The 51,362-nt window shown below is 53.5% G+C and carries 42 protein-coding genes and 2 pseudogenes; 26 read left to right on the top strand and 18 right to left on the bottom strand.

What is annotated here, in order from left to right:
- Positions 1-813, bottom strand: an 813-nt coding sequence (locus FJ146_11350) for an FAD-dependent oxidoreductase (GenBank protein ID MBM4252557.1), incomplete at its 3' end; no start/stop codon positions are given.
- Between the two features lie 236 nt (positions 814-1,049).
- On the opposite strand from FJ146_11350, the gene FJ146_11345 reads away from it, so the two are divergent.
- A complete protein-coding gene (locus FJ146_11345; GenBank protein MBM4252556.1) occupies positions 1,050-1,295 on the top strand; it encodes a hypothetical protein in 246 nt (81 codons plus the stop codon).
- A 42-nt stretch (positions 1,296-1,337) separates the two neighbouring features.
- On the opposite strand, the gene ysxC is transcribed toward FJ146_11345, so the two are convergent.
- Positions 1,338-1,928: a ribosome biogenesis GTP-binding protein YsxC gene (gene ysxC, locus FJ146_11340; GenBank protein MBM4252555.1), complete on the bottom strand. Its 591-nt coding sequence runs from the start codon at positions 1,926-1,928 to the stop codon at positions 1,338-1,340.
- Positions 1,929-1,996: 68 nt separating this feature from the next.
- Between ysxC and mutL the strand changes: the two genes are divergently transcribed.
- The 3 genes from mutL to FJ146_11325 all read left to right on the top strand — a co-directional run bounded on the left by mutL (position 1,997) and on the right by FJ146_11325 (position 5,646).
- Entirely contained in the window at positions 1,997-3,919 is a 1,923-nt protein-coding gene (mutL, locus tag FJ146_11335) for a DNA mismatch repair endonuclease MutL (protein MBM4252554.1), read from the top strand.
- On the top strand, positions 3,877-4,848 hold the full coding sequence (gene miaA, locus FJ146_11330) for a tRNA (adenosine(37)-N6)-dimethylallyltransferase MiaA (protein ID MBM4252553.1): 972 nt from the start codon (positions 3,877-3,879) through the stop codon (positions 4,846-4,848). Before mutL ends, miaA begins: the two co-directional genes overlap by 43 nt.
- A 78-nt stretch (positions 4,849-4,926) precedes the next feature.
- Positions 4,927-5,646 (top strand): ubiquinone/menaquinone biosynthesis methyltransferase, encoded by a 720-nt coding sequence (locus FJ146_11325; protein ID MBM4252552.1) that lies wholly within the window; start codon positions 4,927-4,929, stop codon positions 5,644-5,646.
- Between the two features lie 9 nt (positions 5,647-5,655).
- Here the strand turns inward: FJ146_11325 and FJ146_11320 are convergent, their stop codons facing one another.
- The 3 genes from FJ146_11320 to FJ146_11310 form a co-directional block, all read right to left on the bottom strand.
- Complete coding sequence (locus FJ146_11320) at positions 5,656-6,303, bottom strand: hypothetical protein (GenBank protein ID MBM4252551.1); 648 nt, start codon at positions 6,301-6,303, stop codon at positions 5,656-5,658.
- 156 nt (positions 6,304-6,459) lie between these two features.
- Entirely contained in the window at positions 6,460-7,107 is a 648-nt protein-coding gene (locus FJ146_11315; protein ID MBM4252550.1) for a hypothetical protein, read from the bottom strand.
- Positions 7,108-7,210: 103 nt separating this feature from the next.
- Positions 7,211-7,798, bottom strand: a complete 588-nt coding sequence (locus tag FJ146_11310; protein MBM4252549.1) for a hypothetical protein — start codon at positions 7,796-7,798, stop codon at positions 7,211-7,213.
- A gap of 92 nt (positions 7,799-7,890) precedes the next feature.
- Here FJ146_11310 and FJ146_11305 point away from each other — a divergent pair, with 92 nt between their 5' ends.
- From FJ146_11305 to FJ146_11265, 9 genes are all read left to right on the top strand, one after another.
- Positions 7,891-9,126, top strand: coding sequence for a tyrosine--tRNA ligase (locus tag FJ146_11305; GenBank protein ID MBM4252548.1), 1,236 nt, complete (start codon positions 7,891-7,893; stop codon positions 9,124-9,126).
- Positions 9,127-9,195: 69 nt separating this feature from the next.
- Positions 9,196-9,750, top strand: coding sequence for an SH3 domain-containing protein (locus FJ146_11300; protein MBM4252547.1), 555 nt, complete (start codon positions 9,196-9,198; stop codon positions 9,748-9,750).
- 92 nt (positions 9,751-9,842) lie between these two features.
- Entirely contained in the window at positions 9,843-10,820 is a 978-nt protein-coding gene (locus FJ146_11295) for a hypothetical protein (protein MBM4252546.1), read from the top strand.
- 51 nt (positions 10,821-10,871) lie between these two features.
- The gene (locus FJ146_11290) at positions 10,872-12,308 is read left to right on the top strand and encodes a hypothetical protein (GenBank protein MBM4252545.1); all 1,437 of its coding nucleotides are present in this window, start codon (positions 10,872-10,874) and stop codon (positions 12,306-12,308) included.
- Positions 12,309-12,352: 44 nt separating this feature from the next.
- Positions 12,353-12,835, top strand: coding sequence for a transcription elongation factor GreA (gene greA / locus FJ146_11285; GenBank protein MBM4252544.1), 483 nt, complete (start codon positions 12,353-12,355; stop codon positions 12,833-12,835).
- A 103-nt stretch (positions 12,836-12,938) separates the two neighbouring features.
- Positions 12,939-13,265 (top strand): hypothetical protein, encoded by a 327-nt coding sequence (locus FJ146_11280; GenBank protein ID MBM4252543.1) that lies wholly within the window; start codon positions 12,939-12,941, stop codon positions 13,263-13,265.
- Complete coding sequence (locus tag FJ146_11275) at positions 13,201-14,745, top strand: cysteine--tRNA ligase (protein ID MBM4252542.1); 1,545 nt, start codon at positions 13,201-13,203, stop codon at positions 14,743-14,745. Before FJ146_11280 ends, FJ146_11275 begins: the two co-directional genes overlap by 65 nt.
- Before the next feature lie 44 nt (positions 14,746-14,789).
- Positions 14,790-15,356 carry an RDD family protein gene (locus FJ146_11270; protein ID MBM4252541.1) on the top strand — a complete coding sequence of 189 codons (567 nt, stop codon included), beginning with the start codon at positions 14,790-14,792 and terminating at the stop codon, positions 15,354-15,356.
- A gap of 122 nt (positions 15,357-15,478) precedes the next feature.
- Positions 15,479-16,369 (top strand): hypothetical protein, encoded by an 891-nt coding sequence (locus FJ146_11265; GenBank protein ID MBM4252540.1) that lies wholly within the window; start codon positions 15,479-15,481, stop codon positions 16,367-16,369.
- Positions 16,370-16,425: 56 nt separating this feature from the next.
- Here FJ146_11265 and FJ146_11260 read toward each other — a convergent pair whose 3' ends face one another.
- Positions 16,426-16,671, bottom strand: a complete 246-nt coding sequence (locus FJ146_11260; GenBank protein MBM4252539.1) for a hypothetical protein — start codon at positions 16,669-16,671, stop codon at positions 16,426-16,428.
- A gap of 257 nt (positions 16,672-16,928) precedes the next feature.
- On the opposite strand from FJ146_11260, the gene FJ146_11255 reads away from it, so the two are divergent.
- From FJ146_11255 to FJ146_11225, 7 genes are all read left to right on the top strand, one after another.
- Entirely contained in the window at positions 16,929-18,356 is a 1,428-nt protein-coding gene (locus FJ146_11255; protein ID MBM4252538.1) for a TolC family protein, read from the top strand.
- Entirely contained in the window at positions 18,310-21,519 is a 3,210-nt protein-coding gene (locus FJ146_11250) for an efflux RND transporter permease subunit (protein MBM4252537.1), read from the top strand. The genes FJ146_11255 and FJ146_11250 overlap by 47 nt, the downstream gene beginning before the upstream one ends.
- A gap of 169 nt (positions 21,520-21,688) precedes the next feature.
- Complete coding sequence (locus FJ146_11245; GenBank protein MBM4252536.1) at positions 21,689-22,411, top strand: hypothetical protein; 723 nt, start codon at positions 21,689-21,691, stop codon at positions 22,409-22,411.
- Positions 22,412-22,507: 96 nt separating this feature from the next.
- The gene (locus tag FJ146_11240) at positions 22,508-22,900 is read left to right on the top strand and encodes a hypothetical protein (GenBank protein ID MBM4252535.1); all 393 of its coding nucleotides are present in this window, start codon (positions 22,508-22,510) and stop codon (positions 22,898-22,900) included.
- 16 nt (positions 22,901-22,916) lie between these two features.
- Positions 22,917-24,224 carry a tryptophan synthase subunit beta gene (gene trpB, locus FJ146_11235; GenBank protein ID MBM4252534.1) on the top strand — a complete coding sequence of 436 codons (1,308 nt, stop codon included), beginning with the start codon at positions 22,917-22,919 and terminating at the stop codon, positions 24,222-24,224.
- Positions 24,217-24,987: a tryptophan synthase subunit alpha gene (trpA, locus tag FJ146_11230; protein ID MBM4252533.1), complete on the top strand. Its 771-nt coding sequence runs from the start codon at positions 24,217-24,219 to the stop codon at positions 24,985-24,987. The genes trpB and trpA overlap by 8 nt, the downstream gene beginning before the upstream one ends.
- A 158-nt stretch (positions 24,988-25,145) precedes the next feature.
- Positions 25,146-28,655, top strand: a complete 3,510-nt coding sequence (locus FJ146_11225; GenBank protein ID MBM4252532.1) for a hypothetical protein — start codon at positions 25,146-25,148, stop codon at positions 28,653-28,655.
- Between the two features lie 362 nt (positions 28,656-29,017).
- On the opposite strand, the pseudogene FJ146_11220 reads toward FJ146_11225, so the two are convergent.
- The 3 genes and pseudogenes from FJ146_11220 to FJ146_11210 form a co-directional block, all read right to left on the bottom strand.
- A pseudogene (locus FJ146_11220) lies at positions 29,018-29,221 on the bottom strand (isocitrate dehydrogenase (NADP(+))).
- Between the two features lie 93 nt (positions 29,222-29,314).
- Positions 29,315-29,410: pseudogene (locus FJ146_11215) on the bottom strand (DUF2497 domain-containing protein).
- Between the two features lie 128 nt (positions 29,411-29,538).
- Positions 29,539-30,096, bottom strand: coding sequence for a DUF3025 domain-containing protein (locus FJ146_11210; GenBank protein MBM4252531.1), 558 nt, complete (start codon positions 30,094-30,096; stop codon positions 29,539-29,541).
- A gap of 304 nt (positions 30,097-30,400) precedes the next feature.
- On the opposite strand from FJ146_11210, the gene FJ146_11205 reads away from it, so the two are divergent.
- Positions 30,401-30,871 carry a hypothetical protein gene (locus FJ146_11205; protein ID MBM4252530.1) on the top strand — a complete coding sequence of 157 codons (471 nt, stop codon included), beginning with the start codon at positions 30,401-30,403 and terminating at the stop codon, positions 30,869-30,871.
- Positions 30,872-30,895: 24 nt separating this feature from the next.
- Here FJ146_11205 and FJ146_11200 read toward each other — a convergent pair whose 3' ends face one another.
- From FJ146_11200 to FJ146_11190, 3 genes are all read right to left on the bottom strand, one after another.
- Positions 30,896-33,229, bottom strand: coding sequence for an adenylate/guanylate cyclase domain-containing protein (locus tag FJ146_11200; protein MBM4252529.1), 2,334 nt, complete (start codon positions 33,227-33,229; stop codon positions 30,896-30,898).
- A complete protein-coding gene (locus FJ146_11195) occupies positions 33,230-35,503 on the bottom strand; it encodes a hypothetical protein (protein MBM4252528.1) in 2,274 nt (757 codons plus the stop codon). It lies immediately after the preceding gene.
- A gap of 216 nt (positions 35,504-35,719) precedes the next feature.
- On the bottom strand, positions 35,720-36,727 hold the full coding sequence (locus FJ146_11190; protein MBM4252527.1) for a VWA domain-containing protein: 1,008 nt from the start codon (positions 36,725-36,727) through the stop codon (positions 35,720-35,722).
- 233 nt (positions 36,728-36,960) lie between these two features.
- On the opposite strand from FJ146_11190, the gene FJ146_11185 reads away from it, so the two are divergent.
- Both FJ146_11185 and FJ146_11180 read left to right on the top strand, forming a co-directional pair.
- Positions 36,961-38,343, top strand: a complete 1,383-nt coding sequence (locus FJ146_11185; GenBank protein MBM4252526.1) for an aldehyde dehydrogenase — start codon at positions 36,961-36,963, stop codon at positions 38,341-38,343.
- A gap of 176 nt (positions 38,344-38,519) precedes the next feature.
- Positions 38,520-38,954: a hypothetical protein gene (locus FJ146_11180; GenBank protein ID MBM4252525.1), complete on the top strand. Its 435-nt coding sequence runs from the start codon at positions 38,520-38,522 to the stop codon at positions 38,952-38,954.
- On the opposite strand, the gene FJ146_11175 is transcribed toward FJ146_11180, so the two are convergent.
- Positions 38,955-39,635 (bottom strand): DTW domain-containing protein, encoded by a 681-nt coding sequence (locus FJ146_11175; GenBank protein ID MBM4252524.1) that lies wholly within the window; start codon positions 39,633-39,635, stop codon positions 38,955-38,957. It lies immediately after the preceding gene.
- A gap of 194 nt (positions 39,636-39,829) precedes the next feature.
- Between FJ146_11175 and FJ146_11170 the strand changes: the two genes are divergently transcribed.
- Positions 39,830-41,491: a hypothetical protein gene (locus FJ146_11170; GenBank protein ID MBM4252523.1), complete on the top strand. Its 1,662-nt coding sequence runs from the start codon at positions 39,830-39,832 to the stop codon at positions 41,489-41,491.
- Between the two features lie 23 nt (positions 41,492-41,514).
- Here FJ146_11170 and FJ146_11165 read toward each other — a convergent pair whose 3' ends face one another.
- The gene (locus FJ146_11165) at positions 41,515-43,143 is read right to left on the bottom strand and encodes a S1 family peptidase (protein MBM4252522.1); all 1,629 of its coding nucleotides are present in this window, start codon (positions 43,141-43,143) and stop codon (positions 41,515-41,517) included.
- Positions 43,144-43,217: 74 nt separating this feature from the next.
- Complete coding sequence (locus FJ146_11160; protein ID MBM4252521.1) at positions 43,218-44,027, bottom strand: hypothetical protein; 810 nt, start codon at positions 44,025-44,027, stop codon at positions 43,218-43,220.
- 317 nt (positions 44,028-44,344) lie between these two features.
- Here FJ146_11160 and FJ146_11155 point away from each other — a divergent pair, with 317 nt between their 5' ends.
- A complete protein-coding gene (locus FJ146_11155) occupies positions 44,345-45,196 on the top strand; it encodes a hypothetical protein (GenBank protein MBM4252520.1) in 852 nt (283 codons plus the stop codon).
- Between the two features lie 59 nt (positions 45,197-45,255).
- Here FJ146_11155 and FJ146_11150 read toward each other — a convergent pair whose 3' ends face one another.
- On the bottom strand, positions 45,256-47,391 hold the full coding sequence (locus FJ146_11150) for a hypothetical protein (GenBank protein MBM4252519.1): 2,136 nt from the start codon (positions 47,389-47,391) through the stop codon (positions 45,256-45,258).
- A gap of 263 nt (positions 47,392-47,654) precedes the next feature.
- Between FJ146_11150 and FJ146_11145 the strand changes: the two genes are divergently transcribed.
- Positions 47,655-48,077, top strand: coding sequence for a YjbQ family protein (locus FJ146_11145; GenBank protein ID MBM4252518.1), 423 nt, complete (start codon positions 47,655-47,657; stop codon positions 48,075-48,077).
- A 109-nt stretch (positions 48,078-48,186) separates the two neighbouring features.
- Here the strand turns inward: FJ146_11145 and FJ146_11140 are convergent, their stop codons facing one another.
- Positions 48,187-48,669 (bottom strand): hypothetical protein, encoded by a 483-nt coding sequence (locus FJ146_11140; protein MBM4252517.1) that lies wholly within the window; start codon positions 48,667-48,669, stop codon positions 48,187-48,189.
- Positions 48,670-48,765: 96 nt separating this feature from the next.
- The gene (locus FJ146_11135; GenBank protein ID MBM4252516.1) at positions 48,766-50,649 is read right to left on the bottom strand and encodes a hypothetical protein; all 1,884 of its coding nucleotides are present in this window, start codon (positions 50,647-50,649) and stop codon (positions 48,766-48,768) included.
- Positions 50,650-51,362 lie beyond the last annotated feature (713 nt).

The following is a 51,362-nucleotide window of genomic DNA, read 5'->3' as shown; positions in this document are numbered from 1 at the left end:
ACCAATCGCCACCAGGACGACCTCAAAGGCGCGCGGCTTTTGACCCTCAGTGGTGACAAGCGCGTAATCGCCTTTGTCTTCAACGCCAGTAAGTTTAGTGCCAACTTCAACCGCAACATTTTGCTTTTTGAGTTGGCGTACCAGCTCTTTCACGCTGTCAGCGTCTTCGCTCGGCAAAATTTGAGGCGCCATTTCGACAATGCTGACTTCACTACCAAAGCGCCCATAGAGCGAGGCAAACTCAGTGCCAACCACACCGCCTCCGATGACGCACAGTGATTTTGGCACTTTTTTCAGCGACAAAATGTCGTCGGAATCAATGATCGTTTTGCCATTAGTCTTGGCAAACGGCAGCGTCCGCACGCGCGATCCCGTAGCGACCAGAGCGTAGCGCGTTGCCACTTTAGTCACTTTGCCATCGGCGGCGGTGACGGAAACCTGGCCTTTACCAGCTAGGCGTCCGTGGCCCTCGTAGACGTCGATCTTGTTTTTCTTCATCAAAAAGCGCAGACCCTTGCGCTGTGCATCGACGATACCCTGCTTGCGCTGCATGATGCGCTCCCAGTCGTAGGCGACGTTGCCGACGGAGAAGCCGAGATCGTTAGCATGTAGCAGTTTAGTGTAAGTCTTGGCCGACTCCAGTAGGGCTTTGGTGGGAATACATCCCCAGTTGAGACAGGTGCCGCCGAGGTGGGGAGCCTTTTCGACCAGAGCCGTCTTAAGCCCGAGCTGAGCGGCGCGAATGGCTGCCACCTCTCCGCCTGGACCAGAGCCGATCACCACTACATCGTAAGTCCCTGCCGCAGTTGCCATACCTGTACTCCTGACCAAAAGAAATGCTAGTCACTAGCGTTTATAGGCGGCACCAGGCAAAGGCAAGGTTTTTTGCTCGTGCGGTCTCCAGGTGGCTGTGCCGGCCTCAGGTGGCTTGGCCGCAAACGCTTGGGGCTCAAGGCCTTTAGCTCTATGCTGACGATTTGTCAGGCATTTGTTACCATCAAGTTGGTGGCCATTTTTGCCGATAAGGCAAATATAAGGCGGAGGTTGCCATGGCTAAGATCATCAAGTTTCCAGAGCAAAAGCGCCTAGACGCCGAGGCTGAGCGCCTCCTCAAGGTCGCCGACGAAATTGATGCGGTCATAGTGAACCATCTCCGCGAGGGTCAGATAGACCCGCGGGAAATGGCTGGTGTCTTGGCGCACCGCCTGGGGACCCTGATGCGTCACGTCGACCAGAAGTCGGTGCTTTGGGACTTCTGCGAAAAAGTGCTCAAGGCGCAAGCGGCGATAGACTGAGTCTCTCAATTCCCAGGGCTCGTTAGGTTCGTTGGGCTTTGTTCACTCCACAAGACCGATGTCGCGACGCAGGTCGGCTATACCGGTTTGCTTGAGTACCGACGTTACCGCTACCGTCGGCACCATCAGTCCGACGGCCTCTAAGTGACCTATAAACTTGCGCATCTGCACTTTGGCGGCGGCTCCAGACAACTTGTCGGCCTTGGTTAAGACCGGCAGCACGGCGGCGCGACCGGCAACAAGTGAGCTCAGGAGCTCCAAGTCCTCGTCCCCCGGGGGATCAGAGCGGCGGATGTCGAGCAGGAACAGGACCTGTTTCAATGCTGGGCGCTTCAGGTAGGCGGTGATGAGTTCTTGCCAATGACGCCGTGCCTCGCGGCCGCTGGCGCTGAAGCCGTAACCCGGCAGATCGGCTAGGATGATGCGCCCGTCGGCGCGGTCAATGGCAAAGAAGTTGACCATCTGCGTGCGTCCAGGAGTACTGCTGGCCCGTGCCAAATTACGACGTCCAGTCAGGGCATTAAGCAAACTCGACTTGCCGCAGTTGGAACGCCCCACCATGGCAATCTCGGGAGCCCCTAAATCAGGAAGCTGGTGCGCCCTTTGGGCGCTGGTGATATAGGAGCATTGCATAGATCAGGACCCCGTTAAAATTCTCAATTTGCCGCATGGACTGAGCGGCTCTTACTCGGAGCGGTCCCATGGGAAAGATACACTTACTCGAAGACCACGTGATAAACAAGATCGCTGCTGGTGAAGTCGTTGAACGACCGGCTAGTGTGGTCAAAGAACTGGTAGAAAATGCGCTCGACGCCGGCGCCACCCAAATTGACGTAAATCTTGAGATGGGTGGGCTGCGGAGCATTGCCGTCACCGACAACGGCGGCGGTATGAGCGGTGAAGACGCGGCCCTAGCCCTGCGGCGCCATGCGACCAGCAAGATCCGCGACGCTGATCAGCTCTTCAGCATCAGCTCCATGGGTTTTCGCGGCGAGGCCTTGGCATCCATTGCCGCTGTGAGTCAGTTTTCCCTGGCGACGCGCGAGGTGGGGCAGAGGACTGGTACAAAAATTACCGTCACTGGGGAGGAAGCGCCACAAACGCTGCCATGGTCTGGTCCCGAGGGTACCACGGTGGCGGTGGAGAATCTTTTTTACAATGTCCCCGTGCGGGCTAAGTTTCTCAAATCGCCTGCCACCGAATTCAGTCACATCCTCGAACTTATGCAGTCCTTCGCTCTTTGTCGGCCCACGGTTGGTTTCTCAGTGCGCCACAATGGGCGCGATCACTTGCGCGTGAGCCCTCTAGTACTCGAGGCCGCCCCCTGGTTTGGCGAGCAGGTCCTGCGCGAACGCAGCCGGGTCGTAGTTGGCAAAGATGGCGATCAGCTGGTCTACGTGCGCACCAGCGGTCGCTTTGGTGAGGTTGAGGCCCTGGTGTCACCGCCGGGGCTAGAGAAGGCGACGAGCAAGAGTCTCTACACCTTCGTTAACGGGCGCATGGTCAAAGACAAAGTGCTGCGTTACGGTGTCCTGCGCGGTTACCACAGTCATCTGATGAAGGGTAAGTTCCCCGCCGTTGTATTGCATCTGCGCACCGATCCATCGCTGGTGGATGTCAACGTACACCCAGCCAAGACCGAGGTCAGGTTTCAGTACCCGGACGAGGTGCAAAATCTCATTGCGCTCGGGATTCGCGACAAGATGCGAGCCGCAAATTGGGCCGGTGCAGGGACTGGGACAGATCATGTGACCGGGAGTGTGGTTGGCAGTATGTTTGGGAATCGGGTAGGGGTCACAGCCGAGGCCGCCAGCAGTCCCCGTTCCCCGTTGCCAGCGATGGCCAGTGCGCGGCCGTTCGCAGCGCCGCGGATGACGCTAAGCACGCGGGCCGACGGCGATCTAGCCACGTCCATGCGCATGCCCAGTACGCCCGTGGGCGGTCCCGTATTCGACAAGGCTAGTATCGATCGCTTGCTGGAAACTCCCACCATCGTCGAGCGCCCAACTGCTGTGCCGGCCATCAACTGGGGTGAGCTGCGTTTTCTTGGTGCTTTCGCTCAGTGTTATCTGCTGTTCACGGACCAGGAGCGGATGTTGGTCGTGGATCAGCACGCGTTCCACGAGCGGATTATCTACGAGCGACTGGTAAACGATGAGTCGTTGCTCCATCAAAGCCAGCGATTACTCGTGCCCGAGGCCGTAGAGTTGTCGCCGGCCACGGTGGCACTGCTAGGAGAACGTCGTCAGGACCTGAAGGGTCGCGGTTTTGAGTACGGAGTTGAGAGTACAACTACCGTACTTGTTAAGGCCGTGCCCAGCCTCCTTGCCGGTCGCGACGTGATTGGACTATTTGAACATCTAGGCGACGGTTTGAAAGATATTTACTGCGAGCGCCCAGGCGGCACTGAACCAGCCGATTCCAATGCTGAACTGATGCGCCTCCTACTGGCCAGCGTGGCCTGTCATGCGGCTGTGCGTGCAGGCGAAGACCTGCCGGCGAACGAGGTGCGGCAGCTTTTGGCAGAAGCTTCAACCGTGGATTTCTATCACAACTGTCCGCATGGCAGACGTGTCCTTAGGTGGTGGCATCAATCGCAAGTTGCGCAGTGGTTCGATCGGTGACGACGGAGGCATCCATCAAAAGCAAGGCAAAGAGCTATGTGGTGATCGCTGGCCCCACGGGGTCTGGTAAATCCGCTCTTGGCCTTGCCCTGAGTGAAGCTCTTGATGGCGAAATCATCAACTGTGATTCCGTGCAAGTTTACCGTGGTTTCATGATTGGTGCTGCCAAGGCCACGGCTGCCGAACGATCGCGCGTACCGCATCATCTTTTGGATGTCGTGCAGGCGCATGAGAATTACGATGCCGCCCTATTTGCAGCGACCGCCCATCAGTGCAAAACAGAGATATGGGACCGTGGACGGCTTCCCGTCATCGTTGGGGGGACCGGGCTCTACCTGAGGGCTTTCCTCGGGCAAGGATGGCATAGCGATTTACCTCAGGACGCGCGCTTGCGTGACGAACTGAGGGCGCTTCCCAATACCAAGCTGCTTGAGGACCTAAGGGCCATCGATCCCGTTCGTGCGGCTGGGCTTCATCCAAACGACCGCGTCCGTTTACTCAGGTCCCTGGAGCTTGTGCGTTTGCTCGGGCGTCCCCTGGCGGATGCAGGCTTAACCGCGGAGCAGCCCGCTGATCCTGCCGCTTTGGTCATCGTCATCGAACCATTGCGCCCGGTTCTGCACGCACGCATTGAACGGCGCACTAGAGCGATGTTGGCTCAAGGATTGATTGACGAGGTTAAAGATCTGCTAGCCAGCGGTATCAGTCCTGCGGCGAAGCCCATGCAGAGTATCGGCTATAAACAAGTGTGCGCTTACCTGCAGGGTCAGTTGCGGGAAGACCAGTTGGAAGACGCGATCGTTGCGGCGACGAGGCAGTACGCCAAGCGCCAATGCACCTGGTTTCGGCGTTTAACGGCCGACCTTAGGCTTAGTGGCGATGAACCCTTCGATGCTGTGCTTGCGTCTTTGCGCGAGGGCCTTCGGTGAAGGTCGGTCCGGTTTAGGCTTGATGCCGCCTCCTGGCGCGGCTAATACTGGGAGCTCATCTATGCATGAGGTCCTGTCGTGACTAATCCTATTCAGCGCCCCGAGAGCGAAGCCAAGATTGCCGCCATGTTTGACCGGGTGGCGCCGCGCTATGACCTTCTAAATCGGCTACTTAGCGCTCGTCAGGATCAGCGGTGGCGGCGGCATTTGGCGGCTTTAGTGCCATATCGCCCAGGAGGTGCCTATCTCGACTGTGCGACGGGTACTGCCGATGTCCTCTTGACTGTGGGACACAAGCACCCCGAATACAGCGAGCTCATCGGGGCCGATATCTCCGCAGAGATGCTGGCCATCGGCCAAACCAAGGTGAACACGAGCGGCCTTAAGCAGGCGGTGCGTCTCACTCGTATGAGTGCCGAGGCCTTGGCCTTACCTGATGCCAAATTTGACTGCGTCAGTATTTCGTTCGGCCTGCGCAACGTCGTGGATCGGGGCAAGGCCTTGCAGGAGTTCCACCGTGTGCTCAAAATTGGCGGCACACTGCTGATCCTGGAGTTCTTTATTCCTAAGCGCGGGTTACTGGGTGCGGTGTTTCAACTTTATTTCCACCACATCTTGCCTTTCATAGGTGGGATTTTAAGCGACCGCGACGCCTACAAATATCTACCCCAAAGTGTGGGATCGTTTTATACACCGGACGAGCTACGCTCCGCTCTTTATGAGCGAGGATATATCGTCGATTCCGTGAAATCCTATCTTTTCGGTGCTTGCCGTCTGGTGCAGGCTATCAAGCAGTGACGCTGGTGATTACTGCGCCATACCGCCTTGGATCCACGACTCTATGAGTTTGATGTCGGCATCGGCAGGTTTGCCGCTCGTTGGCATTCTTCCAGCTTTCATCGAGGCGAGGGAGGCCGCGGCGCCCGCCTTTGCTGCCTCGTAGTTGCTGAGATTTGGTGACTTACCGAAAAAGCCACCACCGTGGCAGCTGGTGCAAGCTCGGCTTAGATAGGCGCTAACGCCGCCTGAGTAAGTGACAGTCTGCGCCATGGGCTGTGTCCCAGGCAGCTGCTGCGAGGGAAGCTGACCTGCAGGCGGAAGGGGCTGGGCCGCAGTTATCGGTGTGACGATCCCGTTAGCTATAGCCGCTGCGGTGCCGCTACCTTTGGCGGTGGCTGGCTTCTCGTCGCAGTTAGCTTCCTCGTCTTCTTCTTCCTCATCGTCTTTGGCGCTTGATTTTTTATCGACTAGGGCGGCCGCTTTCTTTTTATCAGTCTTCTTTTCCTCAGTCTCCGTCGCCTTACAGGCATCGCCGCCGCCAAGGTTGCGTCCCGCAAATGGTTGCTGGGGGGCAGCCGGAACACTGCAAGCCAGAAGTAAAAGGCACGTAGTTACCAGCGTGGTGGCAGTTCGGCTTACAAAAGCTAAAATACTTAGGTTGGAATGGTTGCCCATGGTGATTGCCTCTAAGGGTGTAGTTCCATTTTCCTGTGTCACCCTTATCGGCATTTTGACGAAAAACTTTAGGCAAATACGTGAGAAACCCACCTAACTAGCCGTCATAACGGCTGATTAGGTGGGTTCGTGATTTGCCGCGCTGCGGGTTTTTGGCTAGAGGCCGACTTCAACACCGAGCAGCACTGCTTGTGAATCAAGGGTGTAGGTTTTCGAGTCGTCGTCAATGGTGACGTTGTTAACCTTAACGGAAGTGGATTTCCAGCTCTCTTTACCGTAGTTGGCCTCGAACAGGACCGAGATCAGGGGGAGCACAGAGTACTTGGCACCAACGCTTAGTTGGGTGCCGCTTACTTTGGCTGCGCGCTCAAAGGGGACGCTGAGTAGAGACGTGTCGATGAGCTTACCTTTTACCAGCCAGGTCCCGTAGACGGGGATATTAAGGCGGACGTAAGGAGTGATGATCGGAACGAGAGGTATCCATGCCATGACATCGAGCCCAGCTTCCATGACAGCGCCCGCGTCAATGGACGAGGCCCCGTAGATACCCTTGAGCTGAGTGGTGTCCAAAGTGCCGGCGGCAACACGAGCACCAAAGGAGACGGGAACCAGTGGGATAGGACTCAAGTGCGCAGCGACCGCAATTTCTTGCGAGCTCACTTTTGTCGCAGGATCGGTGCCGAGTTTATACCAACGGCGACCGACCATGCCCTGGGCATCAATAAGAGCCAATGCAGCGGTGCTTTGCAGTGTGGCAGCCATCAGAATGGGAAGTGCTAGAACTCGTGTAAAACGTGACAACATGCGCTACCTCCGATGTAATCAATGAGAGATCCGATGAACTATCCGATGAGAGATCCAATGAATGTGCTACTTAAGACTGTATGCGAGAGTTAGGCATTCGTCATCATTTTAAGATGGTTGGAATCCCTGCCTGCACGGCGAGTACGCTCGCGGCGACACGAGCCAAACGTTGATTGGCCAGGCCTAGATGTTGGCGGAAGAGGCGCTCAGCCATGCGACTCGGTGCCGGGCCGCCGCCGACCTCGGCCGTCACGATGACAAAACGCGTGTCCGCACGACTCCTCAGTACCGTAATAAGTTCGTCAATACGCGAGTTCAGCATCCCAGTTCGCCCGTGTTCACTACCGTCGGCATCGTCGCTGTAGCCAAGCAGCAATGTTGCCAGCCACTGGTTCACCGAGTCGATCAGGACTTGTTTTACGTCGGCGGTGGCGCTGCTTACCGCGAGCGCGAGATCTGTTCCAGCGTAGATGCAGTCCCAGGTGGCTGGGCGCAGTCCTTGGAGTTCTGCTATCCTACTTTGAAAGGCAGGTTCGGTCGGTGGCGCTGTACCGATGACTAAGGCTGGTAGGTCCGGTCTCAGGCACTGGATGGCAAGTTCTGATTTACCGCTATGTGCATTGCCTAGCAGGAGAATTGGGGATTTAGATTGCGTCCAGGCTGGACGACTCTGTACTTGCGAGTTATTCATGGTGTCCCTTTAGTACTTTGAAACAGTCCATAGGCACGTGTGGTTCAACACTCAGGAGTCTATGGATGCCTGTAAATGAGGATAGCACTGGCATGGGGTTTATCGAAACGCTGCGGGAGCGCGGTCTAGTCGCTCAAATTACCCACGAGGACGAGCTGCGGGAGCACTTACAAGAGGCGCCGCGAACTGCCTACATCGGATTCGATCCCACGGCGGCAAGTCTCCACGTTGGTAGCCTGCTTCAAATTATGACTCTCAGACGATGGCAACAAGCCGGAGGCCGTGTCGTCGTCGTGGTGGGTGGTGGCACAGTCATGGTCGGAGATCCGACTGGTAAATCCGAGCTACGCCAGATGCTCACAGCCGAGACGATCACCAACAACATGGTGGGTATCAAGAAGCAACTTGCCCACTTTATCGACTTCTCGTCACCCGCGCGTGCGGTCATGGTAAACAACTACGACTGGTTGGGACCGCTAAACTATTTAGATTTTTTGCGCGAGATCGGACCTCATTTTAGCGTCAATCGCATGCTGACGGCTGAATGTTTTAAGCAGCGTCTCGAAAAGGGGCTGTCATTTCTTGAATTCAACTACATGCTCCTGCAAAGCTACGACTTCCTCCACTTGTACCGCCAAGAGCGGTGCACGCTGCAGATGGGCGGTGATGATCAGTGGAGCAATATTCTTGCAGGTATGGAACTGGTGCGGCGCCTAGCCGGTGGCAAGGCGTTTTGCCTCACGACGCCACTTCTCACCACGAGTGACGGGCGCAAGATGGGTAAAACGGAAAAGGGTGCCGTATGGCTCGACGGTACCTTAACCAGTCCGTATGATTACTTCCAGTACTGGCGTAACGTCGAGGATAGTGTGGTTGGCAACTGTTTGGCCTACTTTACCGAGTTGCCCATGGCTGAAGTTAGTCGTCTTGCAGCACTTCCTGGTGCAGGTATCAACGAAGCAAAAAAAGTGCTGGCCTTCGAAGCTACGCGCTTACTGCACGGCAAAGAGGCGGCCGAGCAGGCTGCCCTTGCCGCCGAGAAGCTTTTCGCCGGCGGCGTTGCAGCTGGAGGCAACGAACCAGAGGTACTGCTAGCGGCCTCCGATCTTGGTGAGGGGCTCGGAGTCCTAGATCTCCTGGTCAAAACTAAAGTAGTGCCGTCCAAAGCGGAGGCGCGACGTCTAGTCGAGCAGGGTGGGCTAGCCATCAACGGCGAAAAGGTGGATGATATCCATGTCAAAATTGGCAAAAGTGCATTCAAGGGCGATGCTGGCTGCCTGGTGAAAAAGGGTAAAAAGCACTATTTTCGCTTGAGATTATCGGATTAGCCTAAAGTTTTTGCCGCATTGTGCCGAGCTGGGGTCAAAGGTTGCAAACCCGCACCAAGGGGTAGCGTTATGGCTGGGATGCTGAGGTTTTTTTGTTTAGTCGTCACGGCGACCATTCTAATGCCCATCGGTAGCCGTTCAGCACGCGCGGCACATGTCGAAGCCAAGAAGGATGGGGTCGAGGTTTACGCCGATGCGACCAACAAGAGCCAGGTGCTGACCACACTGAAGTCAGGCGAAGCGGTGGTCGCCACGGAACGCAAAGGGATGTTCTGGGCTATCAAAACGGCTGACGGCAAGGACGGCTACGTATCGGTACTCGTCGTCAAACACAAGCCCGATAGCGACGGCACTATAGCCAATGCTATCAAGGCTGCGAGTAAAGAGGGGCGACCAGAAGGTGACGGTTCGGACGCACGCGCGCGATCGGCGGTGATGGGTGTGCGCGGCTTAGCTGAAGACGACAATATGGCGAACGCCTCGAACGTGCGTCCTAATCTCAGGGCAGTTTACAGAATGGAAGATAAACCTGTTGCGGACAGGAAGATCGACGAGTTAGGGCAGAGCGTACTGAAGGAGATAGCTGGCAAAGCGAGCGCTCCGACTCCTGCGCCGGGTAAGTAACGGGATTTTCCCAGCGAAGGTTGCTCTACGTCTAAGGTTTTACTAGTCTAGTAAGAACTATCACGTAGACAGTTTCAGCTGTGAGGGCCCCGATGATGATTCTGGACTCGCACGTCCGGCGCCGGCGTAACATGCTCATTTGCACGGCAAGCCTCATGGCCGCAGCGGCTTGTACGATGAAAACGCACGGAACCGATTCGGCGGAAAAGGCGGCAGAGCAGTCGATGACACCCGAGCAGCGTGCGATATTTGAAGATTATCGCATGGAGGTTGAAGTTGGGCGCAACATGGCTGGCCGCCTCCTCGGTTACTACGGTGTGGTCGAAGATCCTAAACTGGTCGGCTACGTCAATCAGATTGGATCTTATGTGGCCAGCTATGGTGACTATCCCGAGCGCCGCTATATGTTTGCCGTCCTCAAACATGAGTCGGTAAACGCCTTTGCATGTCCAGGTGGCTACATCCTAGTCACTATGGGGGCGCTGCGCAATGCGAACAGCGAGGCCGAATTAGCCGCAGTCTTGGGACACGAAGTGGCGCACGTGGGCAAACGTCACATGTACGATGCTCTCAAGAAAATGAAGCAAAAGGATATCGATGAGGCCAGCGCCAAAAAACGTGCCGCGATCGATAAAGATCCTTACCTCAAAATGCGTCAACGTCCAGAGACCGACTCCGCCTCCGCTGCTGGCTCACGACTGGCGACCTACCTGACTGGGAAAGCAGGTGTTGGCCTTTCCATCATGGCGGCAGCTGCCGCTGGCATGCAAATGATAACGGAAAAGGGACTCGATAAAGATCTTGAATACGAGGCCGATCAGGAAGGCGTGAAATACGCAATCAGAGCCGGCTACGAGCCTCGTGCCATGATGGCCTTCCTGAAGAGACTTGAAGATCATAGTGCCAAAAAAGTGAAGAACCTTGAGAAGACTCATCCACCTATGAAAGAGCGCCGTGATCAATTAGCTAAGGTGCTGCTGAGTCTCAAGGCTGAAGATATCATTGGTGCGGACGGACAAGAGCGATTCAAAAAGGTGAAGGCAATTTTTCCGGTACCAGAGGCTGGATGATGGCAGCCGAGAAGCAAAATAGACCGAGTCGTATACAGGGGGGGGAATTACATGCGCAGTCGCTTGTTGCTTTGCAGTGTCACTGCTGGGCTAGGTCTATCGACAGTGGCAACGCCCACTCGGGCGGATCAGTTCCACTACAATAACGTACTTGTGGGCACGAGAGCGATGGGCATGGGCGGTGCTTTCGCCGGCATAGCTGACGATGCCTCAGGCCTATACTACAATCCTGGCGGCCTCGCATTTGCGTTATCGAATGACATCCAAGGCTCAGCTAACGCATTTTACGGTAAAAATACGGTATACAAAAAGGCTCTGGGCTCAACCGACTTCTCTGAGGAGAGCTCGGGTTCGCTGACGCCGTTCTTCGGCGGCCTCCAGAAGCTCGATCGCTATGTCGAGGGACTCGTCGCAGCCTTTGGGGTTTACTACACCGACGGTGATCTCAAAGATCAAGATACGCCCATAGATCGTTTCCAGATCGGTACCACCGTGATCGATCGTTACCACAGAACATCGAACGCTCGCGCAGCCACTTATTTTGCCGGCGCCGGTCTAGGTTACCGCGTGCTTAATAATCTGGGTATTGGCTTTGGTCTCTCTTACTTTAATGCTGACGAGTTGGTGCAAGAGTTTCAGTACGCCAAGCAAAGCTTGCGCATCAAGCTGAGCGACGGCAGCACGGTAGACGGCTGGAGTATTCTGGCCAGCAATATCCGCCAGCACCTAGCTGTCTACGGGATGCAACCCACTTTGGGCGTCCAAGTGGCTTTGCCATCAGGATTTACGGCGGGGCTGACGGTCAAAAAAATCTTTGTCGCCACGCAGAGTCTCGAAACTGCTAGTGACATCAGCAAAACTCTGGTCAGTGACACGCAAAACAACGCAGCCACCGTAAGCGGTCCTGCCTTGACCATTGCTAGTCCCATTCAAAATACGGTCACCAAGCAGGTGACCGAGTCGAAAAACCCCGTTGGTGATATGCCCCTAGAGGCCCGCGTCGGTGTGGCCTGGTTTGCTAGTTCCTCTTTTGTATGGTCCCTGGACCTCAGCTATCACGACGGAGTCACCGATGCCGACGTCAAGACCGATCCAAATTCCGTGCGTGCGGCTTATGCTAAAGAGGCCGTGGTCAACCTCGCGACCGGGGTCGAATGGTACGTGACACCGACATTTCCTGTGCGATTTGGCATATTTACAAATAACGATGCGCGCCCGGACGTCAAAAAAGGGACCGCCGATGCGGCCAGCGGCCAGACCTGTTCCCAAAGTCTTGACTACTACAAAAAATATTGTGCCCAGCCCGATCATGTTGACTACTACGGCGGAAGCCTGTTTATTGCCTGGGTGCAGCCGAACAGCCAAATTGCGGCCGGGATAACCCTGCAGTCAGGCAACGGTAAGGCGCAAAAGCTCGGTGACGACGCGGTGCAGGAGGTTAAATCCAACCAGTACACGTTTGCGTTCTCGGCAACCCACAACATGTAAGCCGGCCCGGAGGGGCGGCAGTAGCGGCAGCGGAGTTTTGAACTATGGCGACAGAGACAGTCCCTTTCACGCGTGAAGGGTTTCAAAAGTTAAAACTCGAGCTTGAACAGCTGAAGACGGTCGAGCGCCCGAAGATTATCAGGGAGATCGCCGATGCCCGGTCACACGGGGATCTGTCGGAAAACGCTGAGTACCATGCTGCTAAAGAGAAGCAGGGATTTATCGAGGGCAGGATTGCCGATCTGGATGATAAGCTATCGCGAGCTCAAGTGATCGAGCCGAACGATGGTGAGCCTGACCAGCGCGTGCGTTTTGGTTCGTTTGTCACCGTGACGGATGAGGATTCGGGCGAGGACAAGACCTACCGTATCGTTGGGGATCTTGAGGCTGATCTAGAGCACGGGATGATCTCAATGAGCTCGCCCTTGGCTCGGGCCCTGCTCGGTAAGAGGGTCGGTGACCTTGTGGAAGTCCGCGTGCCCAAGGGGACGGTGGAGTACAGCGTGACGGAAATTAGGGCGCGTTGACTGTGGCCTTAGGCCCTAATGCGACTCAATTATGTAGTGGGGCTTTGCGATTCGTAAAGCGTCGCGGGTAAAGTCAGGTCGTCATTGGGCCGATAGAGTGCTCATGATGGACGCACCTAAAAAACGAGCTCCGCACATCACGATCGAAGATGTCTGCTTCTACTTTGATGGCGTTGCTCGCGACCGTTTTGATTCCGCGGGCACATCGCGCCGATCCGGTGAGGTACTTGCCTTGCGCGACAGCTTGATGCGACTGCCAGAGGCCGAATTCGAAGTGGTCATGCGGACGCTGCGTCGTGTAGTCACCGACGTTGGTGACGAGCGCTCCCCTGGCAACGAGTCGCCGCAACGAGCAAAAACGCTGTATGACTCGGTGCGTATGCCAGCGAGCAGCAGTAGCAAAGGTGCGGCCAAGGTTTCGCGGACCTGATAAATTTGGTAATACACCATATCTAGTCAGTAACCGAGGAGCGTGCGTGCCACCAGTTAATCCTGAGCAGATTCAGCTATTCAACACCCTGACGCGGTCCGTTGCCACCTTTGAGCCACTGAAGGCTGGGCAGGTTGGACTCTATAGCTGTGGACCAACGGTCTATTCGTACGCCCACATTGGCAACATGCGCAGCTATATTTTTGCCGATGTGTTGCGCCGCACCTTAGAGTACTTCGGTTACCAAGTTAATCACGTGATGAACATTACCGACGTCGGTCACCTGACAGACGATGCCGATGCGGGCGAGGATAAACTCGAGCTTGGTTCGCGGCGCGAGGGCATCGATGCTTGGGCCGTTGCGCGCAAGTATACGGACGCCTTTTTTGCCCATGCCGCGATGCTTGGTATCAAGCATCCCACGGTGGTGTGCAAGGCTACAGACCACATTGCGGAACAAATTAGCATGATCAAGGCTCTGGAGGAGAGGGGATACACCTATCGAACGGAGGACGGTGTTTACTTCGATACCAACAAATTCCCTACCTATGCTGATTTTGGCCGGCTTGATGTCGAAGGTCTACAGTCCGGACATCGCGTGGACTCGAGAGACAAGCGCAATAAGACGGACTTTGCGTTGTGGAAGTTTTCCAAGCCGGAGGATCACCGCTGCATGGAGTGGGATGCGCCCTGGGGGCGTGGCTTCCCAGGTTGGCATATCGAATGTAGTGCTATGTCGATGAAGTTCCTTGGCAGCCAATTCGACATCCATACCGGGGGTGTCGATCACATTCCGATTCACCACACCAATGAGATCGCGCAGAGTGAGGCAGCGACGGGTAAGGCCCCTTTCGTAAAGTTTTGGATGCACGGCGAATTTCTCGTCATCGACGACGCCGCAAAAATGAGTAAATCAAGTGGTCAAGTGCTGACGGTGCAGGCCTTAGCCGATGCCGGATATTACCCATTGGCGTTTCGTTTATTGGCATTGCAGTGTCACTACCGTAAGCAGCTTAAGTTTAGTTATGAAAGTTTGGCAGGTGCGCAGCGCGGCTACGAGCGTCTATCGCATTTGGCTCTGCGTTGCCTCGCTGACGCTGGGGGCAAAGTCCCCGCGGCCACGCTATCGCCGACGGCCGCAAAATACCGCCAGCAGTTTCGCGCAGCGTTGGCGCAGGATCTTAATATGCCGCAGGCGGTGGCGACTCTCTACAGTCTGCTCGAGGATGCGGCGCTCACGGCAGCAGAGCGCGTAGCCCTTGTCGCTGAAATGGACCAAGTGCTGGGACTGGACGTCTTCACACCGATGCCAGCGGTGGGCGCTATACCTCCAGAACTGACACAGATGTTGGATGAGCGTAACAGTGCTCGAGCTGCGAAAAATTGGGCACGAGCTGACGAGCTGCGGCGGGAGATCGATACGCGCGGGTATGAGATCTGCGATTCGCCCCAAGGTAGCTACCTGAAGAAACGGCTGTGAATTTTGCAGCGCTCTTACCGCCCGGTTTATACTGATCCTACGGCATGAACCACAAGGCGAGGGCGCTCATGGAACAATTCGAGAAGCAAGAGTTCAAGGCCTTATCGCCTGGTATTGGCTTGGGTCCAAAGCGACCCGGGGGCGGTGGCGGCACGCGGCAGGCCACGCCGATGAATCCGCCAGTGGCCACGCGCAAGACTGGCGCGTCACAGCGAATCTCTGCACCCAAGACGCCGGAGCAGCCCCCTCGGGTCAATGCGGCCGTCACCGCCCGCGTAATGGCACCAACCTGGGGTATACGCCTGCAAGCCTACGTCATGGATTTCTTTCTTGTCGTGACGACGCTGGCCGTGGCCTTTGCGGGTGTCGTCGTGTACACGGTCTATAACACGTCCCAATCGGGTGACCTTAGCGATCTATGGCAACAACGTCCCGTCCAGCTACTAGCCTCAGCCAGTCCGCTTTTAACGCTTGGACTGGTTTATGCGGTGTGTGTTGTTTACATGCTTTTCTTTAAGTTATTGGTTGGTTCCACGTGTGGTGAGAGTTTGCTTGGTATTTCCACCAAAATCGTACCTAGTACCGCGAGAGCTAAACAAAAAAACTTTTAGCTCTAAAAAGGGCCACTATCTTGACACAGGTAAAGTGGGATATGTATAGTTTTTAGTAAGCCAATGCATCGTTATTAGTCAGTTTCGACCCGCGTCAGTGCTTTGACGTTTGAGGAGGGGCGATGAAACGCTCGGGAGCCGTCAAGTTTCCAAATTCCGTGCAGTTGTTTAAGTTCTGCTACAAAGTGCTGATGAGTCAGCGCGGGGGCAAGGTGCACGATCAGGATGTGGGCTCTATCCTGAGCTTCAATCCATCCGATTGCAGTCACTGGAAACGCGGCGAGAAAAACGTCCGTTCCGTGTTCTCGCTCGCTAAGCTCTCCGAAACGCTGCAGGTGGAGCCGATGCTGGTCCACGACGTAGCGAGCGGTGCTGTCAGCTTGGACGAGGCTTACTACGAGTGGCAGGAGTCCAACAACTTCCGCGCCGTCGTCGCTAAGGCGAACGAATGCGATCCCGCAGTTGTTGCCGCCACCCGGAGCCGTGTCGAGGCTTTCGTGGCTGAGCTGCATACTCAGGCGCAGTTTTCCACGCCTCCGCTCTATCTGCCTGAAGTGATGCGATTCTTCTCGTTCATCACCACGCAGCCTGCTGACATGATGGACCGCCTGAGCCGTATCCTGCGTGTAAAAACGGGCCAGTACCAGATCCAGTATCGCAAGGGAGATCTCAAAGCTCCGACGCGGATGGCAATCGTTAAGGACCTGGCGCGGATCGTGTTCCAAGGCGAACGTTCCCGCTTCCCAGAACTCGGCGATGCCGACACGCGTCTACGCGACTACGAAGAGACCATCTTCACCGCTTCGCTGCTGGCGCCTAAAGGCCCGCTGCTCGCCGAGATGGCCAAGCTCGATAATCGCAAAAACGTGGTGGCAGAACTCGCCGCTACCTTCTGGGTACCGAAGTCCCTAGTTGGCTTCCAGATGGCTGACATCCTTCGCAGTGGCGAGCGTCCGCGAGTGACCGTGGTCGCTGGCGAACAAGTCACTGCAGCTGAGTCAGCCGCACTGTGAGCCCAGTCTATCCTAGGTTGTCCTAGGTTGTGAGGCACTAAGCGGGTAGTTTGGTTTTAGTCGTTGCGAATCACTCTGAGGCGGGTAGCAGTCTTACGGCTGCTGGCCGCCTTCGCCTTTTGTAGGGCGATATTTTGCCCCAGCTGAGGCGCACCGAGTTCCATCAGGCGCATGATCACGGCGCTGTGTGCAACTGGATGACCGCTGATTTCCGCCAGTGCGTTGGCCGTGGTGGCCAGCCATTCGTGCTGGGCAGCGGTGAGTTTCAGAGTGATAGCGTAGGCGTCAGTCAAAGAACTCATGAAGGGCTCCTTGCGATCGGTGGGTTGCGATGAGAAGTCGAATTTAAATGATATTTTAATAAAAATCAATACTATTTTAATATTTTTATTAAAATTTTTAATATTTCAATATCCCTGCCTTTTTCAGGATCCGCTACGGCTATAGGCGCGGCAGTGCCCGGGGAGGCCCTGAGCCTCCGGAACCTAAGGTTTTTTCGGTCTCGTCCGATACCTCTATTGCAGGAGTCAATGCATGGCCTAGTGGATGAGGTCGGGACATGGTGAGCGCGTTAAAACTATGTGCGGTGGCAGCGCTTTTTGTAGCTGCAAATCCCGCCGCCGCCGTCGTCAATTACTCCGTCGAAGCCTACACTGACGCAGTTCTTAAGACGCAGCCAGGGCTTGCGGCGCAGCAAAATCAGCTCGAGGCAGCTCAGTCGGACGAGCGCCAAGTCGGGCTTTTAACCGCGCCGCAACTACAGACTAAGGTTACGGCCGTTAACGACCGCAGACCACCGCTGTCGCTGGCCCCGGGTTACAGCTCCCTGACTGGCAACATGATTCAGGCCAGTGTCGCCCAGCAGTTCAGTACTGGCACGATGGCTAAACTGACTTTCGATTTACAGAGTGTTCACTTCAATGACTTTAGACTGTCGCCTCAGACACCAGGTGTCGATCAGGAGATCCACACCTTTGCGCCGTCCTTTGAACTGAGCCAACCACTGTGGCGCGGAGCTTTGGGGCGATCGATTCAAAATCAAAAAGAACTGATGGGAGCACAGAAAGACACGCAATCTAGCAGCCTGCGTATAAAGACCAAAGAGGTCAAACTGGGCGCCGAACTTGCTTATTACCGCCTGGCATTTGCCCGAGACAGGGTGATGATAAGCGAGACCACTTTGAGCACCGCTGAAAAAATTCTCGCCTTCGTGAAATCCAAACAAAGCCAAAATCTCTACGAAAAGGGTGACCTTCTGCAGGCACAGGCGTTAGTTGAGTCGAGACGTCTAGAACTGCAAGAAGCCCTCTCGGAGGTGCGGTCTGCTGCATTGGCGTTTAATGTCGGACGTGGGGTGATGTCGGATCAGGTGTCTGAAGGAATCTCATCGCTACGCATGATGGAAGTCGCCAAAGATTCCCCCAAAGTGGGTGTCGACAAACAACCTGAGCTAGCCATGATTCGTAACCAGATTGACGTAGCGAGTTCGGCCATGGCCGTGGCTGAGGAGCAGAGTCTACCGTCGCTTAATGCGTTCGCCTCTTATGGTCTTCAGTCACGATTCGATGATTTAGCCAAGACCATGCGGAACACCATAGATCCGTATAACCCCATGCTGACTGTTGGCATCGCTCTTGATATGCCGCTCGATCGTGACCTGGTGAAGGCTGCGACGGAAGCGGCGCGACACCGGCGTGTCGCCGCGCAGAATTTACTCGAGGATGCCACGCGGAATCTAAGTCGTGCGGTGACTGATCTGAACATCAAGCGCAGCGAAGCCATCAAGGTTTATGCGATGGCAAAGTCACTGGAACTGGTGCAGGACGAAAAATTAAAAAACGAGCAACGTCAGTATCGCAACGGGCGCTCGACCACCTATCAGTTGCTCATGTTTTCGCAAGACCTAGCTATGGCAGAGCTGGGGCGTGTGAAAGCAGCCTATGCAGTCTATGTCATCGACGCCCAACTGCGGCAGTTTAGGGAATAGCGCCATGAATATCGCTGATCTTTCCATCCGTCGACCGATCTTTGTCTCCTGCCTAGTCATTATTATGCTGGTGCTGGGATACGTCTCGATGAAGCGGTTGAGCGTCGAAATGTTTCCTGACGTCGCACCACCTGTGATCAGTGTGATCACAGCCTATCCGGGCACCGGGCCGCGCGAGCTTGAAACTCTAGTCACTAAACCAATAGAGGACGCCGTCAGCACTATCGCTGGTCTGAAGCGCGTGACCTCGGCCAGCTTCGAGGGTGTGAGCCAGGTCGTGGCCGAGTTTTACATGGATCAGGACATTAAACAGTCGGAGCAAAGGATCCGTGACAAGGTGAGTCAGGCCAAGGTGCGCTTTCCGCTCGGTGTCAAAGAGCCGATAGTGCAGGCCTTTGACTTCTCTGATCAACCCATTGTGACGATTGGCGTCCAGAGTGAGATGGGAGCGGCCAAACTTTTTGACCTCGCGGATCAACTGATTAAACCACGTCTCCAGCAAATTCGTGACGTGGGTAGCGTAACTGTGCTTGGTGGTCGTAAGCGTGAAGTACAGGTTCTACTCGATCGTGACAAGTTGCGCGAAAGAGGACTGTCGGCACGATACGTCGCGGGGCGCCTCGCTGACACCGGTGCCAACATCCCAGCTGGTAAGGTAAACGACGGAGCTGAGGAAAAAGTGTTTCGCAGCCGGGGCGAATTTACTTCTCTCAAGGAGATCGAAGCGAGCGTCCTAAATCTCTTTGGTAACGATAATCCCACCCGCATTCGCGACGTAGGTGTCGTAGTCGATGCGCTTGAGGATGAGAAAAATAGGGTCTACGTCGACGGCAAGAAGGCGGTGCTCATCCAAGTCTTTAAGCAATCAAAGACCAACACTGTGGCTCTGGCCAAACGCGTTCGCGATGACATGCCTAAGCTAGAGAAGTTTTTGCAGTCGCAAGATCCAAGTCTTAAGTTGACGTTGGTGCGTGACGGGAGTCGCGAAATCAATCTGAATATTTCTGACGTCAATGAGAGTATATTTCTCGGGATTGTGCTGACGGTTATCGTGGTTTTTCTTTTTCTTGGTAACTTTCGCTCAACTTTAATTACCGGTCTAGCTTTGCCTAACTCTCTTTTGGGATCTTTTATTTTGATGCAAGCCTTTGGTCTCAGCATCAATGTGGTGACGCTACTGGCGCTTAGTCTTGTGGTCGGTCTCTTGATCGACGACGCGATCGTCGTGCGTGAAAATATATTCCGCTACATCGAGCAGGGGATGAGCCCGCGTGAGGCTGCTAGTAAAGGTACCTCTGAGGTGACGCTGGCAGTCGTTGCAACCACTTTAGTCGTAATGTCGGTGTTTGGTCCTATTGCACTCACTACAGGATTGGTCGGAAAAATCTTGGCTAATTTTGGTCTGACAATCTGCTTTGCCATGATTATTAGTCTATTTGATGCATTGACCATAGCGCCAATGCTTTCAGCCTATTTTGCTGGCAAAACTCACAGTAGTGGAGTTACAGAGTCAGTATTTTACAGGTATACCATCGGTGGCTTGTTAAAGGGCTTTGACCGACTGCAGACTAATCTTGAAAATGGCTATGAGAAGCTTATTCGTGTAGTAGTGCGATTTCCGATCTCAACCGTGCTAGTCACCCTCGCTGTCTGTTTCGCCTGCTTTGCCACAGTTGGTTCGATCACTAAAACGTTTCTGCCAACGCAGGACGCCGGCGAATTCACGGTAAATCTGGAATTGCCGCAAGGAACTAATCTCAACCGGATGGATGAGGTGTCCCGCGAGGTCGAGAACGTCCTAACGCAATTAGCCGAGATCGACACCGTGCAGATGACGGTAGGGAGTCGTAACGGGGAACCAAACAAGGCTGACTTTTACGTGCGATTAAAGCCATCAACTCAGCGTAAAAGAGCCCTCAGTGCGATCAAAGAAGACGTACGAGAAAAGCTCAGCAGCTTCAGTTACGCTAAGCCCACGGTTCAGGATTTTGACTTCACGGGTGGCGCCAAGGGGCATCCATTCATGCTCAATCTTCTCAGTGATGATACCGAAAATCTCCGTATTTATGTCGCAAAGCTACTGGCTCATCTACGCAAGGACCCAAGGCTGAAAGATTTGGATACCAACGACCGTACCGGCAAGAAAGAGTTTAGTTTTGAGCTAAAACCTGGTCGGGCTGAGATTTACGGCATGAACACAGCGTTGCTCGGGCAGGAACTCAGGGCGCAGGTTCAGGGGATCCCAGCCACCGTATTCAGGACGGCCGGCTATGAGTACGAAGTACGTGTCATGATGAAAGACGGTGATCGGGATCTGCGGCGTGATTTCAACAAGATTTCCGTGATGAATTTAAACAATCGCTTAGTCCGCCTGCCTGATGTTGCTGATGTCAAGGAAACCGTTGCCCAAGCGTCGATCGATCGGCAAAACCGTAGCCGCTATATACAGCTGTCTGCTGACCTTGCTGCCGGGGCCGGGATCGGCGATCTTGTAAACGATATTGAAAAACAGTTTAAGTCGGGTGATCTCAAGTTGCCGGCAGGTGTTAACTACGCGTTTATCGGTGAGAGCGAGAATTTTGCCGAGCTGGCCGATTCCATGGGACTTGTGTTGATCCTGGCGATTACATTTATCTATCTGGTGCTCTCAAGTCTTTACGAGTCATTTGTGACACCGCTGACCATCATCGCCACGTTGCCATTGGCACTTTGTGGTGCCTTTGTGGCGCTGCTCATGCGGCACGAGTCGATCAATTTATTCAGCGGCCTGGGTATGTTGATGCTCATGGGGGTATGCTGCAAAAACTCCATACTGCTCGTCGACTTCACCAATCAAAAGCGCTCTGAGGGTATGGCACTCAAGGAGGCTATTCAGTTGGCTGGGAAGACGCGGCTAAGACCGATCCTCATGACGTCGTTGGCACTCATCGCCGGGACTATTCCGGTTGCTGTTGGTCTAAACGAAGCCAGTAAGCAGCGCGTTAGTATGGGCGTTGCCATTATCGGGGGGGTGATAAGCTCGACAATCTTAAGTCTGATCGTCGTGCCAGCGATCCTGCCATTTTTCTACTGGGTGTCCGACAAAGCTTCGCAGCTGATACACATCATCGGTAACGGTAAAAGGTGTGAAGGGAATAAGGCTTCGGCGGATGCCGCTAGATGATACGCCCTGCTAGATAGCTGTAGCCAAAATAGTCTTTGCCATTGATGAGACGCATGTCGTTGGCGTTCGCGTCGCAGCTCTGATAGATCTCGTGCCCTTGAGCGAAGGGGCATAATCTATGCTGGGAGCGATATTTTTTTTAGTCCTCTGTTGGTTGACCAGGCCAGGCATGTGGGACCAGAGTGTGGCGGCATTGAAGCACCTGCGCGCGCAGCTCCGTCTGATTCGCATCAAAGTGCGGTCCGGTGACTTGGACTGGCGCCCTGTGAGCAGTGACTCAGAGTTACCATCAGAGCTTGTTCGTGTCATTGATCACGCTTGGCTCGGTGGTAGATCGATTTACGAAAGCCTCTGTAGTTTAGAACGTCAATTGACTGCGGCGGAGAAAGTCCTACGCGAGCAACGAGAACTCTTGAGTCTATACTGGAGTCGCGGCAGTTTGGCAGGACTGGTGGCCCTAGGTATCGTCGTTATGGAGCCGGGTGGGACGCTACGGCACAGTCATCTAGCCGCACAGATTCTCAGCGGAGGTCTGGCATTTGGCGTGTTCATAGCTGGTGCTTTGATCTTTCGGCTTGCGCAGATTCCTCCCTGGACGTCGCAGTTGGGTCCTGGCTTTGGGGTGGTCGCATCCTGGTTGGCCTGTCACATTGACGGTGATGCTGGTTCATCTGGACCCTGGTCGGCAGCGATCGAGGCGCTGACTGAGCGTGAATTAAGTCGCGGATTGAGTTTACTGGTTGATAAACGGTGTCTTCTCGATGAGTGGAGTGACGAGCAGCTTGGGGTCGCCAGGCATCGCGTAGCGGTGATCTCTGATATACTGCCGCTAGGTGAGCTCGTAGGACTGGGTTTGCCCCTCGTTATCATGATATTTCAGGCGTTTGTGTAGATCTGAGGAGTAGACGTGGCAGTCAGGCCTTGGCGAATTCGATGTTGTCGCCAAGGTTAAGTAAGCTATGATTTGGAGTAAGCGAGAGGAGATTTTATGCGAAAGTACCGTTCATTAGTTGTAGCAGGTTTACTTGGCTTGGTATCGGCCTGCGTGACGGAGGGGAGGGATTTCCGCTCCGACATAAGTTGGATTCAACCCAATAAGACGAGCATGCAAGACGTGAAGCTGCTCCTGAGAGATCCCTATTCGGTTGGTAGCTCCAGCGGTAAGCCTACTTGGACCTATGGATTTTATAGATACCGACTGATCGGAGCCAGTCATCAGAAGGAACTCAAGTTTTATTGGAATCCCGACGGCACGGTCGGTAATTATTCTTTCAGTTCTAGCTTTCCCGATGACACGACGCGTGGCCACGTAGGTGCCGCTGCGCCCGTGGCTCCTGCAGCCGGTCATGCACCAGGCGCGGCCCCGCTGCCAGAGTACTAAATCTAGGAGGTGGTTGATGACGGCGTCGACGGATCTACTTGCGACTGTGGCGCCGCCGCAGCCACCTAAGCGGCCTTTATTGCCAGATGCCCGTGGATACTTTGGAGCCTTTGGTGGTGCCTATGTGCCGGAGATCCTTCGCCCGAATCTCCAGGAACTCGAGCAGGTATTCGCCTCTGTCAGGCACGATCCCGTGTTTTGGGCTGAGTATTGGCGTGAGCTGGCGACATTTAGTGGACGCCCTACGCCAGTGACACCCCTGCCGCACCTGAGTAGGTATTTAGGTGGCGCTCAAATCTTTCTTAAGCGCGAGGATCTGGGCCAGACTGGAGCTCACAAGGTCAATAATGTCATCGGTCAGGGACTGATTACCCGCCGCCTAGGTAAAAAGCGCGTAATCGCCGAGACCGGTGCGGGCCAGCACGGCATCGCGACCGCGACTATGGCGGCGCGCTTTGGCCTTGAGGCCGTGATTTATATGGGGGCAGAAGACGTTGAGCGGCAGCGGCCCAACGTTTTTTGGATGGAACAAATGGGTGCCAAAGTGGTGGCCGTCGAGGCTGGCGCTCGCACACTTAAAGACGCCATCAACGAGGCCTTGCGCGATTGGTCGACAAATTTTGCGACTACCCACTATCTGCTTGGTACAGCTTGCGGGCCTCATCCCTTCCCTGCCATTGTGGCCTGGCTACAGAGCGTCGCTGGGACGGAAGCGCGGGCGCAGATGCTGCAATTAACAGGGCGGCTTCCTAGCCGTGTGTATGCCTGTGTCGGTGGTGGTTCGAATGCTCTCGGTATTTTTCAGGGATTTCTCGATGAGCCTGAAGTCACCCTTGTGGGTGCTGAAGCCGGGGGGCGTGGATCAGGCTCAGGTGAGCACGCGGCGCGGATCGCAGGTGGTCAAGGGCGCCGCGGGATTGCTCAGGGCTATGAGACTCTCTTTTTGCAGACGCGTGACGGGCAAATGCTCGATACGCATTCAGTTGCAGCCGGGCTTGATTACGTCGGTGTGTCTCCCCTTATTGCGGCCTTATCTGAGGCTAAACGTTTGACGATGGCAGTTGCACTCGATCAGGAGGTGGTCGAAGCGGTGCGTCTCCTGATGCGCTACGAGGGTATCATTCCGGCTTTGGAGTCAGCTCACGGCTTGGCGGTAGCCATCCGCGAGGCACCGCGGCTAAAGTCCAGTGACTCACTGCTCGTCAACCTCTCTGGTCGTGGCGATAAAGATATCTTTACGATTGCATCAGCCCTTGGTGACGCCTCATGGGCCAAGTTTCTTAAGCACAAGGCTGACAGCATGATGGAGCAGGACCATGCCTAAATTTGATTGGAATTTACGGGCTAAAGCTGAATCCATCAGCCTGATGGGGCATGTGATCGCTGATTTTCCGTCGCCCGCAGTCGCCCGCAGTATGATTGAGACGATGGTTGAGGCTGGGGTTAAGGTGATTGAGATTCAGATTCCCTTTTCCGAGCCGATGGCCGACGGTGCTCTCTTTCTTGCGGCCAACCACAAGGCCATAGCTCAAGGGGTGGATTATCAGGCCTCGCTAGCTCTTTTACGCGAAATGAGCGCAGCATATCCACATGTGCGTTTTTTGTTTATGTCGTATCTCAACGTCATCTATCAACGCGGCTACCAGGAATTCGTCACCGACGCGGTGGAGCATGGCGCCACCGGAGTGATTGTGCCAGACTTACCAGTCGAGCATGCCGCTGCATTAGAGCTCGCTGGTGCCGCGACTGGTTTCGCTAACGTTCGGGTCATTCCCCCTAATGTGACTGAGGGACGACTACCTGAGATTTGTCGTGATGCGCGTGGTCTGATTTATGCCGTGGCTCGGGCAGGCGTGACGGGAGCAAAGTCGGATTTCACGCCGGTCGGCGATTTCGTCCGTCGCATCAGAGCCTTTACGCAGGTGCCCATCGCCGTTGGCTTTGGCGTCCGCGGTGCCGAGGATGTCAGGCAGCTTAGAGGCATCGCCGATTTGGCAGTGATCGGCACGGCTTCCTTGCAGGCATTTCAGGAAAAGGGAATTTCTGGCGTGAAGACTCTTTGGCAGGAGTTAAAAGCCGCGGTTTGAAGGCTGCATCGTTGGTTGTAACATCCTGAAATAATTTGATAAAGTGTGCGCCGGCGGTCCGCCCTCCTGCGATCCTAAGTTTTTCCACGGTTTTGCCGACAAAATCCAGTGGGGGAGAGCGTTTACATGTACCGACTCTCTCGTCAGTTAGGGTTGCCATGCGGTGCGGCAAACACAAGTGGAGCAGTCTTGCGATAGCCTTTGGGCTATTCGTGGGAGCTGTATTGTTTGGCGCGCCAATCTCTGTCTGGGCGGCACCGTTTGCACTCAGCTACTCGGGACGCTTGACCGCTGAGTCTGGAGCGCCTCTGGCTGGACCTCTCGACATTAAGTTGCGTTTTTGGTCCGCCGCAGTAGACGGAACGCAGCTTGGACCCACTCTCGAATTCCTGGCAGTCACGTTAAGTCAGGGTGTCTTTACAGTGGCGCCTTCGCTCAGCGCTGCAGATGCTGATGCCATATTTGGTGACGGCACCAGTAGTGTGTATGTCGAAGTGAGCACAGCGGATAAAACTTATCCACGTCAACGTTACAGCTATGCGCCAATGGCCCTAAGGGTGCCAGTTGATGATAAGACCATCGGTTACGATGCCAACGGTGTCCTGTCTCTCAACGTGGGATCTAGACCAAGTGCGGGGCATTTTCTGGCTGTTAATGGGGCAGGGCAACTTGCGTGGGAGTCGCCACCACTGACCAATCTGGCCGGGCAGACGCTGTCCACGGCGACACCTAGTTCTGGTCAAGTCATGACCTTTAGCGGGGGGGAATGGCGACCGTTGATACCTAGTCTCGGCAATAGCAGTGGTACGCTGACGGTGGGATCTGGTGGAACGGGTGTCAGTTCATTTACAAACAATGGCGTTTTAATTGGTGCGGGATCCATGCCACTCTCTGCGACGGCTGCGGGTAATCAGCACCAGGTGCTGACGGTTGATGGCAATGGTGCACCGCTCTTTGGCGCCGTCCAGCTCGGCCAGGCACATGCAGTCACGGGTCTTTTACCCATCACCCGCGGTGGCACGGGTGCGGATCTCACGAGTAGCGGCGGTAATGGTCAGTACTTGAAGCAGGCCACTTTAGGAGGAGCCGTGACCGTCGGAGCCTTAACGGCCACAGACATTAACGCTGCGCTCGGTTACACGCCACTTAGCAAAGCTGGCGATACCGTCACTGGCGCTCTTCACCTAAGTGCAAACGACGTCAAGGACGCCGGTAACGTCACTCTTGCAGCTGCCAAGACCCTGGGCCTTGGCGTATTTGACGCCAACTCCGAGCCGACCATGATTCAGCTGCTTGACGCTTCTGGGGCGCTTTCTCTGGATAAGGGGCGTGTGTGGTTCAATAAATCGACGAACCAAATTAAGTTTTGGGACGGTAGCACGGCCCTCTCTCTTGGCGTCTCGGGTGCGGGTGTCCAAAGTTTAAATGGTCAGACTGGTAGTGGCCAGTCCTTCGCCGTCGTCAGCACGGGTACCAGTCCAGCAATCACGTCAAATGCCAATGTGCATACGCTCAATCTACCGATGGCCACAGCGAGTGGTGTTACGGCTGGACTACTAACCAATGCAGATTACACCGCGCTTAAAGCTAAACCAGATGCAGTGAGCGCCGGTACAGGGATCGCGGTCGCTAATACCTCGGGTACAGCTATGATCAGTTTACTTCCGATAGGCACCGGCGGCACTTACACTAAGGTCATCACTAATGCTCAAGGTCAAGTTAGTGGTGCCACTACGTTAGATCCTACGGATTTGCCGCCAATGGCAGCGACTAAGATCACGAGCGGTCAGTTAAGTGTCACTCAGGGTGGTACTGGTGTAAGTGGTTTCACCAACGGTGGGGTCGTAGTGGGTTCGAGTGGCATGCTGTCATCGACCGCTGCCGGTAGCAGCGGTAACGTCCTCATCGTTGGAGCAAGTGGCCCAGAGTTTAGCGCTGTTAATCTCGCATCGACAGCTGCGGTCTCAGGGGTATTGGGTACGGCCCACGGTGGCACTGGGGTGAACGGAGCCGCAGTATTTCCGAGTAGTGGCACAGTAGTGACACGTGATGCTGCGGAGACACTTACGGGAAAGACGCTGACAACAGCCGTCATAAATGGCAGTTCAACCATTAGCGGTGTCACCGTCATCGATACGACCGGTACGGTGACATCGGGAGCACTGACGGTGCTAGGTGAGGCGCGGGTTCATGGTGACGGCACGAGCGCCAACAAGCTTACGTTTACGGACAAGGGAAGCGTCAACAGTATTTCGCTGAAAGCACCAGACACCCTGACTGCATCGGCCGTATTTACTTTGCCATCAGCTGACGGTGGATCAGGTTATGTACTCAACACCGATGGCTCCGGTAACTTAGGATGGACAGCTGGTATGCCGCCTGTAGGTGCTGCAATTGGTGACTTAACTGGGTCGTTTCCCGCACCGCAATTAGCCGCCAGCGGCGTGATAGCCGGAACTTACACGAAAGTAGCAGTCGATGCGAAAGGCCGTGCCATCTTTGGTGATACGTTAGTGGCATCAGATCTGCCGCCGATCCCAGGCACTCTAGTGAGCGTTGGTGCGGTTGCCGTTGCTCATGGTGGTACGGGTGCCAGCACCGCAAATGAGGGCTTCAATGCCCTGTCGCCGATGGCAGCTAACGGTGACCTGATTTATGGTGGGACCTCAGGAGCTGCCACACGACTGGCAGGGAATACCACCACCGTTAAGCGTTTCCTCTCCAGCACGGGTAGCGGCGCCGCAGCTAATGCCCCTCAGTGGAACACTCTTGCATCGAGCGACCTTCCCGCCCACAACGCCAGTCTCATCACATCGGGTCAATTAGCCATCAGTCAGGGCGGAACCGGGCTCGGTACTACACCGGCTAATGGTCAGGTGCTGATCGGCAACGGTGCGGGATATTCGCTCACAACGCTCACCCCTGGTACCGGCATCAATGTCACTAACAGCAGTGGCACCGTTACGATTGCCGCCACTGCAGACGCTTCTACTAAAGTTAGTCTATCTGGTGATACGATGACCGGACCTCTGACAATCCCATCGAACGGCCTGACGGTAGGTAATAATCAACTGGCATTGGCAAGTGGTCGCGTCGGGGTAGGTGTGACGTTGCCAGCGCGAGCCTTAGACATTGAGTCATCCGATGGCTATCAAGTGCGCATTGGTAATACCCAGGCAAGTCAGAATTATGACGTCGGTCGCGACGCTAGCGCCGGAGCCTTGAGTTTTTACGGTAACCAAACGGGTTCAACCGGATACAGCTTTGGTGGTGTTGATGGGACGCGGATGGTGATTGACGCTGCGGGTAACATCGGCGTGGGCACAAGCACACCTACTGCCAAGCTTCAGGTCGCTGGCCAGATCGTCTCGAGTCAGACGGTCGTGGCCAGTGGCGCGACTGCCGACTTTGCTGCTGGCAATGTGCAGGTACTGCAAAGTGTCGGAGGCACTGCAATTACGCTAAACAATATGCAAGATGGCGGAGCTTATACGCTCATAGTCTCTGATCCGACGTCGCGAACCTATACATTTACAAATTGTACGAACCCTCATTGGCTATATACTAACGGCCCAACCACGGTAAACACACGCACGATCTACACCATCATCAAGACGACCGAGAGTAGTGCGACTCACTGTTATATCTCGTGGATTACGGGGCTTTAAATGAAGTGGAAGTCGCCATTGATGTTGATGTGCAAGGGGCTTTTATTAGTCCTTGTAGCTGCCTCAAATGTCGGTGCTGGATATTATAATTTGCAGGGCTTTCTGATTCGTCGGTGCGAGAGTGGCACGCAAACGTTTAGCTATACAGGGAGCAATCAAAGTTTTCAGGTGCCTACCGGCTGCCTCAAGATCACGGTTAAAGCGTGGGGCGGTGGCGGTGGTGGCGGGGGCACGGATTCAGGCATCAGCGGTGGTGCGGGCGGTGGTGCGGCTTATGCCTCAAGCCAGTTGAATGTCGCCTCCGGAGAATCATTGACCGTGGTCGTCGGTGGCAAGGGAAACAATGGCTCCGGCAACGTCAGCGGGACCGGTGGCGGCAGTGGCGGATTTGGTGGCGGTGCGGCGGGGGGTACTAGTGGGACGACCTGCTGTTCCGGTAGCGGCGGCGGTGGTGGTGGTTACAGTGCCGTCTTGCGAGCGACGACGATGCTCATAGTTGCCGCTGGCGGTGGCGGTGGCGGTGGTGCCGGTGTAGGGAGTAACGGTGGCGCTGGTGGAAGTGGCGGTGTTAATGGCACTGCGGCTGGCGGTGTGGCAGGCACGGCGGGAGCTAATACGACGAGCACAGGCACCGCAGGCACCGCATACGGCACGGGTAATGGTGGCGGCGGTGGCGGCGGCGGCGGCGGTGTGACTGGTGGTACTGGTGGTGGCGTCGCTGGCACGGATCATGGCGGCGGCGGCGGTGGCGGCGGTCTGAGTTTAGCGACAACGGTGACTAACGGCTCTGGAACTAGTGCTGGTAATGCGGCCGACAGTGACCGGAGCGGTGCTGGCAACGGGGGCGCTGGTGCTGCGCAGGGGACGAGTGGGCGCATCATCATTAGTTGGTGATGAGACAACTAGCATGCGAAGTCGTAAAAACCTGATTCCTAATTTTCGTCGCGACAATCCTATCGAGGTCTGCAGTGAGCGCCGGCCCCTGCCATGATGCAACTCCTTCAGGCTGCAGCTCATTCGTCGGGACCACGAGTTGCATCCCTCGCACTGGCAATTGCTTCTGACAAATTAGCTCGAAAATAGCATGACCGATGATATGACGGGTGATGACCGAACCATCCTCAGCAACTACGGTAATCACACCACCCTCGTCAAACATCGTCAGACGATCCTGCTCCCGCGTACGGACGATGCCAGGCACGCGCGCCGCAATCTGTCGTGCATTAAGTGCGGCCTTGGTTGCTGGATACGTCATCCAAACTAAGGCGTTAAAAAAGTCATGCCAGTTACGGCTGCGTGTTGAGACTTCACCATGGTTGAAAATGCGCAGCTCATAATCGTGCTCGTCCTTGCGGCGGCGTCTGGCAGCACCTCGCGGCCGCGGCTTAGCGGGGATAAATTGAATGGGAACCCCCGTTGCCGTCTTGATTCCAAGACTCATGGCGCACTGACTTAGGCAACGCTGATCAGGGAAGTCTTGGAGCGGAGGCAGTTGCTCAAATGCTTCGATGATGAACCTAAAGTCAGTGTGTAAGTTGCCGAACTGACTGTCCCAAATGTTTACTTGCAAATTTGAGGGTGCGCTTGCCAATGCCCAATCTCGTGTATAAAGGTGACGCGCCTTTGGACCAGTGGTGTCACCGTCTCGTCTACCTACACGAAATGATTGGAAAAGAAAAATAAATTAAAGATTTGCACAGGAAGTGACGAGCTAGAAGCTATCAACTTTGGGGGGAGGGGGCACCATGGGATCAGGAGTCTCCACTTTAGGTTTGGTGTTATTATTGCCGGCATGTGCCGTCGGTGCTTCGGCTCCGGAGGGGGTAACGACTTGGTCCGTAGCAGAGGACTACCGAGAGCCACAACTACCGCTCACAGGCTATGCCGAGAGCTCAGGCAGCTCACTTGCGACTCTAGAATGTAGTCGCCTGGCTCCGGTGGCGGACGGCATGATTGGTAGTCATTGCCTCGTTGTAGACGTCGCAGGAGAGGTTCTCGATCTGAACCGTGCAGCCGCATCGTGGGAATGGGCCGTGCGTGCTGCGCCGGGGTGTCAACCACTTGAGAACGAACGACGAGCCTTTGGTTCCCCGACCAGTTTTGAGATAGGTTTCCAGGGCTCATCCATCGACACCTGCATGAAGAGCTCCGTGGTGTCGGTTGATGTGATGCCGCAGTCAGGTGGGGTTTACACGCTCATAACGCAACTTGAGTAAGCGGCACGAGGTTACCTTGCCGGTCTAGGCCACTTCTTTGGCGACACCATCGACGTCATCAGATCCAACGACAGCGAAGCGACGGGATAAGCGCTCGAAAAGGAAGCGGCGTTGCTCGGGGCTGATGCCGATGATTTTAAAGCCGTGCTCGAATGCATGCGTAGCCCCCTCCGACTGACCGGAGGCCAGGCGCTGCTTATGGGGGGTGCTCCTTTGGCTCCAGCGTACTTCCACAGTTAATTTATCGACGAATTTAGCGCGGAGCTCCTCGTGCAATGCTTGATCGTTGACTCTGACTTCGACGATGAGTCGTGACTGACGACCAAATTGTCTGACCGACACTCCTCGGAATCCAAAACTAGAGAAATCGCGCACCACGAATTCCTCGTTGCCGCTACGCAAAACGATTGTCCCTAACTCCCTCACGGCCAAGCGTTGATCGATGACTTTGATGCCTAACTGTTCAAGGTAAGCTCTCTCGGCGCGTCGCAATTCTTCGATGCGTTGTCTGAATGGATCGAACTCGTAAGCTGTCACAGAATCCGCCCTGTGCTTAATATGGATAGCGACGGGTGCAAATTCATCTGCAGCATAACCAAGCTCGACCAAATGGCCGAAGCAAACATCGCTAAACATGACTTTAAACGGTGTGCACGCAGTCTCCAGGCGACTAGCAAAGTTGACACCGGCTCCTATCATTGTGAAGTCAATCCTCGTCGCTCCACCGAGGTTGCCAATAATCATGCTGGATGAATGGATACCGACACGAACTGGCATAATTAGTTTTTTTTGACCCTGATCGAGATCGTTCAAGACTTGCATGATTGTGGATTCTTGAATCTTACGCGCAGCCAGAAAGGCTCGCTGTGTGTTGAATGCGGCGCTGAATTGGGATTGGTATCCGAAAAAGCATAGGAGTCCATCACCTAGTGATCGGTCGATGTTGCCGCCAAACTCTCTGACGATATCAGCAATGTTGTTGAGGCGCTCGGATAAGGCGTCGAAGACCGACTCCGATGGTAGCGGAGCCGCTAATTGCGAAAATGCCGCAATATCGATGAACATCGTAACGATCTGATGTTCTTCCTGATCCACTACGCGCGCCGGATCGTCTTTGGCCTCTGGTGATGTGCCGGAAATCGCTCTTTGGCGCAAGCGTCTCAGTATTTTGGCGTCATCACGAGCTAGCTCCATACTCATAAGGGCAGGTATAGAGGCATTGAAAAAGCAACTTAGAAGGGAGCCAACTTCGAAAAATAAATTTCTAACTATCGATGGTCGGAGCACATGGTACCAAGACAAGATCGAGACTGTGACTGCAAAAAATCCGCAACTCAACCCCATCCTGAGTAGCTGGGGAATTCGTGAATCTCGGTCCGCGTAGGGGGTTATCTGAACAAAAATTAAAAAGCCGATCATGATAAAACTTAGCAAAAGTGGGCGCATGCTGGGGCTGATTGCGGACACAAGTACTAGGGACACCGCCGTCATGGCTAGGTATTTACTGTTGAGGTGCCTTGAGGTTTTTTTGTCACGGTCGACAAATTCTTCTGATTTGGCTCGAAACGCTTCGATAGCGAAAATTGCTACGATGACTGCCCACGAGGAAAAAAGCGAGTACCGGTTTATATCGTACATAAAATCAGGGTAAATGCGATCGAGGAACCCGGACGCACTCATGGCCACATAGGCTGTTGCGAGATAGTAAAGTCCATACATAGCTTGCGAGGACTTCCTTAGCATCATCGCAGTTAAGAGGTTGAACATGGCAACGGCGAGGGCGGACCCAATGACGAAACCGACGAAAATACTGATGCGCCGCTGCTCATCGGCATAACTTGAGGCCGATAGAATCCGTGGTGCGGGGGCCGTGGTGCCAAGAATCACACTGCGTAGATATAGTTTTGCATCGTTGGCTTGAGGCTGATTGAATTCGAATACCCCACTTTGATAGGATTCAGATTGCTGGGTTTGCAAGTTTGATGCTTTGACGATTAGGCCGTGCTCTACTAGATAAAAATCCAGAGATCGGTGCATAGGGTGGTTGTTGCTGGCGACGTAGCTATCTGCGGTGGTGGCACGGAGGTCTTTAATTACAGTTTTAGTCCACGTCACCGCTGGTCTTGACAAGGTCTCGGGCAGGGATCTCGTAGCTCCGGCTTGCCACGAAGTTGCTGGCAGGCGCATCACATCGGCAATACTCAGGGAGCCGGACTCATCGTAGAAATACTCGTAGGATACCGGATCGATCGGCTTATTTTCGAGATCAGGCACGATCAGGGCGATGATGGCGATCACGAAGCCTATGCCATTAGTCATGATGGCTTTGACGACAGGATTTTTATTATTGAATGCCATCTAAGCCACCATGTCATCTGTCGCGGCAGTGAAACTTCGTAGCGTTTGGTAGAGGAAATCCCATTGATCCGGGTGTCCACCAACCACCTGGACGCCGTGGTCATAGCCGTCACCACTGCGACGGCTCCAGCGCACCTCAACTTCAATGGTGGTTAGCATTCTATCAGCCAACTTTTGATTGATCGCGTCTATGGATGATCTGAGCTCAATCGTTAGATGAGATTTTTGAGCCAGAAAATTTGCCCCCCTCAGGAGAAAGCCGCGGCGCGAGAAGTCGCTGATGATTAGGTCGCCGTAAAGTGATCTGGCAGTTAACTGCACACCGGTGTTGACAACGTGACGTACGTCACGCACCTGGTCGCCCATACGGTCCAGGAAATGGCGATTCACGACGGCGAGCTTATCCATACGATTCTTGTGAGGGTTGATTTCATACGCAGGCACGAGCTCAACCTGGTGTTTGATAGCGATGAGAGTCTGGTTGAAATCTGCAACATCGTATCTCTGCGCTTTGAGCTCACGGTAGACATCTTGACTGACCATGATTCTATTCTGCGCGCATGCTGTCTCCAAACGGTTGGCGAAATTGACGCCATTGCCGACCATGGTGAAATCGATGTGGATTGAGGACCCCATGTTCCCAATCGTGACGCTGTCGGTGTGGATACCTATACGGATAGGCAAAGGTATACGAGGCGTCTCTGTCGTAAGCGTGTCGTAGATGCTGTTGACGTAGTTTTCTTGGATTTTGAGGGCGGCCTCAAAGGCCTGGCCGACATGGTTACGGCTGTTAATGAGCCCGGATTCGTAGCCAAAAAAGCACAAAATTCCGTCGCCGAGGGATCGATCGACGGTGCCACCGTGGTCGATGATGATGCGCGTTATCTCTTCCAACCTCATAGAAAGCTCGTTAAACAAGGTCCTTGCATCGACACTTTCAGCAATTCGGGAAAACGAAGCTGTATCCACGAACATGATCGTAACGTACATTTTGGACGGAGCGAATTGTCCTGCAAAGGTGTCGTCTCGGTAAGCGTTGAGTTCCGTTACTGGAATATTCTTTGTGACGGCTTCACGCAGTACTTGACTTTTGGTGGTCTGGGTATCTACCTGCTTAGCCATCGCTGCCGAGAGAAAAAGTGCACCCCAGGCAGCTCCAATCAGGAAAACGCCGTCCATGCCGAGTAAACTTGTATAGGTCCGTGGTGCAGACACGATTTGCACGATGGCTCCGATTAGGACTCCCGAAACGGCGATGAAAAACCTAGAAACCTCCGGTATATGGATCCGCGGCAGACAAAGAGCAATCGTGAAGATAGCGATCCCAATGACAACGCACACAAGAAGTACGAAAGAAATGCCTGGTTTTATGAGGAACACGCTTGGGAGCGTGAGAGCCGAAGTTTTTAGAACTAGACTCAGAATGCGGTGTAAACGTGGAAAATTTCGCTTCGCATTCAAGAATGAGTCGACGAAATTTAGGTATGCAGCAATAATTACGAAACAGAGAAGCAGCGTTGTGCGCATCCATGTGTCGAAGTCGAAGTGGTCAAAAAATTCCACAAAAGTTCCGTTAAACGACATGGCCATAAGTAAGGTCGTCAGCAGAAATAATGCATAGTCAGCGTACATTTTTTGACGCATTTGTATGGCAATAGCGACATTATTGATGACAAACCCGATGAGGAAGCCGACAACCAGACCTATAGCTATTTTCTTGAGCCATGAAAGATACAGGTCGCGCTCTAACGTATGCAATGCCAGCGGTCGCACGTAAAAAAAGTTGCTTGCATGACGGACATATAGGGTAAGATTTTCGCCAGTTTTCTGCTCGAATTGAAATGTAGAACGTGCATGTTTTTTCGCCCCCGGCTGAATTGGGCGATCCATCCCCGTCAACTTCCGGTCGATTATTTGACCGTCTCTCACTAAATAAAAATCAACTTCGGGAAAAAATAAGGTGCCGCCATCGGCGACGAAAGTTTGGGAACGCGCAGTATGGGTGGCGGGTATCCGTATACGTCTCCATATCTCGTGATCGTGCACAGTGAGATCGAATATCGTGTACAATTTGGGCGCTTGCCATTCCTTTGTTTCGGCCCCAATGACCTCATTGATCGATCGTCTGGGAATGTTTTCGTGGAGTTGTTCGATGGGAAAGCGCGCAAGGTCCTTTTCGGCAAGGTCTGGTGCGAGGTTTGTAAGCATCACCAGTAGCGGTAGAGCTACCAAGGAGCGAATCATTAACCCGATATTTCCCGGACGAAGCGCCAAGATGAAGCCCCTCTGGATCGAAAGAACCACTGCTCGCTAATCGGTAGACCATTCCCAAAACTTGAGGTTTGAGTCAGCATCAAGGTTTTTTATGAGTTTCGTTGGCTACTTAAAGGAGCGGAGCACAACCCCAAAACACTGCAAAAAAAGCGGGAGGGGCAGGCAAAGGCCTGCCCCTCCCCGGGGACGAAGGGACGACACTAGCAAGGTAGGGACTTACCTTGCGGAACACTTGATAGCTTGGGTGGCAACCAGATTGCGGATGGTCACGGCCAGGTTGTCAGCACTTTTGAGCTCGATTAGACGACCAGCACCGGCGACTTTAGCCGCTAGGCCTCCTTCGCCTTTGTTGCCAACGAGGGCTTTTAGGTAGTCGTCAAAGCTTGTAAAGTTACTCGCGTACCAGTTGCTGCCGGATGCTTTGGCTTGCTCCTGCAGTCGGGTCATTTGCTTGACATGGCTATCAGCCATCTCGGCTAACGTGCCGCCGTAGATGACCACGTAAACTTTGACGCCTGCAGCCCGTAGCGCTTCTGCTTGGGCTTCGACAGAGCTTGGATTGGCATCAGTAGCCTGACCGTCAGAGATGAGCACAGCAACTTTTTCGCGATTATCTTTTGCTGCGCTGCTGAACACGTTAGTGGCAGCAGTGAGAGCGGCGGCGTATGGTGTGTAGCCGACGGGAGATCTAGTAAAGCGAACCGTATTAGTAACGCCAGGTTTTGCAGCCTCAGTCAAGGGTTGCCAGTTGAGCTGGGTCTGCCAGCCAGCGCGTTCATCGGTACGCGTCGGAAACGATGCTATGGCGATGCGGGACTGAGCGAGTGGATCACTGGCTGCTTGAACTCCGGCTTTAGCGAGCATGTCATAGGTGTCTAATATGGCTTTTTCGCGCGCTGTGGGTCCACCACAGGACGCAAACATGTCGGCACCTAAGATGCCCTGGACACTACGTGGCGGACAGTCGGTATTGCTGTTCGATCCTGAGTTATCGACGATGAAGGCCAGCTGTACACCGGTTAGCTTTAGCCCATCGCTGCAGCTTGGTTGGTTGTTCGTGCCCATTATGGGCAGTCCCGATGTGGGCGCGGGGGAGGTCATCTCGACCTGAAGTTTAGGTGTCTCAGCGGCGCGCTCTGGCATGGTGCCAGCGAATTTTGCCGAGGAGCACCCGGTGATGATTGTGGAAAGTAGTAGCCAGGGTTTGAACGAGGCAACGGTCATAGAGTGAGCATCCGGTTCAGTGGGCGACTGGGTTAGTAGGACGAGCGACGAGGAGAGGTAAGAGGCGGGATGACCATGACGTCATCATTAATACTTTTAATTGAATATTATTAAAATGTCAATAATTTTATAATTTATTATACAAAAATCAATATATTCAGTTGGTTGACAAATCACCCTGCGGCCCTCAGTGTTTAAAGTAGCTCTGTATCCTCCTGTTAAACGCCGTAAGGATGACTCCAATGAGTAAACTTGATCTTCCTGGCACCATGGCAGCGCAGCGTGACTATTTTGCTAGCGGCAAGACGCGCAGCCTCGACTTCAGGACCGAGCAACTAAAAAAGCTGCGCACTGCCATTAAATCGATGGAGGGCGAAATTTGTGCTGCCCTTAAGAAAGACTTGGGCAAGGGGCCGTTTGAGGCTTACAGCAGCGAGGTTGGTATTGTCTACGAAGAGATCGATCTCATCAGCGCGAACCTTGCCACCTGGGTTCAGCCGCAGAGCGTGCCGACTCCTTTGGTATACCAACCTTCATTTAGTACCGTATATCCTCAACCATTGGGCGTTGTGCTCATCATTGCTCCTTGGAATTATCCCTTTCAACTGCTGCTCGCGCCGTTGATTGGTGCCATAGCAGCAGGAAATTGCAGCGTGCTGAAGCCGTCTGAGCTTGCCACCGAGACTGCTAGTGTGATTACGAGGCTGATCGAAAAGACGTATAGTCCAGAATTCTGTGCTGTGATCCAAGGCGGAGTTGAGGAAACAACGCATCTGCTCGAGCAGCGCTTCGATCATATTTTCTTTACCGGCAGTATTCCTGTTGGCAGGGTAGTGATGCGCGCAGCCGCTGAGCATTTGACTCCAGTGACCTTAGAACTAGGCGGTAAGAGCCCCTGCATCATCGACGCCGACACTAACATCAAGATTACGGCGAAGCGCGTTGTGTGGGGCAAGTTCTTTAACTGCGGCCAAACCTGCGTTGCACCCGATTATCTGCTGGTGCCTAAAGCGATTAAAAATGAACTCCTATCTGAGATGAAAGCGGCAGTTAGGCAGTTTTATGGCGAGGCGCCGCAGTCGTCTCCTGATTATGGGCGGATCATCAATCAGCGCCACTTCGATCGTCTCGTCGCTTTGATCGAGGGTAACGTAGTGCTTGGCGGTGACCACAACCGTGAGCAGCTCTACATCGCGCCGACCATCATCGACGGTGTGAAGTTGAGCGACAAAGTGATGGAGGATGAGATCTTTGGTCCAGTCCTACCTGTGATGGAATACGAGAGTTTGGATGAGGCGTTTGCGATTGTTAATCAGCGGCCTAATCCACTTGCATGTTATGTTTTTTCCAATCGTAAAGAAATTCAAGACCGCGTCGTCAATGAACTTAGTTTTGGTGGTGGCTGCATTAATAACACCTTGGTGCACGTGGGTACGGCTCATTTGCCGTTTGGTGGTAAAGGCCCAAGTGGGATGGGGCGTTACCATGGGCATCACAGCTTTCTGACTTTTTCTCATCAAAAAGCGATGGTGAAAACACCGTTCATGCTTGATCTCCCACTAAAATACCCACCGTATAAGGATAGGGTTAAGCTGGTGCGGATGCTGATGGGGTGAGGCAGGGTTACAGTTCTGAGTAGGTTAAGGCGTGGTAAGTTGTCATGATTAAATCCTTTTTTAATAAATTCTCAAGTTTTAGGCGAAAAATGCCGATAGCGCATGTTAATCGGACTTTTTGATCTCGGCCGTAGAGATCGGTCGCCTTAAGAATGTAGTTATAAGAGGAACCAGTCATGTGGCTACAGAAGTCTAATTTAGGCTCGCATAGTGCCTTGGCCCTCATGTTTTTGGTCATCGGAGCATGTGCCCACCACGACGACGTAAGGCCTTCAACCACCGGCGTTCACCTCGTGGTGACTAAAGGCGAAGAGCGCGAGGTTGCCTACCGTAGTGCTCGGGCACAGGCCGAGTGTTACTGCGACGAGTTCGATAAGTTACCGTTCATCGTTTCGGAATCAACGGCATTTGTTGGCGAGGGCGGCGAAAAGGAATATCTGCGTCAAAAGCGCCTCGCTAATGCTGCTAAAGTCGGCGGTACAGCTGGCGCGATATTCATGCCCTCAAAGGGTTTACGTGCCGCTTCAGGTATAGCAACCGTAGCTGGCCAATCTGGTGATGCCTATCTCGGCGAGCAATACCGGATCAGGGTTAAATTTAGGTGCAAGTAACTAAGCAGGATTTAGCTCGCTACTCTTGCCGCGCATCTGTTGGAAGCGGCGTACAAATTCTGCGAAAAAGTCGAGCAGATAATCCTCAGCAGCGGGATCTTCGAGACAACCAATGGCTTGGGCGATTGCCTCGAAAGTGCTCATCCGATCGGCAAAAATATTACGTCGCGGGCGATTAAGGCATAGGCGTGGACCTGGCAACTCCACTGGGATAGTCTGACGCATAAATGACAACCGGCGCATCATGCTCTTGGTCTGTCCCCAGTTGCCGTCAGGAACAATCAGTGTGAAGGGCCGCGGCAGCGTGGCAATAAATGCCGGCGTGAGAGGCTTAGCACCGCATCCTGGAAACAGCGTGAGCAGAGACCCTTGGCGTGCCAGTAAATCATCTGTCTCGAGCGGGTAGTCGCGACTACCCTGAAGGCGTATCCCGGCATTCGCAAGAGTCAGCGTCGCGAGACGTCCGGTGTTACTGCTGCGTGGCCACTCCCCCGCATGCATGATGACTTCAACGCGTGTTGTGAGTTCTAATTTCGGTGACACCGTACATAAACAGTGGTGTTTTAGTAGGCGGCAGCTGGTGCACCTAGCAGTGGAAATGTTGAATGGAGGCAGAGTACCGATGGGAGAGTCCCTGAAAAGCCAGGTGTTTAACTGTGACGCCGGTTTAACAGCCGGTATTTCTTATTTTATTTGGAGGATTGTCAAGTCAATGTTGGCTAAGGGCTTGTTTCAACTCGTCAGTCGGTACCGTCGCACCTAAACATCTGTTACCTATGGACTAACCGTCAACAGAAACAGTGACGGACAGATAAATTTGAGGGAAGTGCTCATTTTCTCTAAAGTTTTCTCGTTTTTTTGCCGATAGCGATATCATGGTTTTACGCCGTTTTTTACATCTGAATATCGCTAAACCAGGCAGGACTAGGCATCGTTCCACCGTGGTCAGTCTGGTCTTTGTCAGTGCTATGGCCGCGTCCTGCGGTAGCTTCAATAAAAGCAGTTCGGAGTCGCCGAACCAAGGTGGCGTCCTAGGTCTGAATGGCAAGACAACCTGCCAAGTCCGCCCCTATCGCGCCTCGACGCTGCTAGCACTCACAGACGCTGCTGATCACTTAGGTACCCTAGTCCCACGGGACGTTGTTGAGACATTGGAAGAACGCCTACCGCCGGGGATTAGTACGAGGGTTGCTGCTTCCTACCAGGCGCGAGCGGAGATTGATTCTGGCCATGTCCCGATCGAGTTTGTCAGCGACACTTATCCTCTATGTTCTTCGCAATTTCATGCGACTATACACTGGGGCGATGGCGATACGCGCATTAAGGGTCGGATACCAAAGGGACCGCAAATCGCGAGTGCTCCGATGCCTAATCTGGACCAAAATAGGCTAAGGGTTCAGATCATGTCTGGCTTAAAGGCAAACGCTGTTAATGGCGCGGGCGAACTCACTCTTGGACAGGTGGAACAATGTTGGTACTCCGTTGGTAACAAACTGAACCCTGCTGCAGAGGTCAATTTTTCTGTCGGTGGGATACCATATCAAGCGCTTGTGCAGGGAGACTCTGTGTTAGAGCTCGGTGCTCAGATGTTACATGCGTCGGCAAAGATTTTCACTTACCGCCAAAATGCCCGTCAACCGATTGAAGAGATTGTGGTCGAGGGTATGCAGCCGTCTGGCTTCCTCTGTAACGACTACCTGATTGCTGATACGGACGGGGTACAGAAAGCCTACAGCAACCAGGGTGTGTTCCAGTTTCCAAAAACTGACGATCGGTTCTTCGAAAGTACCTTATTCGTGCATGCCAACGACATGATGCAGTGGTTTCTTGGCTACGATAAATCGGCTCATTGGTCGCAAACTCAAGTGGAATTACGGCGAACTTTCGATGCCACGCAGCGTGCCAGTGGCCCGGTATATATGAACCCGTCCAGCAACAGTGGGGCCGGTGGTCCGGTGATCCTAGTGCCTGACGTGCTGCAAATCGCTGGTGGACCTCCAATACTCGAGAATCTGACTACTGATTTTGATGTGATTGCTCATGAGCTTTCTCATCACATCGTGACGCGTTACTTACCCATACCCAAGGCAACGGAGAGAGATCTCATAGCAGTGCACGAGGGTCTTGCCGACTTTTTTGTGTTCGCAAAAACAGGTGACGCCTGCCTCGGTGAGACTATTTGTACCGACTCAGGTGGCACGCAGTGTACGGTCGAAAATACGTGTCTTCGGTCAGGTGAGATTAAATATGTGAACGACGAAAGCAAAAGCAAAGAACCTGCTCACCGCAAATCTCAAGCGCTGTCTGGTATGCTATGGGATCTGACGCGGAGCACATCGCTCGGACGATCCGGAATGGTTAAGTTGGTAATGGCTACTCTGAAGTATCTTGATCGTGGCACCAATTTTGACGACGTTTATAGCGAGCTAATCAATGTGGACCGCAAGTTAAATAAAGGGAATAACGTCTGCGCTATTCATGCGGCGGCTGTTGATCACGGTATTGGTGTCGGCCTGAATAGCACAGAATGTCCCTAGGATTTAAGTGTGCGGCGTGCTGCCTACGCACCCGCGACAGTCGCTTGGGTCGGCTTGGATGGCACTTCCTGGGTATCGGGTTTAGCCGGTCCGCCAGACGGGGTGGGCACACGGCAGGTCTTATTATCGATACCGCCGATCCCGGGCTGCACACCAAATCCGTTACCTTGGTCGGAGCCGTTGGTGCAGACAGGGAAATCTGAGATATCCAAGGTAGATCGGCCACGTATAAAAGGAGCACTCCATTTGGAGGTGACATCCGTATGTTTGGAATAACCCGGGCTTGATGGCATCAGCCTTCCATGTTGGGTCCCAGTTGAGGTGATGCCTACTACCTCAGGTATGCCATCTGCATTGATGCGAATAATGGGACCACCTGAGTCACCTTTGCCTGCAATGCTTTGTTCACCGCGGGGCGCGCTTGGGCTAATGGCAGTTCGTTCTCCAAAAAGTTTAATGACGCCTTGCTGCTCACTATTTTCGGCAACCGTATTATTGCCGCAGCCGAAAGATCCATCGATCGGAACGGTGGAGTTTTGTGTTTTTGAGCCAAATCCAGCCACGGTGACCTTTTGACCTACATTAGCCCTTGCCTCAGTAATCCTCATATAGCCGCGTGCTGTGCCAGCCGGAAAGGCAATGATCGAAATATCAGTTGATTCCATCGTGGGAGCGTCAACGGGTTTGGGATCATTACCAGGCTTAGGAGCATTTCTGACGACGATGCCTTTCACCATGGTGCCATTAGGGTGCTTTATTAGATGTTCGCTTAATGGGTTCTCAGTGCAGTGAGCGGCAGTGACCAAATAATCAAATTTTTTATCGCCTTTATAAAAAGTTCCAGAACAAATATTGAGGCGATTAGTGCCGGGGATTGGACTGTCAATCCGGGAAACTGCCGAAAAGTCCATGACGTTTTTGCACTCTGTCTCATTCATACTGTTGGTCGACTCCCTGTTGGCTGACAGCGCTAGGCCGGAAGCACCGGCATGGCGCATCGCCAGCGATATAGCTGCCAATGCGGCAAGATTTTTATTGGCTGTAGACCCGTCGGCGAGCTGTAATTGAGGATCCTCAGCGGCTTTGTTGATTTTTGTTTTTATGGACGGTGGCTTTTTTAGTTTGGCAAATGATCCTGTGTGATTGGCAAAATTACGCCCAAGATTCGAGAACGTGTCGCGTGTCACCTGGCGCGAAGGCGCTGTCTTGAAATCAAATTTGGACGCTGCAAAAGCAGCCCAGCTTTCGTATGACTGGTCTAGTTTATTAAAATATGGTTCAGCTGCCTCGAGCGCGGAACGAATGCCAGTGAATTTTTGATCGCCGATTTGTACGGTATGATCGGTGGTGCTTTTCAGCAAATCTGCATAGAACTGCCTTACACTGATTCCGCGCAAGGCATTTAATTGACTCTCGGTGACGGGTTCAGTCATTGCAATTTCTACGTCTTCAAATTCGTATCCGCTACTGTCCTCTGAAAGAACCCCTGATTTTGTTCCTAAGCCGCATGCGGAAACCAGACACATTGCCCCAATGATTCTTGGGTGAGCCATAGTGAAGTCTCTCTCGTTTCGTATGTGGTTGTACTGGGCCATTTGGCCGCTGTGCAAGATAAATGCCGTTTTATCTGCAACCCAACCAGCGAAAATCATTGGTTTAGCGAATCGGGATTTCTGCTCGGGTTTTTTGCAGTGTTCGCGAAGTGATCATTTGAGGACTTGCAGACTTAGCCACCCTTCATGCTGATCGAGAAGCTCATTTGATTGGAATTGTCCTCGATGCGTCTCGTGACATTGGTGATGTTACCTAGTGCTCCTAGAATTCCTCCAAAGTGGATATCGAGACCCCACACTTCGACGGCAAAGTCTATGCCGTATCGGAGGCTTGGCGTGCTGCGCCAGTAGAGATCGATACTCTCTTCTAGTTCGTCATTGCTCGATGTTGATGTTCTACCGTCAAATTCTGGGGTTCCGACCCTATTGGTCGAGTAATCGATCCACGGAATCCAGGTAAAACGTTTGGCGAGATGGATGCCGATGTTGAGGCCGCTGGTATATGTAGTGACGCCATAACGGTATTTAATATTAACGAATGCATTGGATTCCTCGTGCAAGGCGCTGAGAGTGGTGCCACCGGCAAAGAGAGAGAAGACAAAGGATTTGGGGAGGACACTCAGGGTCGTCGAATAATAGCCGAAAAAACCCACGCCGCTAAATCTAGCGATGCTCTCATCTGTCGATGATCCGGCACGGTACTCAGAGGTAACGTAGCCGTTGGATGCCGTAAATCCCAGCCCAAAATGATTTCCTGAGAATCCGACGTAGGGTGCTCCTGACCAGCCGTCGTAGGAGAGTGACGTTGGGAGATTGCTAGCGCCGTCGGCTGCGTTGTAACCTTTGGGCGCGATCAGCACATCAGTGTAGTTGATGGCGGAGGCGAAGGTGATTGTGTTTTCCTCGGGGACAATATGATAGATGGGCGTGGTGGAAAAAATACTGCGGCCCGTCTTGAGCTGCGTGGCGTAAGCATCGGTCATTTCTTGACGCGATGACTGCGCAAGTGAGGTGTGAGCGTTGCTTAAGGTATAGCAAAAAAGTATGAGCCCGTTGATGACACGGAGGAGTGGTCTCGGTTGAGGATTGTTTAGTTTTGATCTCAACGGTAGTGGCACTAGTCTTGACTCATCCCTGAAGTTTTTGACGACTGCAAAGCCTGCATGGCCCCGGAGTGAGATCGGCAGGTTGCAGCAACAACCTGAGCTCCTTAGGTATTTTGTTCTTTTGGGAATAAGTTGAGAAATACTCGTAATTTGTGTGCTATGGAGGCGGAAGGTTGGGTTCTGGGGAGGTTTGGATGGCCTTTGGTCGAGGCAATTTCGTGTGCGAAGTAAGCTTGGCAATGTCGTTGCTGCTAATGGTTTTGGGCTGTGGTCGGGACGGGCAACTTAGTCGGGCGCGCGCATATGGAACTCGTGACGACGGTTCCGAGGCTACGCGCATGTACGAGGAACTGAGACGCTGTGGCCCCACCGCAAAGTCGGAGAAGTCGGAGACACGCGTGTGTCAGTTTGTGGACACGATAGCAGCGCCGTCATTGCCTACTGAACTAACAGCGACAATGTTCATGCGCTATTACGGCTATCGAGACGCCCTAATCAGAAACACGCGGGAACTGGAGGTTCCGCCGGGTCTCAAGGATTGGGCATCTGGCGGTAACATTGGCCCACGAGCTCCTAGTGTACTCGTGAACCAGTTTTTGCTGCAGTTATTCGGTGAAATCGTTGTGCGTTTTAGCGATATCCAGCTCAGCCCTACCGATTTATTTCACGGTCATTTAGTTAGAGATGATCAACATGAAGACCTTCTGATCGTATTTCATGCTAGAGAATACCTCCAGGACTTATTTCCTGTGATCGTTACTAAGGCACAGAGGCTTATGGCCTCGAGCGGTGTGTTTTTGTCCTCAGATGAGTCGTTTAAGCGACGCAATCTCGTTTGGTCATCCAAACTTGGCCGTATCTGGCGATTAGGTACAGCCGCGCCATCGCCGCTACGGCCGTTGATCCTTTGGGATGCTCCCCCAGACCTTTTGCCTGAGATCGAGCGTGGCAATACCCTGCAAGAGCATTACATCGGTGAACCCATAGGTGATATCAATCTGATCAAGATGGATGCCCTAGTAGCACCGGTGGTCTTTTTTAACTAGCAAAAAATCACCCACCGCAATGAATGCCGGTGGGTGAGATTCAGAATTTTCGGTGAATCTTAATCAAATCGCCGTCCGGGTGATACCGAGCCAAAGTTGTCTGGATCGAATTCATCTGCGCATGCCTGCGTATTATTGCCCGAGAATACCATAGAAGTCGTCACTTTATCTGGAGCGTTGAGGTCATGGGCCTTGATCCCAAAGCGTGATATGGAGACGAGCCGTCCATCGAGAGTAAACATGCGGTTGATATCGAGTGAGCGGTACTTGTTCTGCCACCAAGAATTACCGGAGAGGAGTGTGCGGCAGTTTTGCGGCATGAGGTCGTTGTGCGAGATGCGCGTGACCTCATTAATTTTGTCACCTTCGAAGCGATAAAGTACGGCACCAGCAAAGTCGACATTGGAACCCGAGACTCTTCCTAAACGTATGGCTTGATTGCCCTCCTCACCAACAGTGACCACCGGAATACCGATAAGCTTAGCTGCGGCATCGTAATAGAAGGCGTGATGATCGCCGGTAACGTCGGAGCCAGAGCCGCGCTGGCCGAGGATATGATTATCAAGGCGCGCCATATTGCGTGGGTCTTTAGTATCAAAGAGAGATACTTGAATCCCGTCAAAGAAGGCGAAATTGCCCTGGTCAATAGCGTCAAAGCCGACGCCTAAGAGGCGACCATCGGCAAGCGGGTGCATGTAGGTCGAGAAGCCGGGGATCTTAAGTTCGCCGAGGATTTTGGGGCTACGCGGTTGGCTAAGATCAAAGGCAAAGAGTGGGTCTGTCTTTTTGAAGGTAACGATATATGCAACGGCACCCACGTGTCTCACCGAGCGGATGTCCTCGCCCGGGGCGAAATGTTGGACAGGTGCGGCATCCTTAAGCTCGGTGCCTTGTTGTTCAAGGACATAAAGGTGGTTCAGTGCCTTTTGGGCCCCTTCTGCCGCAATCTGTCCAGTTGTGGTGGCGACGGAGAGGAGATTATCTTGCGCCAGCTCCTTAAATGCCCACTGATCCTTGACCCGTCCCTCTACACGTCCCGTAGCCGTGGTGACAAGTTGGCCGTCGCGGGTGATAGAGACTTTCGTGAGGTAGAGAAATTCACTGTTGCGACGCTGTTCCCACAGGGTGGCGAGGCTATTTTTACGCGACTGCGAGAACGGAAGCGCTGTAACGGGGGCTATCCATGGCCACCAAACGCGGTTTTGCTTGACGAGATAGATGTTCCTCGTGGTCATGTAGATCATGTCACCGCCACCCACGGCAGCGATTTGTTGCACGGCCTTTTCCACGTTGAGGGTATTGATAGTGGCCACTCTAGACATGCGTAGGTCCACATCACGAATGATGGGCTTGGCAATGGCGGAACACCCGACACCATCTACTGATTGCGATCCCTCATCTAAGGTCACGGGGGTCAGCGATAGTTCAGCTTGATCCTGCGCGTTCGAGGATCGCGACGCCACCTCAGTGCGCATGGGTAGGTCGCTACGGAATACTGTGATTAATTGGCCCTCTAGTAGCCTGGTGTCTAGATAATCGCCGCGGAATGAATGTTCTTTGGCGACGGTCGGTACAGCTCCCGGCGCGCCATTGTATAGTCTCACCACCGTGCGGTTTGCCTGATTGAGACCAATAACCGTCAGGCGATGGTCCTCAGCGTATAACGTGATGTGAGTGAGACCTGATACCGAGATCTCACCAAGTTCCTTAAGTGTCGCTCGGTCAGTGACTTTAACGACGCTACCGCGATGCACATAAATATGCGCAGCACCAATTTTGACGTAGTCACTTTCATCGACGCCGCGCTCTTGGACATTAGTTGCTCCTGCCGCGGACTCGGTGTTCGTAACTGAGTCTTTGTTTACTGAGGTGCTGACGGCGCCGCCATTGTCGGCAGAAAACGCGGCGGTAGGTGCCATTGCTTTAGGCGCCGCATTAACTCTTCTTGTGTAAGTTTGCCCGTAGTAATAATCTTCTTGTTCTTTTTCGTTGATTCTTTGCATCTCTAATAAGCTACGAATATCGGCCTGCATATCATTGCAGTCAGCATAGAGCGCCAGGGTTGGTGTTGGTTCGGCTTCGGCAGATTTGCTGGGGCCTTTTTTGTATCCGCCACATGCTGACTGCACCATCGTGGCGCCTATAAGTAGTCCTAGTCCCGCATTTTGCCTGACTTTTGGTTGTTGTTTCCTCACGACTAAACCTCTCCAATTTTAGGGCGGTGGCCGAGTTGAAGTGTCACCGCGTTGAAATATCACCGCGTTGAAATATCACCGCGTTGAAATATCACCGCGTGGTATGATCACTTGTCGGTAGAAAGGGCACGCGTCAGGATACTTGGCGACAAGATTCCGTATTCAAGCGTATACAAGAGCTTTGCTTGGTTACATTAAGTCATAGAATCAGAGTGTTATAACGGTCTGGTGGGTAATAGCGCAAAACCACTGAGGAATGTGGAATGTCGATGTATCAGGCGCAGTTAGTGGTCACGAGTAAAGCCAGTTCAGCGATGCTGATCACCGATCAGATAGTGAAGGCATGCCCAGATCTCAGTCGGATCAAAGTTGGATTTCTGCATCTCTTTCTCCGCCATACCTCGGCCTCGCTAACGATCAACGAGAATGCTGATCCTGATGTGCGCCGCGATCTCACCATGGCCTTGGATCACGTAGTCCCAGAGTCTCTGCCATACGAGCATGATGCTGAGGGCAGCGACGATATGCCGGCTCATGTTAAGGCCTCGCTGATGGGCGTATCGCTCCAGATTCCAGTCGCAAACGGCCAACTGCTCCTAGGCACGTGGCAGGGGATCTACCTCTGCGAGCATCGTGCTACTAGCCATAGGCGTGAAATTGTCTGCACTCTCTACGGTATGGAATAGCTGGGAGCGTTTGCATCAGGATGCGGTAGCGTGGAAGCAGGCCTCCACGTTTGTGAGGCCTGCATGAGTGTCACATCGGTGACGATACTGGTAGGTGCGAACTGCTGTATTACAATTCTCCGCCGGGACCCACGGGCTTACCTTCGTCGTCGACCTTACGCACAGTCACCGTCGAGCCAACTGGTACGTTGACTTGAGCTAGGTGAGCGTTTTGGTGGATGTCGATAGTTGTGGTGCCAAAAATAGCTAAATTAGCTGGAATGCAGTACCAGGCGTTGGGGTTCAGTAATTTAAATTCAGCAGTGCCAAAAATATTTATGGTTCCAGCTATAATCACTAGCTCTGGAGCATCGGTCTTGGTGTCATCGAGCAACACACTGGTGCGATTGATCACGTTGATGGTGGGCGCTAATAGTCGCGGGTTGACCTGGTCACTGCCAAAAGGGTGATCTGGGAACTGAGCTAGACACGCATCAACGACCACTTTACGAATCTTTGCGCCGGCGTGTTCAGCGTTCTCGGTGTCAGCAAGGACTGCTGAGCTAAGGGTTAAAGAAGCGACTGCGGCTGCTGCAATTTGACGTAGTTTCATATGCACTGTTACCTCCCTGTAAATAGTTACTTGAAGAAGTACTACCTTCCAATACTTATACGCTCTGGAGAGCATGCTCCGGTATGATTTTTCTGGTCAATAATTGCGTTTAAGGTTCTTGACTGCGTCAATAAGATTATCGGAATTCTGCAGCAGTTGACGCCACTCGCTACGGGTCAACGGGGCGTTAACACATGCTTCGATCTCGGCGAAGTGGTCGACAAGCACCACCATGTCTTTAGTGAACTTTCTGTGTGGACTTCCGGGCCAGTTCGATTTCTTTATAGAGCCGGCGCTGCGTGGCGTAATTTGTCCGCTCACCTGTACGGGTATGGCCTCGATCCCAAGAGTAGTCCAGAACACGGCGTCCTTTCTTCCGCACTGTCGAACTTTGGGTGCGCCGGGGCGTCCCTGTACGGCCATGAATCTCTGATCAGCAGCCATTGCTGGCTCGTTTTTAAGATTAGCAAGAAATGCGCGTGCTACAGCTAATAGTTTGGCTTCTCCGAGTTCGGCGATGCGGGTAGCCACATCGGCGTCAACTTGGAGACCAAGTTGTCGAATCGATACCAGGTAGAGCCCAAACATCTGGCTTTCGAGTTTTTCGAGGACCTCGGTGATGGGCCTACCGCCGGGAGTCCACTCGGCGACGAATGCAGCCGTTAGAGTTTTAACGTATCCAAGCAGCATACTATAGCCCTGTGCGTACCTTTTGTAGGCGGTTGGTAAGGGCTCCAGAATGAGGTGTTCGTATTCCGGCTTTGCTGGCGCCGACACTATCACAACCCCGCCCGTATCGATCACCTTCTGATGTGTCTCCAGAGCCTTGGCGGTTCCCGCTTTGTAGACTTCAGTCCAGACTTCCTGCATTTTTTCGTCAACCGTGAGAATGGTCGATTCAGCTAGGCCATCGCGTCTAAGTAGAGGTTCAAGGGCGTAGCGCTGGTAGATGAAGAACCCGTCCTCGGCTGTCGGTTTGAGTGTAAGTCGCCCGTCTTTGATCGGTTTGACGATATCGTCAATCAGGGGTTGCGACTTAGCTACGATGTCGTACTGATCGCGTTCGCCAGCAGGGAGTCGCTCTAGCACTCCTGGGCTCGAAGGTGCCCAAAAATAGCCGCATGGGCGGTCGTCACACTGATAGTCGTGGCGCTTCTGATTCACAATCTCGGCGAATCCACCATCGCCGAACAGTGCTGGATCAATCTGGTTGGTGACCTTGGCGAAGATGGCCCGCATACTGATAAGTGCTGCCTTGCCTTGGCCGCTGCTGCCCTTCCACCACTTGTTAAAGCGCAAAATCTCGTCACCGGATTCGATTATCACGTTATTAAGAAGGTAGCGATCACTAGTCCAGATCCGTTGCAGTCGCTCATTATCTGAGTAAAACGACAGAGGCTTAAACTGAAAAGGTTCTTGCTGCCATAGGCCCTTAAGCTTCGCCATCGAAGCAGTCACCGAGTCACGGTGTTTATTCAGTTCCTGAGTCAACCGCGGCGTAACCAACTGCGCACTGGCCATGTCGGCTAGTAGAAGTTCGGAAATCTTGCCGCGTCCAAAGTTGAGTTGGGGGTCAGGCAACCTCTTATCAAGAGCCAGCTCCAAGGCGGCGTACCATTTGTCGTTTTGCACTTTGAGATAGCCGTCAATCAGGCTCACCGAGATGAGTACAGGCCAGGTGACTTGATGGTCCCGAAGCATGCCAAGCGCACTCGCGTAGCTGGGAGCGCGCACCTTGGCTAATTTGTCCCATGGAGATCCCGACTCAATATCGTCTAATCTCGCGTAATTGAGATTGCCGACTCTACCGGGTTCTGCTGTTTCTATAGCTTCAAAAGCCTCGTCCAGAGTCGAGCTGCTCAGAAATTCCTCTTGGCCTGCAACGCCTTTATAGAACGACACGAGCTGCAAAGGTTTGCGGGCTTCCTGCAGCGAGGTCTGAGTCTTCTTTTGGCCTAGCCCGCATCCGAGTGTAGACAAACAAATAATCATTACTGTCGATTTGTTTGCGAGCTGACTAACCATCGGGCTTAAGTCCTTAATCTGATCGAGGTGATGACAGTATCAGACGAAGTCTGCGGCAAGAGTCATTGATCGCAATGTTTTTCACAAAGCAAGCGTAAATGCCCTGGGTATCTTTTGGTTTTGACTTGTATCAGTTTGACGCGCTGGCATTGCGACGAACGACATTTGCGACTTCCTGGCGCAAGGGGCGAAGCACCATGTAAGCTGCTAAGACAGCTGCTTCGTAGACGAATAAGCCGGTTTTCAGTTTGTTTCGCATGATTTCTCCAGGTTTTGGATTTGGCTTTATCTATCTGCTGCGCACCTTGTAAATCTCTTATCGGTATTTTTTTCCGCAACTTTAATTAAATATGTAAAAATCTGTTTTTATTATGATTTGTAGTAAATAATTTTTGCCTATTGCGGAAAAATCCGCATAGCGGTGATGCAGATTTGCGTCCTACGGCACCAACCGAGGTCAACTGACAGCTTGTCACTGCCGTGCGCCCAGGAAAAACACGTGCTCCGTGCAACCAGCTGATCCCTTTTTGACGATCAAAACGGCGAGTTACATGCCGTTTCTGTTGGGTAGGTCACTCTCCAATCTAACACCCGGTAACTCATGGGTATTTCGCTCACCAAAAAAACCAGCCAGATAACCCGCGCACACCGCCTTATTTGCCTCCCGT

The organism is Deltaproteobacteria bacterium (assembly GCA_016874735.1).
GTDB lineage: Bacteria > Bdellovibrionota_B > Oligoflexia > Oligoflexales > CAIYRB01 > CAIYRB01.
Note: the sequence above shows the minus strand (reverse complement) of the source record. Positions and strands in the feature narration are given on the sequence as shown.

Excerpts from the sequence above, each read along its gene's own strand:
- FJ146_11320 (MBM4252551.1), bottom strand. The coding sequence starts at position 6,303 with ATGGGCAACCATTCCAACCTAAGTATTTTAGCTTTTGTAAGCCGAACT.
- FJ146_11275 (MBM4252542.1), top strand. The coding sequence starts at position 13,201 with ATGACTCGGTGCGTATGCCAGCGAGCAGCAGTAGCAAAGGTGCGGCCA.
- FJ146_11185 (MBM4252526.1), top strand. The coding sequence starts at position 36,961 with ATGACTCCAATGAGTAAACTTGATCTTCCTGGCACCATGGCAGCGCAG.
- FJ146_11255 (MBM4252538.1), top strand. The coding sequence starts at position 16,929 with ATGGTGAGCGCGTTAAAACTATGTGCGGTGGCAGCGCTTTTTGTAGCT.
- FJ146_11345 (MBM4252556.1), top strand. The coding sequence starts at position 1,050 with ATGGCTAAGATCATCAAGTTTCCAGAGCAAAAGCGCCTAGACGCCGAG.
- FJ146_11160 (MBM4252521.1), bottom strand. The coding sequence starts at position 44,027 with ATGACCGATGCTTACGCCACGCAGCTCAAGACGGGCCGCAGTATTTTT.
- FJ146_11155 (MBM4252520.1), top strand. The coding sequence starts at position 44,345 with ATGGCCTTTGGTCGAGGCAATTTCGTGTGCGAAGTAAGCTTGGCAATG.
- FJ146_11315 (MBM4252550.1), bottom strand. The coding sequence starts at position 7,107 with ATGTTGTCACGTTTTACACGAGTTCTAGCACTTCCCATTCTGATGGCT.
- trpA (MBM4252533.1), top strand. The coding sequence starts at position 24,217 with ATGCCTAAATTTGATTGGAATTTACGGGCTAAAGCTGAATCCATCAGC.
- FJ146_11200 (MBM4252529.1), bottom strand. The coding sequence starts at position 33,229 with ATGGCATTCAATAATAAAAATCCTGTCGTCAAAGCCATCATGACTAAT.
- FJ146_11290 (MBM4252545.1), top strand. The coding sequence starts at position 10,872 with ATGCGCAGTCGCTTGTTGCTTTGCAGTGTCACTGCTGGGCTAGGTCTA.
- FJ146_11245 (MBM4252536.1), top strand. The coding sequence starts at position 21,689 with ATGTGGGACCAGAGTGTGGCGGCATTGAAGCACCTGCGCGCGCAGCTC.
- FJ146_11165 (MBM4252522.1), bottom strand. The coding sequence starts at position 43,143 with ATGATTTTCGCTGGTTGGGTTGCAGATAAAACGGCATTTATCTTGCAC.
- FJ146_11170 (MBM4252523.1), top strand. The coding sequence starts at position 39,830 with ATGGTTTTACGCCGTTTTTTACATCTGAATATCGCTAAACCAGGCAGG.
- FJ146_11210 (MBM4252531.1), bottom strand. The coding sequence starts at position 30,096 with ATGAGTCTTGGAATCAAGACGGCAACGGGGGTTCCCATTCAATTTATC.
- FJ146_11300 (MBM4252547.1), top strand. The coding sequence starts at position 9,196 with ATGGCTGGGATGCTGAGGTTTTTTTGTTTAGTCGTCACGGCGACCATT.
- FJ146_11225 (MBM4252532.1), top strand. The coding sequence starts at position 25,146 with ATGCGGTGCGGCAAACACAAGTGGAGCAGTCTTGCGATAGCCTTTGGG.
- mutL (MBM4252554.1), top strand. The coding sequence starts at position 1,997 with ATGGGAAAGATACACTTACTCGAAGACCACGTGATAAACAAGATCGCT.
- FJ146_11145 (MBM4252518.1), top strand. The coding sequence starts at position 47,655 with ATGTCGATGTATCAGGCGCAGTTAGTGGTCACGAGTAAAGCCAGTTCA.
- FJ146_11305 (MBM4252548.1), top strand. The coding sequence starts at position 7,891 with ATGGGGTTTATCGAAACGCTGCGGGAGCGCGGTCTAGTCGCTCAAATT.
- FJ146_11205 (MBM4252530.1), top strand. The coding sequence starts at position 30,401 with ATGGGATCAGGAGTCTCCACTTTAGGTTTGGTGTTATTATTGCCGGCA.
- FJ146_11265 (MBM4252540.1), top strand. The coding sequence starts at position 15,479 with ATGAAACGCTCGGGAGCCGTCAAGTTTCCAAATTCCGTGCAGTTGTTT.
- FJ146_11295 (MBM4252546.1), top strand. The coding sequence starts at position 9,843 with ATGATGATTCTGGACTCGCACGTCCGGCGCCGGCGTAACATGCTCATT.
- FJ146_11310 (MBM4252549.1), bottom strand. The coding sequence starts at position 7,798 with ATGAATAACTCGCAAGTACAGAGTCGTCCAGCCTGGACGCAATCTAAA.
- FJ146_11240 (MBM4252535.1), top strand. The coding sequence starts at position 22,508 with ATGCGAAAGTACCGTTCATTAGTTGTAGCAGGTTTACTTGGCTTGGTA.
- FJ146_11140 (MBM4252517.1), bottom strand. The coding sequence starts at position 48,669 with ATGAAACTACGTCAAATTGCAGCAGCCGCAGTCGCTTCTTTAACCCTT.
- FJ146_11180 (MBM4252525.1), top strand. The coding sequence starts at position 38,520 with ATGTGGCTACAGAAGTCTAATTTAGGCTCGCATAGTGCCTTGGCCCTC.
- FJ146_11190 (MBM4252527.1), bottom strand. The coding sequence starts at position 36,727 with ATGACCGTTGCCTCGTTCAAACCCTGGCTACTACTTTCCACAATCATC.
- greA (MBM4252544.1), top strand. The coding sequence starts at position 12,353 with ATGGCGACAGAGACAGTCCCTTTCACGCGTGAAGGGTTTCAAAAGTTA.
- FJ146_11250 (MBM4252537.1), top strand. The coding sequence starts at position 18,310 with ATGCAGTCTATGTCATCGACGCCCAACTGCGGCAGTTTAGGGAATAGC.
- FJ146_11280 (MBM4252543.1), top strand. The coding sequence starts at position 12,939 with ATGATGGACGCACCTAAAAAACGAGCTCCGCACATCACGATCGAAGAT.
- FJ146_11270 (MBM4252541.1), top strand. The coding sequence starts at position 14,790 with ATGAACCACAAGGCGAGGGCGCTCATGGAACAATTCGAGAAGCAAGAG.
- trpB (MBM4252534.1), top strand. The coding sequence starts at position 22,917 with ATGACGGCGTCGACGGATCTACTTGCGACTGTGGCGCCGCCGCAGCCA.
- ysxC (MBM4252555.1), bottom strand. The coding sequence starts at position 1,928 with ATGCAATGCTCCTATATCACCAGCGCCCAAAGGGCGCACCAGCTTCCT.
- FJ146_11260 (MBM4252539.1), bottom strand. The coding sequence starts at position 16,671 with ATGAGTTCTTTGACTGACGCCTACGCTATCACTCTGAAACTCACCGCT.